The organism is Streptomyces sp. NPDC001728 (assembly GCF_040297565.1).
Lineage (GTDB): Bacteria > Actinomycetota > Actinomycetes > Streptomycetales > Streptomycetaceae > Streptomyces.
Map to the genome: position 1 here is coordinate 567321 of NZ_JBEOZK010000001.1, position 56095 is coordinate 623415.

Sequence of the window (56095 nt, forward strand, 5' to 3'; positions counted from 1 at the left end):
CGACCTGCACGCGGGCCGGGTCGACCCCAGCCGCTACCGGGGCCTGGTCTTCCCCGGGCACGACGAGTACTGGTCGGCGCCGATGCGGCGGACCGCCGAGCTCGCCCGCGACCAGGGCACCTCGCTGGTCTTCCTCTCCGCGAACACCATGTACTGGCAGGTCGAGCTGGGCCCCTCGCCGTCCGGGGTGCCGGACCGGCTGCTCACCTGCCGCAAGCGGCGCGGCCCCGGCCGCCCCGCGCTCTGGCGCGAGGTCGACCGCCCCGAGCAGCAGCTCCTCGGCATCCAGTACGCGGGCCGGGTGCCCGAACCCCACCCGCTGGTCGTACGGAACGCCGACCACTGGCTCTGGGAGGCCACCGGGGCCGGCGACGGCGACGAGCTGCCGGGCCTGGTGGCGGGCGAGGCCGACCGCTACTTCCCGCGTACGGCGCTCCCCGAGCACCAGGGTCGTATCCTGCTCGCGCACTCGCCCTACCAGGACGGCGAGGGGGCGCTGCGCCACCAGGAGACCTCGCTCTACCGGGCCCCGTCCGGAGCGTGGGTCTTCGCGTCCGGCACCTTCGCCTGGTCGCCGGCGCTGGACCGGCCCGGCCATGTCGACGCCCGGGTCCAGCGCGCCACCGCGAACCTCCTCGACCGGATCTGCAAGAGGGACTGAGCGGGGGGTCACAGGGCCTGGCGGCGGGGGTCGCCCGGATGTGCGAGAGAATCGGACACGCTCCTGGATCAACCTACGCGGAGGAACCGTGTCCGGATTCGTAGAAAAGCCCGAGCCCGTCCAGGTCCCGGGCCTGACCCATCTCCACACGGGCAAGGTGCGCGACCTGTACCGCGACGAGGCCGGTGACCTCGTGATGGTGGCGAGCGACCGCATGTCCGCGTTCGACTGGGTGCTGCCCACCGAGATCCCCGACAAGGGCCGGGTCCTCACCCAGCTCTCCCTGTGGTGGTTCGACCAGCTCTCGGACCTGGTCCCGCACCACGTCCTCTCGACCGAGCTGCCGGCCGGCGCCCCCGCCGACTGGGCGGGCCGCACCACGGTCTGCAGGTCGCTGGACATGGTCCCCGTCGAGTGCGTGGCCCGCGGCTACCTCACCGGCTCCGGGCTCCTGGAGTACGACGAGTCCCGTACGGTGTGCGGCCTCGCGCTCCCCGAGGGGCTCAGCGACGGCTCCGAGCTGCCCGCCCCGATCTTCACCCCGGCGACGAAGGCCGCCGTCGGCGACCACGACGAGAACGTCTCCTATGAGGAGGTCGCCCGCCAGGTCGGCGCCGAGACCGCCGCGCTGCTGCGGCAGACGACCCTCGCCGTGTACGGCAGGGCCCGGGACATCGCCCGTGACCGGGGGATCATCCTCGCGGACACCAAGTTCGAGTTCGGCTTCGACGGGGAGACGCTGATCCTCGCCGACGAGGTCCTCACCCCGGACTCCTCGCGCTTCTGGCCGGCCGACCAGTGGCAGCCGGGCCGCGCCCAGCCCTCGTACGACAAGCAGTTCGTCCGGAACTGGCTGACCTCCCCGGCCTCCGGCTGGGACCGCAAGAGCGAGCAGCCCCCGCCCCCGCTCCCGCAGGACATCGTGGACGCCACGCGCGCCAAGTACCTGGAGGCGTACGAGCTGCTGACCGGCAAAGCCTGGTCCGGCAGCTTCTGAGCCCTCGTCCTGGCCCCGGCCCCCGGCGTACGCGTCGGTGGCCGGTGTCGGGGCCACCCGTAGGGGTACGAGAAAGCCCCCGGTCGATTCGACCGGGGGCTTCTTCATGGAGCGGACGACGAGATTCGAACTCGCGACCCTCACCTTGGCAAGGTGATGCTCTACCAACTGAGCCACGTCCGCATGCGCCGTAGCGCGGAGCCAACTATACCCAACCTTTCGCCTGTGCGAGACGCACTGCCGTGTGCCGGTTCTCCGCACCGAGTTTCGCGGCGGCCGACGAGAGGTAGTTCCGGACGGTTCCGGGGGAGAGGGAGGCGCGCCGGGCGATCTCCGCGACGGGTGCCCCGTCGGCGCAGAGTTCGAGCGCCTCGGCCTCCCTGGCGGTCAGCGGGGAGTCCCCGGCGGCGATGGCGTCGGCCGCCAACTCCGTTTCCACATAACGGTTTCCGGCGTGTACCGCACGGATGATCTCGGCGAGCCGCTGGGCGCTGACGGTCTTCGGCGCGAAGCCGCGGGCGCCGGCCGCGAGGGCCCGCTTGAGGTGCCCGGGGCGGCCGTGACCGGTCACGATCATGGTCCGGCAGCCGGGCAGTTCGTCCCGCAGCGCTGTGGCGACCCTCACACCGTCCCCGCCCGGCATCTGCAGATCGAGCACGGCGACGTCGGGGCGGTGCGCGAGGGCCATGGCGAGCGCCTCGGGCCCGGTCGCGGCCTCGGCGACGACCACGGGATCGTCCTCAAGGCCGAGCAGGGCGGCGAGCGCGCCCCGGATCAGATGCTCGTCATCGGCGAGCAGCACGCGGAGGCGTGCGGGTGCGGGAGCGGTCATCGGGCCACCTCCGCAGGGGACGTACGAGCTCTACGGGACGGGGGGGACCCGGGCCGTCACCCGGAACGTCCCCCGCCGCCGGGCCCGGCCTCCAACGTCCCGCCGACGGCCGCGAGCCGCTCCCGAAGCCCGGCGAGCCCGGAACCGGGCGCACCACCAGGCCCGGACGGGCGACCAGCTCCGGGCGCACCACCAGGCCCGGACGGGCCACCAGCTCCGAGGCACCACCAGGCCCGGACGGGCGACCAGCTCCGGGCGCACCACCAGGCCCGGACGGGCCACCGGCTCCGGGCGCACCACCAGGCCCGGACGGGCCACCAGCTCCGAGGCACCACCGGTCCCCGGCGCACCGCCCGCCCCGGACACACCGCCCACCTCCGACGCACCCCCCCGCCCCGTCGTTCTCCACCGTCAGCAGCACCGTCTCCTCCTCCCCCTCCTCGCGCAGGGCGATCGCACAGCGCCGCGCGTCCCGTGCCGCAGTACGTTCGTCGTGGCCTCCCGGACCACCCACCCGAGCGCCGACCGGACCTCGGCGGGCAGGTCGGCCCCGGCCCCGCGACTCCACCGCGCAGTCGATCCCGGCCGCGCCCAGTGCCCCGCACGCGCCCTTCAGCTCCACCCGCAGATCCGCCTCGCGGTAGCCGCGTACGACGTACCGCACCTCCCGCTGGGACTCCCGGGCGATCCGCTGGACCTCGATCATCTGGGCGACGGCCTCCGGGCGTTCGCGCCGGGCGACCTGGACGGCGAGCTCGCTCTTGAGGGCGATCACGGACAGGTTCCGGCCGAGGATGTCGTGCGGGTCCCGGCCGAAGCGCAGCCGTTCCTCGGCGACCGCGAGCCTGGCCTGTACGTCGCGGGTCTCGCGCAGCTCGAAGACGACGCCGACGACGCTCTGGGCGAGGCCCAGGCCGGTGAGCGGCACCGGGGCCAGGAGGACTGCGGCGATCAGCGCCTGGTGGAGGGCGATGGTCCGGGCACGGAGGATCAGGCAGTGGCCGGTGAGGAAGGGGACGAGCGCCGCGCGGGATCGGCGCTGCCGGCCGTCACCAACGGACTCGCGGCGGGCGACGAGGGCGGCGACCAGGTTGCGGTACACGCCGACGAGGAGGGCGCCGACGAGCGCGGTGCGGTTGCGGCCGAGCAGGTCAGCTCGGCCCGCCCGAGCGCGAGGAGCCGTGTACGGAAGGGCAGGCGACGGGCGGGCAGGCGACGGGCGGGGCTGCTCAGCCGCCAGCGGGCGCACCTGGTCGAGCAGCACGCCACCGGCGAGCACTCCATCGCCGACCTTGCCGAACTGTTCTCCGTCAGCCGAGCCACGGTGTACCGCGTTCTGGAGCGCGCCACCGCGGCAGCCCTACCCCGCGTCCGCGCGTGACCGCCACCCGGCCCCACGACGCAGACGACAGTCACCTGATCCCGAAGATCCCCAGGCCAGGATGTTGGCGCTTCTTGAAGATCCCCACTTCTGCTCGTCGTTCCTCAGGGGTGGTGCGTCCAGTGCTCACCGCGGCGATGGCAGTGTCAGTCAGCGCCTGAGGTGCTTGAGAGTGAACTCAGGCAGCGCGTAGGGACCGGCCTGGGGTGCAGCCGGGTCGGTTGGGAGATCTGTCCCGGGGATGTCCCTTGCGTGGAGTTCGGCGTCGTCGATGGGGGTGTATGCCAGTACCGTCGGGTCGGGGAGTTCCCAGAAGCGGCGGGTGTTGGCGGAGACGGCGTACACCGTGGCAAAGCGAGTGGACGGCGGGGCGGTCAGCGCGGCCCGTATGTATCCGATGGCGTCGCGCGGGCTCAGCCAGGTCGCCAGGTGCCGGCGCCCAGTGGGCCTGTGCTCGAAGCTGCCGATGCGCAGGCAAATCACGGACAGGCCGAACTTGTCGGCGTACAGCTGCCCGAGGGCCTCGACGGCCACCTTGCTCACCCCGTAGAGGCCGTCGGGGCGTACCGGTTCGTGCGGACCGGTGTGATGCCCCGCAGCATAGAAGCCAGTCACGCGGTTGCTGCTCGCCAGCACCACCCGCTCGATCCCCGCGCGCCGCGCCGCCTCCAGGACGTGATGGGTGCCGAGCACGTTGACTTCGAGCAGGTCACGAAGAGGCGCCTCGTCCGGGACACCACCCAGGTGGAGAACGCGGTCGGCCCCAGCAAGCGCCGACTCCACGGCGGTCGCGTCCGACAGGTCGACGGTGCGGACATCCTCGTTCTCGGCTTCCGGCCGCAGCGGTGCGCGGTCGAGCAGGATCAACCGCGCCGCCTCACGCCGCAGTGCCTCCCGCACCACGGAACCGATGTTCCCTGCCGCGCCCGTGATCGCCACCGTACCCAGCTTCACTGTGCCTCCCGAGATTTCGACATCCTTCGCAGCTTCACTCCCGGTGGACCACTGATCAAGGGGGTGGGACCAGAGTGAGTGGGTCCGGGGAGCTCCTCGGCACTAGGGAGCGCATTCGGTTGTGATCAATCTCCGAACGGTGGTGTGCTGATCCGCTTCTCGAACCAGTGGTGGGCATATGGCTCGTCGTTGAAGGCAGCGACCTCCTGGAAGCCGCTGGAGTGGTAGAGACCAATCGCCGCGGTGAGCGCCTTGTTGGTGTCCAGGCGGAGTACCTCGCAGCCTTGCTGGGCGGCTTGAGTCTCCAGCTCGGTCAGGAACCGGCGGCCGAGACCGAGGCCCCGGGTGCGGGGCGCGACCCACATGCGTTTGATCTCGGCCGGGGCGCCGGGGGGCAGCTTCAGGCCGGCGCAGCCGACGGGCTCGCCGTGCAGCCGGGCAACCAGGAACAGGCCGCGCGGTGGCCGGAGTTCGCCCGCGTCGGGCAGCAGGCTCCGCGCGGGGTCGAAGCCGGTCTCAAAGCGTGCCTGAATCTCGGCGAAGTAGGACCGCAGGCAGTGCTGGGCGTCGGGGTGGTCTGGGTCAACGGCGTCCAGCGTGACCGTCGCAGCGGTCAGCAACCGTTCGACCTCGGCCATGGCGGCGGTCAGCCGGGCGCGCTGGGCCGTGTTGAGCGGCTCCAGGAGAGAGCTGGCCAGCTCGTCGCTGCGGCCGTCGAGCACCGCGCGCTCCGCGCGGCCCGCATCGGTGAGCCGGATGGTGCGCACCCTCCTGTCCCGGGGCTGCGGCTCCACCGTCACCAGGCCGTCGGCTTCCAGGGAGCGCAGCAGCCGGCTGACGTACCCGGAGTCGAGCGCGAGGTGCTCGCGCAGTTGCCGCACGTCCTGGCCCTCCTCACCGATCTCCCAGAGCAGCCGGGCTTCACCGATGGGCCGGTCGCGGCCTAGGTAGTGGTCGTGGAGCACGCCCACACGTTCGGTGACGGTGCGGTTGAACTGCCGCACCTGGTCGATCTGCACCGTGTCCATTCTCTGACTTTAGTCAGAGAACCATGTTCGGGGCCAGAGGCTTCAGCAGCCTTCACCGAGACGTTGACCGACGTTCGAGAAGATGGATGCCAGACCGCATGTCGATTACCCAGTCGACGATATGAGCCGAGCCGCATTGGATCTGAGCCGCCAACAGGCCCCGGGAGAACCGGGTTCATTGGACGCCCGCCATGCCTGTCTTCATTCGATCGTTGCCGACGGGGAGGCCCGTGATCACGAGCCTCCGACGGGACCGCTGCACTCCGCCCCAGCCATTAGCAACTGTAGTTGACTATCTTCGTTAGTCAACTACAGTTGCTTGCATGTCTGTCGGCGAGAATTCCCCTTCCCCTGAGCCCGCTGACGCCCTGGCGGCCGTCGTGGCGTTGCGGCGCCTTGCCGATCAGCTGGAGGACGCCGCTGTGGAGCAGGCCATGCGGGCGGGCTGGAGCTGGCCGCAGGTCTCCGAGGCGCTAGGTGTCACCCGCCAAGCCGTTCACAAGAAGCACGCCAAGCGGCTCATCGCCGCCGGAGTCAAGCTGAGGAGGCGCGGCGATGAGCGCGTTTGACAAGTACCTGCATGCGGTCATCGTGCGGGCGATGGCCGAAGCTCAGGATGATGGGTCGGGGACGATCGACGCGCACCATCTTCTGTTGTCGCTCGCCGCCGATCAGGGGTCCACCGCTCAGCAGCTCCTGGCGTCGGTCGGGCTCGATCGCGCTGCTGTCCGCGAGGCACTGGACCGAGAATTCGAGCACAGCCTGAGCATGGTTGGAGTGTCTCCGGCCGCCTTTGGCCTTCCCGGGCCGAGCCGCGCTTCCCAGCAGCCCCAGATGGGTGCGTCCGCCAGACTCGCGCTGGAGCGGAGCTTCTCCTCCGCTCGCAAGAAGGACCTGCGGTCAGCGCATCTGCTGCTCGGGATCCTGCAGGCTCAAATCGGCACCGTGCCACGTGCTCTCGCCTTGGCCGGTATCGATCAGGCCGGGCTGGCGGACCGAGTACGGCAGACGCTCGACAGCCAGGACCAGTGACCACCGGAATCAGCTGACGCGGCCAGTTCACCCCGCGGCCGTGCCCCTCGCCGTGATGTGCAGTGGGTCCGGTAGGCGTGCGCGGCGCGTCGCACGCTGCGCTGGGCGCCAGCCCCTTGCTCAGAGCCGGTGGGCCAGTGAATCACGCCGTGGAGAGGGGCCGGGCGGTCACCCATGGGTCACGCACGACAAGGAGGACTGCATGCACCAGCACACCGCTCATACGGACAACGGCCGACCGGGCGCCGAACCGGCCGAAGCAGGGGGCCCGCTATCTGAGTCCGCGCCGGCTTCAGGGGCCGAGGCCTGCGAGGCGGTCCAGCGCCTACTTCGGCGAGCTGTGACTCAAGGAGGCCTCCCCGGCATTCTCGCTGAGGTTTGCGACGGCGACCGGCAGTGGTTCGGGACCGCAGGAGTGGCCGACACCCGAACCGGCCGCACGCGTTCACAGCAGGACCGGTTCCGCATCGGCAGCATCAGCAAGACGTTCGTGGCCACCGTCGTGCTGCAACTGGCGGCGGAAGGCAGGCTGAGCCTGGACGACACCGCGGAACAGTGGCTGCCCGGGGCGGTCCATGGCCATCACCACGACGGTGCCAGGGCGAACATCAGGATGCTGCTCAACCACACCAGCGGGATCTTCAACTACACCGATGACCAGGAAGCACTGAACCGTTACGAGACACACCCGCCCGAGTCACTGGTGCAGATCGCCATGTCCCATCCACCCACCTTCACACCGGGCTCGGGCTGGGCCTATTCCAACACCAACTACGTCCTCGCAGGCATGATCATCGAACGGGCCACCGGCCGCGCGCTTGCCGAAGAGGTCACAGAGCGGATCTCCCGCCCACTCGGCCTGACTGGTACGTACCTGCCGCACGGCAGCGACCCGACGATCCACGGGCCACACTCCCGGCACTACACGAAGCTGTTCCAGACCGACCCCGGCGCGCCGGTCCACGACGCGACCGAGCTCGATTCATCCATGTTCTGGGCAGCCAGCGGCATGATCTCCACCGCCGGGGACCTCAACCGGTTCTTCCGCGCCCTGCTTGGGGGCCGGATACTGCCACCGGACCAACAACGCGACATGTTCACCACCGTGCCCACCCGCGACTGGATTCCCAGCGCCGCCTACGGCCTCGGCGTTTCCTCAGTGAGACTGCCCTGCGGGGAAACCGTCTGGGGCATGGGGGGTGCGCTCTTCGGATCGTGGTCCTACGCCTACGGCTCTCGCGATGGCGAACAGATGGTCACCACCAACGTCAACGGCGACTGGAGCAACGGTGGTTGGGGCGACCCCATGGGTATCTTCACCGATCTGCTTCAGGCGAAGTTCTACCGCCAGAGCGATACCTGAACACCGATCACTGGTCGGGCCTGCTCGGCTCCTCATACGGCCGGCGCTCGGGGCGGCGAGGCCTTCGAGGAGTTCGACGGTGGAGGTCTTGCCGGCGCCGTTGGTGCCGAGCAGGGCGAAGATCTCGCCGCGCGGGACGGTGAAGGTGAGGCCGCGGACGGCCTCGAAGCCTCCGGAGTAGGCGCGTCGGAGGCCTTCCGCCTCGATCGCGTGGGTCAGGTGTCCAGGCTTCCGGCGGCGGAGTCCGTCCGGCAGTGCGTGCCGTCATCACCCGCTTCTGACAAATGTCATGGGGCGGCGGCGGGGACGAAAGGTGTGGGGACGAAGGGTGTGGGGATACGACGAAGGCCCCGGTTCCTGAGAACCGGGGCCTTCGTACTCCTGAGCGGACGACGAGATTCGAACTCGCGACCCTCACCTTGGCAAGGTGATGCTCTACCAACTGAGCCACGTCCGCATTTTTGCTGCCGCTCGGCTTTCACCGGGCGGTGCGAGCACCACTCTACCTGATGCACCGGAGTGCTTCGGACTTGCGATGCAGAGCGGGTGACAGGAATTGCACACTGCGCCTTCCCCCTGGAAGGGGGATGTTCTACTACTGAACTACACCCGCACGCTGCGTGAGGTGGGACCTTGTCGGCCTCGCCCCTCGGCGTGTTCCAGACTTTAGCCGATCATGGGGGGTGGAATGCAAATCCGCCCCCGGAGCGGTGTCGCCCGGCTGCCCCGCCCGGCCGCCGGGCCGCCCGGGCCCGCCTCGCGCCCGGCCTCAACTCGCCGCGCGGAACGCCTCGTAGACCCGCTTCGGGATCCTGCCGCGGGCCGGCACGTCCATCTTGTTGGACTGGGCCCAGGCGCGGACCGCCGCCGGGTCGGGTGCCAGTGAGGTGTGGGTGTAGGTCTCCACGCCCCGGCCGGCCGTCGCTCTGGCGGGCAGCTTGCGCCCGGCGGCGAGGTACGGCGCGAGCGCCTTGCGGAGTTTCTTTGCATTGGCAGCATTCAGGTCGATCTCGTACGTCTTCCCGTCGAGGCCGAACGCGACCGTTTCAGCCGCTTCTCCGCCGTCCATGTCGTCGGAGAGAGTGACCACCACACGCTGAGCCACGGATATCGGTCCTTTCCTGCGGCCGATGCCGCAGAGGAGGCGCTTGTGGCGCCCCTGACGTGCGGCGATGTCGACGGTACGGCTGTGCCGGGACAATGCTGCTTTCTTCTGGATTCCTTTGTACAGCGGTGGGCGGCGCATTGTGAAGCCCTGGCAATTGTTTCAGCGTGTCCCGGGGCAATGAGGTTCGCAATATTTCACTCGAATTTTGCGTGGGTGTGCTCGGGCGGGGGCATGGGCGGTGTTCGTCGGTGGAGCGGCCCTCTGGCCTGGCTTTTGGAGGATCCTTCAGATCTCTACCCGCGTAGAATTTGGAGACAGGTACGCTGAGGGAACCGCCCACGCAACACACCACCGGGAGTGCCAGTGGCACGCGTCGTAGTCGACGTCATGCTCAAGCCGGAGATCCTCGACCCTCAGGGGCAGGCGGTGCAGCGTGCACTGCCCCGCCTGGGATTCGCCGGAATCGCCGACGTCCGTCAGGGGAAGCGTTTCGAACTGGAGGTGGAGGGGCCGGTCGACGATGCCGCCCTCGCCCGCATCCATGAGATGGCCGAAACCTTCCTCGCCAACACCGTGATCGAAGACTTCGTCGTGAAGGTGGAGTCGTGACCGCACGCATCGGCGTCGTCACGTTCCCCGGAACGCTCGACGACCGGGACGCGCTGCGTGCCGCCCGCCTGGCGGGCGCCGAGCCCGTCTCGCTCTGGCACCGCGACAAGGACCTCAAGCAGGTCGACGCCGTGGTCCTGGCCGGCGGCTTCTCCTACGGCGACTACCTGCGGGCCGGAGCCATCTCCCGCTTCTCGCCGGTGATGGAGACGATCATCGAGCAGGCCAAGGCGGGCATGCCCGTCCTCGGCATCTGCAACGGCTTCCAGATCCTCACCGAGGCCCATCTGCTGCCGGGTGCGATGCTGCGCAACAACCACCTCCACTTCATCTGCCGCGACCAGAAGCTGCGGGTGGAGAACGCGGAGACCGCCTGGACCTCGGACTACGTCCAGGGCCAGGAGATCGAGGTCCCGCTCAAGAACATGGACGGCCGGTACGTCGCCGACGCTCGTGTCCTCGACGAGCTGGAGGCCGAGGGCCGGGTCGCGTTCCGCTACCTGGACACCAACCCCAACGGCTCGCTGCGTGACATCGCCGGCATCACCAACGCCGCGGGCAACGTGGTCGGCCTCATGCCGCACCCCGAGCACGCCGTCGAGCCGCTGATCGGCACCGGCAAGACGGACGGTCTCGGTTTCTTCACCTCGATCCTCAAGAAGCTGGTCAACGCCTGATGAGCCTCGACACCGTCAAGCACGCGAGCGAGACGCCGGACAGCGAGCAGCCCTGGAAGGAGCTCGGCCTCAAGGAGGACGAGTACGCGCGCATCCGCGAGATCCTGGGCCGCCGTCCCACCGGCGCCGAGCTCGCCATGTACTCCGTCATGTGGTCCGAGCACTGCTCCTACAAGAGCAGCAAGGTCCACCTGAAGCAGTTCGGCGAGAAGGTCCCGGAGAACGACGCCATGCTCGTCGGCATCGGCGAGAACGCCGGCGTCGTCGACGTCGGCCAGGGATACGCGGTCACCTTCAAGGTCGAGTCGCACAACCACCCCTCGTACATCGAGCCCTACCAGGGCGCGGCCACCGGCGTCGGCGGCATCGTCCGCGACATCCTCGCCATGGGTGCCCGCCCGGTCGCGGTCGTCGACCCGCTGCGCTTCGGCGCGGCCGACCACCCCGACACCAAGCGCGTGCTGCCCGGTGTCGTCGCCGGCATCGGCGGCTACGGCAACTGCCTCGGCCTGCCGAACATCGGCGGCGAGGTCGTCTTCGACTCCTGCTACCAGGGCAACCCCCTGGTCAACGCCGGCTGCATCGGCGTGATGAAGCACGAGGACATCCACCTCGCCAAGGCCTCCGGCCCCGGCAACAAGGTCATCCTGTACGGCGCCCGCACGGGTGGTGACGGCATCGGCGGCGTCTCGGTCCTCGCGTCCGAGACCTTCGACGACACCAAACCCACCAAGCGCCCCGCCGTCCAGGTCGGTGACCCCTTCCAGGAGAAGCTCCTCATCGAGTGCACCCTGGAGATCTTCAAGGAGAAGCTGGTCGCGGGCATCCAGGACCTCGGCGGTGCCGGGCTCTCCTGCGCCACCTCCGAGCTGGCCTCCGCGGGCTCCGGCGGCATGCACGTCGACCTGGAGAAGGTCCACCTGCGCGACGCGACGCTCTCGCCCGAGGAAATCCTCATGAGCGAGTCGCAGGAGCGCATGTGCGCGATCGTCGAGCCGCAGCACGTCGACCGCTTCCTGGAGATCTGCGAGAAGTGGGACGTGATCGCCGTCGTCATCGGCGAGGTGACCGAGGGCGAGCGCCTGGAGATCTTCTGGCACGGCGAGCAGATCGTCGACGTCCCGCCGCGCTCCGTCGCCCACGAGGGCCCGACCTACCACCGGCCGTTCGCGCGCCCGGACTGGCAGGACGCGCTCCAGGCCGACGACGCCGGCAAGCTGCCCCGGCCGCAGAACGGCGCCGAGCTGAAGGACCAGGTCCTGAAGCTCGTCTCCTCCCCGAACCAGGCCTCCAAGTCCTGGATCACGGACCAGTACGACCGGTTCGTGCAGGGCAACACGGTCCTGGCGCAGCCCGAGGACGCGGGCATGGTCCGTATCGACGAGGAGACCAACCTCGGCGTGGCCATGGCGACCGACGGCAACGGCCGGTACGCCAAGCTCGACCCGTACACGGGTGCGCAGCTCGCGCTGGCGGAGGCGTACCGCAACGTCGCCGCCTCCGGCGCCAAGCCGCTCGCCATCTCGGACTGCCTGAACTTCGGTTCGCCCGAGGACCCGGCCGTGATGTGGCAGTTCGCCGAGGCCACCCGTGGTCTCGCGGACGGCTGCCTCCAGCTGGGCACCCCGGTCACCGGCGGCAACGTGTCGCTGTACAACCAGACCGGTGAGACGGCGATCCACCCGACGCCGGTCGTGGCCGTGCTCGGTGTGATCGACGACGTGAACCGCCGCACGCCGATCGCCTTCGCGGAAGAGGGCCAGCTCCTCTACCTGCTCGGCGACACGCGTGAGGAGTTCGGCGGCTCGGCCTGGTCCGAGGTGATCCACCAGCACCTCGGCGGCATGCCGCCGGCCGTGGACCTCGACCGGGAGAAGCTGCTCGGCGAGATCCTGATCTCGGCCTCCCGCGACGGCATGATCGACGCGGCGCACGACCTGTCCGACGGCGGTCTCGTCCAGGCGGTCGTCGAGTCCTGCCTGCACGGCGGGAACGGCGCGCGGCTGGTCGTGCCGGAGGGCCTGGACGCCTTCACGTTCCTCTTCTCGGAGTCGGCGGGCCGTGCGGTCGTCGCCGTCCCGCGCAGCGAGGAACTCCGCTTCACCGACATGTGCGGTGCGCGGGGCCTGCCGGCGACCCGGATCGGTGTCGTCGACGGTGACGCCGTCGACGTGCAGGGCGAGTTCGCGCTCTCCCTCACGGAGCTGCGCGAGGCGCACGAGGCGACGATCCCGGGCCTGCTGGCCTGATCCAACGGATCGAATCCGTACGGAACGGAGCCCCCGCCCTTCCCGGGCGGGGGCTCCGCGCTGTCAGCCGGTTCCCCAGAAGGAGTCCGCCTCCACGATGTCGGCGACGCATTCGTCGATGTCGGAGATCTTGCCGCCGACGAGCGTGAAGAACAGTCCGCCGTCCATCTCGATGCCGCGGTCGCCCCGGTCGGCGTGGAAGCGGTGTGTGGTGATGACATGGCCGCGGCCGTCCACGTACACGCCCTTGAGGGCGACGCGGATGGTGCCGCCGCTCAGCTCGCCGAGCTTGCGGTAGTAGCCGCCGATGACGTTGTCGCGGCCCTTGTAGTGTCCGGAGATCTGGCTCTCGCCGGGCACGTGCTGGGTGCAGTCGCCGGTCATCATGGATTCCAGCGTCGCCATGTCGCCGTGGGTGAACGCTTCGTAGCCCCGGCGCACCAGGGCGGCATCGGGGTGCTCGTGATGGGTCATGGTCCCGTCGCCTGCTTTCGCTGCGATTGGCTCCGTCCTTCCAGTCTCGGCGCTAGCCTCGGCCCATGCCACCGGCCAGGAAACGCGCCCGTAAGTACGACTCCGCCAGGACCAGGGCCGCCGTGCTCGCCCAGTTCGCGCACGTGCGGGAGGCCGTCGCCGCCCTCACTCCGGAGCAGCTGGCCGGGCCGACCCGGCTGGGGGAGTGGACGGTACGGGACCTGGCGGCGCACCTCGCGTGGATGGTCGAGACCGTGCCGCAGCTCCTGGCCTCGCCGGAAGGGGGGAAGGACCGGCTCGCCCTGCTCGACTGGCCGGCGATGACCGCCGGCGCGTCCGAGCGGATCGACACGCACACCCGTGGCATCGACGCCTCCGATCTGCCGGGGCTGTACGCGCGCGTGGCGGACGATTACGAGGAGGCACTCGCGGGTGCGGCCGACGAGCAGCTCCTGCCTCTGAGCTTCGGCGCCATGACCTTCGCCGACTTCCTCGTCACCCGGACCGTCGAGCTCGTCGTCCACACCGACGACCTGAACGCGGCGACCGGCGCGGACATCCCGTTTGACCGGCAGGCCCTCGCCGCCTGCACCCGGCTGCTCGCCGACGCGCTGGCGGCGAAGGCCCCGGGCGGGGCCGTCGAGGTGCGGATCCCGCCGTACGCGGTGGTGCAGTGCGTGGAGGGCCCCCGGCACACCCGGGGCACCCCGCCCAACGTGGTGGAGACGGACCCGCTGACCTGGATCAGACTGGCGACGGGCCGTACGGAGTGGGCGGCGGAGCTGGACGCGGCCCACGTGAGCGCGAGCGGCGAGCGCGCGGACCTGGAGGACCTGCTGCCCCTGATGGGGTGACCGGAGGAACCAGACGGCGGGCCGGTCCGTCCCACCTCCATGCCGAAGCCACGCGCCCTCGCCGCCCTGGTCCCGCTCCTGCTCCTCACCGCCTGCGGTACGGAGGGAGGCGCCGGCGCCGGCTCCGGCACGCTCTCCCCGGACCTGCCCGTCACCGGTACGCACTGGAGGATCGACGCCGTCACCGCCGACGGCAGCAGGTCCGCCGCCCCGCGCGGCGCCCGCCTCGACTTCGGGGAGAACGGCCGCGCCGAGGGGAACAGCGGCTGCAACCACTTCGGCGCCACGGTCGCCGCGCACGGCGACACCCTCACGGTCACTCCGCGGGAGATCACCCAGATCGGCTGCCCGGAAGACCAGGAGCGCTTCGAGAAGGCGCTGCTCAAGGTCTTCGGCGGCCCGCTCAAGGGCACGATCGCGGACGACCGGTTCACCCTCGCCTCGGCCGACGGCCGCGACAGCGTCGAAATGAGCAACGAGCTCGGGGCCCCGCTGCGCGGCACCACCTGGAAGGTCGACGGACTTCTCGCCGGGGACACCGCGGCCTCCCTGCCCGCCGGGAGCGAGGCCAAGGCGCGCTTCGTCATCGGCGAGGGCGGCCGGGTCACCGGCAACCTGGGCTGCAACAACTTCTCCGCTTCGGCCCGGGTCGAGGGGACGACCCTCAGGATCGAGGGCCCGGCGGCGACCACCCGGATGATGTGCACGAGCCCGCAGATGCGGCTGGAGACGAAGCTGTACGAACTCCTCGACGGCCCGCTCACCTACCGGCTCGACCACCGCACCCTGACCCTCACCGACAGCACTGGCGAGGGCCTGACGGCGACGGCGGAGAAGCCCGCGGGGCGGTAGGGACGCCCGACATCCCCCGTACGCACGCCCGTCACGGCGGCCCGGACGGACCCGGACGATAGGGAGGAACCTCCCAGGAGTGGCGGGCCCCGGGGCCGGGCGCGCGCGGCCCGGGACCGGCGGGGAAGGTGCACTCCGTCACATCGCGGGGCGGTTTCCGGCCTGGTACGAGCGTCCGCTCGGTGAGGCCCCACGGCCTGGATCCCTTCCGGCGCCTGCCTCGTAGGGCCCTCCAAGCCCGAGTTGATCATTTTGTGCGAACGTACGAGTGGGGCCGACCCCGTAATTCCTCAATTCGGACCAGTGGTCGAGCCCGTCTACACTCGGAAACGTGCCACGTGGTGACGGTCGACTCAATCACGACTTGCTCCCCGGTGAGAAAGGCCCCCAGGACGCTTGTGGCGTCTTCGGTGTCTGGGCTCCGGGTGAAGAGGTCGCAAAGCTCACGTACTTCGGGCTCTACGCCCTCCAGCATCGGGGCCAGGAATCCGCGGGTATCGCGGTCAGCAACGGCTCCCAGATCCTCGTCTTCAAGGACATGGGCCTCGTGTCCCAGGTCTTCGACGAGACCTCTCTCGGTTCCCTCCAAGGTCATATCGCGGTCGGTCACGCCCGCTACTCGACCACCGGGGCGTCCGTGTGGGAGAACGCGCAGCCGACGTTCAGGGCGACCGCCCACGGCTCGATCGCGCTCGGCCACAACGGCAACCTGGTGAACACGGCGCAGCTCGCCGAGATGGTCGCGGACCTGCCCAAGAAGGAAGGCCGCACCACCCGTGTGGCGGCCACCAACGACACGGACCTCCTGACGGCGCTCCTCGCCGCCCAGGTGGACGAGGACGGCACGCCGCTCACCATCGAGCAGGCCGCCGCGAAGGTCCTCCCCGACGTCCGGGGCGCCTTCTCCCTCGTCTTCATGGACGAGCACACGCTCTACGCGGCCCGTGACCCGCAGGGCATCCGCCCGCTGGTCCTCGGCCGTCTGGAGCGCGGCTGGGTGGTCGCATCCGAGTCCGCCGCCCTCGACATCTGCGGCGCCAGCTACGTCCGCGAGGTCGAGCCGGGCGAGATGATCGCGATCGACGAGAACGGCATCCGCACCTCGCGATTCGCGGAAGCGAAGCCCAAGGGCTGTGTCTTCGAGTACGTGTACCTGGCCCGCCCGGACACCGACATCGCCGGCCGGAACGTGTACCTCTCCCGTGTGGAGATGGGCCGCCGCCTCGCGAAGGAGGCGCCCGTCGAGGCCGACCTGGTGATAGCGACTCCGGAGTCCGGCACCCCGGCCGCCATCGGCTACGCCGAGGCCTCGGGCATCCCCTTCGGCGCGGGCCTGGTGAAGAACGCCTATGTCGGGCGCACCTTCATCCAGCCCTCCCAGACCATCCGCCAGCTCGGCATCCGGCTGAAGCTGAACCCCCTCAAGGACGTCATCAAGGGCAAGCGCCTGGTGGTCGTCGACGACTCGATCGTCCGCGGCAACACCCAGCGCGCCCTGGTGAAGATGCTCCGCGAGGCCGGCGCGGCCGAGATCCACATCCGGATCTCCTCGCCGCCGGTGAAGTGGCCCTGCTTCTTCGGCATCGACTTCGCCACCCGCGCGGAGCTGATCGCCAACGGCATGTCGATCGAGGAGATCGGCACGTCGCTGGGCGCGGACTCGCTCTCGTACATCTCGCTCGACGGGATGATCGAGGCGACCACGATCCAGAAGCCGAACCTCTGCCGTGCCTGCTTCGACGGCGAGTACCCGATGGAGCTGCCGGACCCCGAGCTGCTCGGCAAGCAGCTCCTGGAGACCGAGCTGGCCGCCGGCCCGGCCGCCACCGCGGCCTCCGACGCGCTCCGTCGCCCGTAAGACCCCCGCAGCAACGCAGTAACGACACGAAAGCTCTGAACCATGTCTCAGACCACTGGTGCCTCCTACGCGTCCGCGGGCGTCGACATCGAAGCGGGTGACCGCGCCGTCGAGCTCATGAAGGAGTGGGTGAAGAAGACGCAGCGTCCCGAGGTCCTCGGTGGCCTCGGCGGTTTCGCCGGCCTCTTCGACGCCTCCGCCCTCAAGCGCTACGAGCGTCCGCTGCTCGCCTCCGCCACCGACGGCGTCGGGACGAAGGTCGACATCGCCCGCCAGATGGGCGTGTACGACACGATCGGCCACGACCTGGTCGCGATGGTCATGGACGACATCGTCGTCTGCGGCGCCGAGCCGCTCTTCATGACCGACTACATCTGTGTCGGCAAGGTCCACCCCGAGCGGGTCGCCGCCATCGTCAAGGGCATCGCCGAGGGCTGTGTCCTGGCAGGCTGCGCCCTGGTCGGCGGCGAGACGGCGGAGCACCCGGGCCTCCTCGGCCCGGACGACTTCGACGTGGCCGGCGCGGGCACGGGTGTCGTGGAGTACGACCGGCTGCTCGGCGCCGATCGCATCCGTACGGGGGACGCGGTCATCGCCATGGCCTCCTCGGGTCTTCACTCCAACGGGTACTCGCTCGTCCGGCACGTGCTCTTCGACCGCGCCGGCATGGCCCTGGACCAGCGGGTCGAGGAGCTGGGCCGGACGCTCGGCGAGGAGCTCCTGGAGCCCACCAAGATCTACTCGCTGGACTGCCTGGCCCTCACCCGGACCGCGGACGTCCACGCCTTCAGCCACATCACGGGCGGCGGTCTCGCGGCCAACCTGGCCCGGGTGATCCCGGACGGCCTGCACGCCACGGTCGACCGTTCGACCTGGGCGCCGGGCGCGATCTTCGACCTGGTCGGCAAGGCCGGTCAGGTGGAGCAGCTGGAGCTGGAGAAGACGCTGAACATGGGCGTCGGCATGATGGCCGTCGTGCCGGCCGAGTCCGTGGACGTGGCCCTGACGGCGCTGGCGGACCGGGGCGTCGAGTCCTGGGTCGCGGGCGAGATCACCGAGCGCGGGGCGCACACGACCGGCGCGGAGCTGGTCGGGACGTACGCGGTCTAGAAGCGTCTCGAAGCGAGGCCTGTACGGCGGGGCGCTCCTGAGGAGCGCCCCGTTCGCGTTGTACGGGACCCTGGGCCGCCCCGGCCGCGGACAGCACAGGAACCCGGCCGGGTGTTCCCCGACCGGGTTCCTGCGATGCGATTCAGAAGGTCAAGCGCGACGCGGGGACGCACTGGGACCGGACTGGTCGTCCTCGTCCTCGTCGTCCTCGTTGTAGAGATCCGCGTACTGGGCGTACGGGTCGTCTTCCTCGTCGTCGTCCTCGAACGGCTCGCCATTCGGCGGCTGGTTCGAAGTCGAAGCGCCCAGCTCATTGGCCAGACGCGTCAGGTCTGTCCCGCCGCTGCTGTACTTCAGCTGGCGGGCGACCTTGGTCTGCTTGGCCTTTGCCCGGCCGCGCCCCATGGCTCGACCCCCTCGGTGACGGGGCTCGTTGGCCCCAGAGTCTTGACACGCGTTCATGATTCGAAACGGACTCTCGACAGAGAGACCGGTCCGTAGGGCTTCAACGGTACCTGTTTCCGCGGGTCTACGGTACGCCGCGCGCATCACATACCCCGGTACAGAACCATCGAGGAGCCCGTTCCTCGCTGGTCAATCGCGATTTTAACCTCTTCTTGAGGTCCGACCCGCCGAGGGGCGTGAGCGAAGTCTCCCCGCGTCGGCCCAGCGCGGGCCCCCGAGTGGGCCCCGCGGTCTCCCTGCGGGGCCCCTGCGGCGGGCCGGCCTCGTGCGCCGCTCAGGCGCGGCGGGCGTCCGCCATCCGCTGCTCGGCGATCCGGTCGGCCGCCGCGGCCGGCGGAATTCCGTCGTCCTTCGCACGTGCGAAGATCTCGAGGGTGGTGTCGAAGATCTTCGTCGCCTTCGCCTTGCAGCGGTCGAAGTCGAAGCCGTGCAGCTCGTCGGCGACCTGGATCACGCCACCGGCGTTGACCACGTAGTCGGGCGCGTAGAGGATCCCGCGGTCCGCGAGGTCCTTCTCGACGCCGGGGTGGGCGAGCTGGTTGTTGGCCGCGCCGCAGACGATGGCGGCGGTGAGGACCGGCACGGTCTCGTCGTTCAGGGCGCCGCCGAGCGCGCAGGGCGCGTAGATGTCGAGACCCTCGACGCGGATCAGCGCCTCGGTGTCCGCGACCACGGTCACCCGCGGGTGCTTGTCGGTGATCCGGCGCACCGACTCCTCGCGCACATCGGTGATCACGACCTCGGCGCCGTCCGACAGGAGGTGCTCGACGAGGTGGTGGCCGACCTTGCCGACGCCCGCGACGCCGACCTTGCGGCCTCGCAGGGTCGGGTCGCCCCACAGGGCCTGCGCGGAGGCGCGCATGCCCTGGAAGACGCCGAAGGCGGTCAGGACGGAGGAGTCGCCGGCGCCGCCGTTCTCGGGGGAGCGGCCGGTGGTCCACCGGTTCTCGCGGGCGACCACGTCCATGTCGGCGACGTAGGTGCCGACGTCGCAGGCCGTGACGTACCGGCCGCCGAGCGAGGCGACGAAGCGCCCGTAGGCGAGGAGGAGCTCCTCGGTCTTGATCTGCTCCGGGTCGCCGATGATGACGGCCTTGCCGCCGCCGTGGTCGAGACCGGCCATGGCGTTCTTGTACGACATCCCGCGGGCCAGGTTGAGCGCGTCGGCGACGGCCTCGGCCTCGGTGGCGTACGGGTAGAAGCGGGTGCCGCCGAGGGCGGGGCCCAGGGCGGTGGAGTGGAGGGCGATGACGGCCTTGAGGCCGGTGGCGCGGTCCTGGCAGAGCACGACTTGCTCGTGGCCACCCTGCTCCGAGTGGAACAAGGTGCGCAGTACGTCAGCAGGAACGCCGGTCACATCGGTCACGGTGGTGACTCCCAAGTACGAAGCGGCGGTTTGCGGCCTCCCTACGGGTGGGGGAGGACCAGTTCGGCAAGAGAGTAAGTCCTACCTGGGCGTAGATCAGCTCCAGTGCTCAGGATCACCCCCTCGGGGAGTACCTCCGTGGAAGGATTCGCGACATGTCGGTCGCCTCCTCGGTCCTCATCCCCTACGCGTCCTATCTGCGGGTGTACGAGCCGCTGGCCGCGTTCCCCGAGCCGGAACGGACCCACTGGGCCGGCTACGCCCGCAGGCCGCGTACGCCGGGGGCGCAGGAGGAGCTGCGGCGGTCGCTGGCCGACCTGCTGCCCACCCCGCCGGTCCCGGTGCCGGTCCACGAGAGCGCGGAGGCCTTCGTCGCCCAGCTGGACGGCGTGGTGGTGGTCTGTCCGTGGCGGACCCGGCTGCGGGGCTGGCTGGCGCTCCAGGAGCTGGACGGCCAGTTCCCCGGGCCGGTGCTCGACGCGATGCTGCCGCCCGTGGTGCGCGTCCAGGTGGCGAGCGACTACGAGCGGTGGCTCGAACGGAACCCGGACGCGCGCCCGTGGATCCGTACGGCGGTCTGGCAGGTGCCGCTGCGCTGGTTCGCGCTCTTCGGGGACGAGGACCGGCAGTACGAGCCGGGAGACCCCAAGGGGACGGCGGAGGGCCGGGCGCCGGTCCTGCGCTACCGGACGCCGATGGCGCAGGCGCGCCGGCGCCTCGCGCGGGCACTGCGGGCCCTGCGGGAGTCGATCGACGACGGTCCGATGACCGAGGGCCTGATCGAGGTGGGGCGCTGGCTGGAGGAGTTCCATCCGCGGGCGCTGGTGGAGCTGGACTACGGCGGTCTGGTGCACGTGGTCCCGGAGGAGTGGCTGGCCGAGGACCGGTCGGCGGCGCAGCTGGCGGAGGGGATCGCCGCGCTGCGGGCGGGCGACGGCGAGGCGGCGAGCGACGCGTACGGGCGGCTCGCGGAGCGCTGGCGGGTCGTCAGGGACCTGCGGTTCGCGAACTGACCTCAGCGGGTTCGCGAACTGACATCAGTCGGGCATCTTCGTCAGGTCGGTATCGACAAGACATGTCCGGCGGGTGTAAATGATCTTCAGGGATGTCCGAATACCGCATGACCGGTTTGCTGTGCACGGGGTCGTGCGGGTCTTTCGGCACCCCTGGGGCGGGGACGTTGGTCCTGATCCGGGCCTTTGGCTCAAGCGTGACGGACAGCACTTAACGCACCCTTGCGCCCATCACCCACCCTCGTGCCAAAATAGGACAAGGAGTCCGGGGAGGGTTCCTTCCGCCCATCTGTGGGCGGAACGCTCAGCATTGCACTCTATGGGGGGTCTGAGGACTCCTGATCATCCTGTGACTGATCGTCACAGTGGTGTGACTGTCCGTTATGGCATGGTCCATCGACTTCCGCCGCTGATGAACACCTGCGAGGGCAATTCCATCGGTTTGGCCGACGTGGCTGGACGGATGGTGTAGTTGTAGTGCCGAGGACAAGCCGTTCGTCCTATAACCGACTCGGCCCGCTTCTGCCATTTCGGGCAACGCGGGTCAAGGTGCAGAATTTAGAGGAAAGAACCGAGATGGTTCGGTTCTCCCGAGGAGGCCGCTCATGACCGCTCGCACCCCTGATGCCGAGCCGCTGCTGACCCCTGCCGAGGTTGCCACGATGTTCCGCGTGGACCCGAAGACGGTGACCCGTTGGGCGAAGGCCGGGAAGCTCACGTCCATCCGCACGCTGGGTGGGCACCGCCGCTACCGCGAGGCCGAGGTTCGCGCGCTGCTGGCGGGTATTCCGCAGCAGCGCAGCGAGGCCTGAGGTCGCGCACGCACCCCGCTGTACCCGTAACACCGGGCCGCTCCGGATCCCCCAATCCGGTGGCCCACCCCTAGCTCTGCCGACGGATTCCTGCCCCAACAGGCCTTCGTCATCGATCGCGCTGGACTCCGCCGGGTCTGGCGCGATCTTCTTTTGTGTCCGGCGCCACTCCTCGGAAGCCGGTGCAATTGCACATATTAAATCGGGCTGGTGTAGGGAGGGTGTAAGTGAAGCGGTTTCTGAAACTGCCTCAGTGACACCCGTCACACTGGCGAAGCCTTGCCAAAGAACAGCCTCCCACTGTGAGGAAGCCTCCCAACCCGCCGTTGGTCATGGGTCGGTGGGACTTTCGTCCTCAGTGGCCGGCGGCTCCTGCCGGGGCCGGCCTCCCGGCTTCCGGGGCCCCGCCTCCCGGCTTCCCGGGCCCCGCCTCCGGCTTCCCGGGCCCCGCCTCCGGCTCCCCGGGCTCTTCCCCCGGCTTCTCGGCCGGTTCCTCGCCCTCCGGGAGCTCCAGGGGCTCCGGAAGCTCGGGAAGCTCCATGGCGAGCCGCAGGAGGCGATGGCAGACCGGGCAGTGGCGCGTGAGATGTCCGTAGCGGGAAGCGGCTGCCAGATGGGCGCGCAGCAGTGCTCCCGTGTCGTGCCGTGCTGCGGACGGCGCGGCCATGCGCGACCACCTCCGGTGTGGGCCACCGATCCCTGATGTCCGGGGTACCGGCGGGCGCCTGGCCCCGTCAAGACACGGAACACGACGAAGGCCCGCATCTCGCGATGCGGGCCTTCGTGAAAAGCGAACCTGACGGGACTTGAACCCGCGACCTCCACCTTGACAGGGTGGCGAGCTAACCAACTGCTCCACAGGTCCTTGCTCGCAGCCCCTCGTAAGTGGCTGCGAGGAAGACTGTACAGCAGGTCAGGGGGTCTGGTCGAACTCACCGACGGTGAGGTCCCCCCTAGGGCGCCGCCGCGTCGATCGCCTTCACGATCCGCTTGTCCGAGACCGGATACGCCGTCCCCAGCGCGTGGGCGAAGTAGCTCACCCGCAGCTCCTCGATCATCCAGCGGATGTCGGTCACCTCGGTGGGCACCGGGCGGCCCTTGGGGAGCTGTTCGAGCAGCCAGGCGTACTCGTCCTGCATCTCCTGGACCTTCTCCATCCGGGTGGTGTCCCGCTGCACCCCGGTCGGCATCTGCTGGAGCCGCCGGTCCACCGCCACCAGATAGCGCATCAGGTCCGGCAGCCGCTTCAGCCCCGTACGGGTGACGAACCCGGCCGGCATCAGCCAGGCCAGCTGCGCCCGCACGTCGGTCAGGTTGTTGATCAGGGCCAGGCTGTTCGTCGACTTCAGCCGGCGCTCGCAGGCCTGCCAGGCCGCCAGGATCTGCTGGACCTGGCCCACCGTCCGTACCGTCATGTCCACGAGGTCCGCGCGGACCCTGTCGTACAGCTTCCGGAACGACTCCTCGTCCCAGGCCGGGCCGCCGTGGTCCGCGATCAGCCGGTCGGCGGCGGCGGTCGCGCAGTCGTCGAAGAGGGCCTGGATCGAGCCGTGCGGGTTCGAGGACAGGGCCAGCTTCTGCTGGTTCGTCAGCTTGTCCGAGGCGAACTTCGCCGGGTTCACCGGGATGTTCAGCATGATCAGCTTCCGGGTGCCCCGCCACATCGCCCGCGCCTGCTCGGCCTCCGAGTCGAAGAGCCGTACGGCGACGGTCGCGCCCTCGTCCACCAGCGCCGGGTACGCCTTGACCGGCTGCCCGCCCCGCTTGGTCTCGAAGACCTTCGTGAGCGTCCCGATCGTCCAGTCCGTCAGCCCCGTGCGCTCCAGGGACGGCCCGGAGCCGTCCGGGCCCCCGGTGGCCGCCGCGGCGGCCTGCGAGAGGGCCTTACGGGCCTTCGGCCGCAGCTGGAGCCGCAGCGTCTCCAGGTCCTTGTCCTCGGCGAGCTTCCGGCGCCGCTCGTCGACGATCCGGAAGGTCACCTTGAGGTGCTCGGGCACCTTCGCCCAGTCGAAGTCCTCGGCCGTGACCGGGACGCCGACCATCCGCTGGAGCTCGCGGGCGAGCGCCCCCGCCAGCGGCTCCTGCACCGGCACGACCGCGTCCAGGAAGCGCGTCGCGAAGTTCGGCGCGGGCACGTAGTGGCGGCGGATCGGCTTGGGCAGGGAGCGGATCAGCTCGGTGACGACCTCGCCGCGCAGACCCGGGATCTGCCACTCGAAGCCGTCGTCCGTCACCTGGTTCAGCACCTGGAGCGGGATGTGGACGGTCACGCCGTCCGCGTCCGCGCCCGGCTCGAACTGGTACGTCACCCGGAACTTCAGCGGGCCCTGCCGCCACGAGTCCGGGTAGTCGTCCTTGGTGACCGCCCCCGCCTTCTCGTTGATGAGCATCTCGCGCTCGAAGTCGAGGAACTCCGCCGCAGCGCCTCCTTCGTGGAGCTTGCGCTTCCACCAGGAGTCGAAGTGGGCGCCGGACACGACGTGCTCCGGGACGCGCTTGTCGTAGAAATCGAAGAGCGTCTCGTCGTCGACGAGGATGTCCCGGCGGCGGGCCCGGTGCTCCAGCTCCTCGACCTCGGTCAGGAGCTTGCGGTTGTCCGCGAAGAACTTGTGGTGGGTGCGCCAGTCGCCCTCGACCAGCGCGTTCCTGATGAACAGGTCGCGGGAGACCTCGGGGTCGATCCGGCCGTAGTTCACCTTGCGGTCGGCGATGATCGGGACGCCGTACAGCGTCACCTTCTCGAAGGCCATCACGGCCGCCTGGTCCTTCTCCCAGTGCGGCTCGCTGTACGTCTTCTTCACCAGGTGCTGGGCGAGCGGCTCGATCCACTCCGGCTCCACGCGCGCGTTGACCCGGGCCCAGAGCCGCGAGGTCTCCACCAGCTCGGCGGACATGACGAAACGCGGGGGCTTCTTGAAGAGCGCGGAACCGGGGAAGATCGCGAACTTGGCGCTGCGGGCACCCAGGTAGTCGTTCTTCGCGCCCTCCTTCACGTCCTTCATGCCGATGTGCGAGAGCAGACCGGCGAGCAGCGACACGTGGACGGACTGCTCGGGAGCGTCCTCCTCGTTGACATGGATGCCCAGCTGCTTCGCGACCGTCCGCAGCTGGGTGTAGATGTCCTGCCACTCCCGGATGCGCAGGAAGTTCAGGTACTCCTGCTTGCACATCCGGCGGAAGGAGCTGGAGCCCCGCTCCTTCTGCTGCTCACGGACGTACCGCCACATGTTCAGGAAGGCGAGGAAGTCGCTCGTCTCGTCCTTGAACCGGGCGTGCTGCTGGTCGGCCTGTGCCTGCTTCTCGGCCGGCCGCTCGCGCGGGTCCTGGATGGAGAGCGCCGCCGCGATCACCATGACCTCGCGGACACAGCCGTTCCTGTCGGCCTCCAGGACCATGCGCGCGAGGCGCGGGTCGACGGGCAGCTGGGCGAGCTTCCGGCCCTGCTGCGTCAGCCGCTGCCCCTTCTTCCCCTCCTGAGGGGACTTCTCGTTCGGTTCGATCGCGCCCAGCTCCTGGAGGAGCTGCACGCCGTCCCTGATGTTCCGGTGGTCCGGCGGGTCGATGAAGGGGAACTTCTCGATCTCGCCGAGGCCGGCCGCGGTCATCTGGAGGATGACGGAGGCCAGGTTCGTACGGAGGATCTCCGCGTCCGTGAACTCCGGACGGGTCAGGAAGTCGTCCTCGGAGTACAGCCGGATGCAGATGCCGTCGGACGTACGGCCGCAGCGGCCCTTGCGCTGGTTGGCGCTGGCCTGGCTGACCGGCTCGATCGGCAGCCGCTGCACCTTGGTCCGGTGCGAGTAGCGGGAGATGCGGGCGGTGCCCGGGTCGATCACGTACTTGATGCCGGGGACCGTCAGGGAGGTCTCGGCGACGTTCGTCGCGAGGACGATCCGGCGGCCGGAGTGCGCCTGGAAGACCCGGTGCTGCTCGGCGTGCGAGAGGCGGGCGTAGAGGGGGAGGACCTCGGTGTTGCGCAGGTTCCGCTTGAGCAGCGCGTCCGCGGTGTCCCGGATCTCGCGCTCGCCGGAGAGGAAGACCAGGACGTCGCCCGGGCCCTCGGACTGGAGCTCGTCGACGGCCTCGCAGATCGCGGTGATCTGGTCCCGGTCGGAGTCGTCCGAGTCCTCTTCGAGGAGGGGCCGGTACCGGACCTCCACGGGGTACGTACGGCCGCTGACCTCGACGATCGGGGCCTCGCCGAAGTGGCGGGAGAAACGCTCCGGGTCGATCGTCGCGGAGGTGATCACGACCTTGAGGTCGGGGCGCTTCGGCAGCAGCTGGGCCAGATAGCCGAGCAGGAAGTCGATGTTGAGGGACCGCTCGTGGGCCTCGTCGATGATGATCGTGTCGTAGGCGCGCAGCTCGCGGTCCGTCTGGATCTCGGCGAGCAGGATGCCGTCCGTCATCAGCTTCACGAAGGTCGCGTCGGGGTTCACCTGGTCGGTGAAGCGGACCTTCCAGCCGACGGCCTCCCCGAGGGGGGTCCTCAGCTCCTCCGCGACGCGTTCGGCGACCGTGCGGGCGGCGATACGGCGGGGCTGGGTGTGCCCGATCATGCCCCGGACGCCCCGGCCCAGCTCCAGACAGATCTTCGGGATCTGGGTGGTCTTCCCGGAGCCCGTCTCACCGGCGACGATCACGACCTGGTGGTCACGTATCGCCTCCAGGATCTCGTCCCTCTTCTGCGAGACGGGCAGCTGCTCGGGGTACGTGACCGGGGGCACGCGGGAGGCGCGCCCGTCGACGCGCTCCTTGGCCTTGGCCGCCTCGACGGCGATCTCGTCCAGGACGGCCGCGCGGGCCTCGGGCTTGCGGATGCGGCGGGCGCCTTCGAGACGGCGGCCGAGCCGGTGGGAGTCCCGCAGCGAGACCTCGGCCAGGACGGACTGGAGGGCGGCGAAGGAAGTAGACATACGGATCCCAGGATCGCACCTGCGGCCGAGAAGCGGCGAACCGATTTACGGGCGGCTTCCCGGGGGACGCGAGCCGGGGCGCGCGAGCCGGGGGTGCGTACTATTTCGGACACGTCGACGAGGACCGGAGAGGTTTCGCATGTTCCGCACCACCCGCGTGCCGGCGGCGCTCGCCGCGGTGCTGGCGGCGCTGGTGCTCGGACTCCTGGTCTGCGGGACGACGGGCGCGTCGCCCCTGGTGGGGGCGGCGCTGACGGCGCACCCGGGTGGGGCCTCGCTGACGGCGCCGTTGCCGGGTCCGGTGACGGCCCTGCCGACGGCTCCGTTCGCGGCGGGCGCCGAGCCCCGTGCCGAGCCCGTCGACGCCCCGCTCGTGGTCCGTGCCGGTCTGCCCGGTGTGCCCGGCTGCGATCCCGGTCACGCCGGCGGTGAAGGGGCCGCCGGTCCCGTCGTACCGCCGCGTGCGCACGGTTTCGCGGAGCTGCTGCCCGCGCTCGCCGCCGACCGGACGCCCTGCGGGGTCCGGCAGCCCGGTCCTGGCGACCCGGCGGCGTCACCGGGACGGGAGCCACCCGCGCGCGTACCCCTGTCTCCCGTGGAACTGTCGGTCCTGAGGGTGTAGACGGACGGCCTCCTCCGCCGTAGCCCGTCTTCCTCTTCCCCTGTCCTCCAGGAGCGCTTCCGCATGTCCATGTCCAAGTCCACGCCCACGTCGAAGTCCGCGCCCAAGCCCGCGTCGAAGTCCGCGCCCAAGCCCGCGTCGAAGTCCGCGCCCAAGCCCGCGTCGAAGTCCGCGCCCAAGTCCAAGCCGATCCTGATCGTCTCCGGGGTGGCCGTCGCCGCCGTGCTGCTCGGTGTCGTCTCGTACACCGCCACCAGGCCCGCGTCCCCGGGCTCCCCCGGTTCCTCCGCCGTCGCGGAGGTCTCCGCCGACCCGTCCGCCGGTGTCTACGCCGAACTGGAGGCCTACGCCCGCCGCGACGCCTCCGACAAGCTCGCCCTCGGCCGCGCCGACGCGCCCGTCGTCCTCATCGAGTACGCCGACTTCAAGTGCGGCTACTGCGGGAAGTTCGCCCGCGACACCGAGCCGGCCCTGGTGAAGCAGTACGTCGACAACGGCACCCTGCGCATCGAGTGGCGGAACTTCCCGATCTTCGGCGAGGAGTCGGAGGCGGTCGCCCGCGCCTCCTGGGCGGCCGGGCAGCAGGGCCGGTTCTGGGAGTTCCACAAGGCCGCCTACGCGGAGGGCGCCAAGGAGAAGGGCTTCGGCAAGGACCGGCTCGCCGCCCTCGGCAAGGAGGCGGGCGTCCCCGACGCGGCCCGGTTCGCCAAGGACACCGACGGCGAGGCGGCCCGCGAGGCGGTCCGCAAGGACCAGGAGCAGGGCTACTCCCTGGGCGCCACCTCCACCCCGTCCTTCCTGATCAACGGCCGTCCGATTGCCGGAGCGCAGCCCCTGGAGACCTTCACGGAGGCCATCGAGGCGGCGGCGCAGGCCGCTCCGAAGAAAACCGCCCCGAAGAAGGCCGGCCAGTGACCTCGGGCATCGGCTACTTCGCCGCCTTCCTCGGCGGACTGCTCGCCCTCCTCAGCCCGTGCAGCGCCCTCCTGCTGCCGGCCTTCTTCGCGTATTCCATCGACACGCGCGCGAAGCTGGTGGCCAGGACCGGCATCCTCTACCTGGGTCTGGCGACCACCCTCGTCCCGCTCGGCGCGGCCGGCTCCTTCGCGGGCCGCCTCTTCTACGGCCATCGGGACCTGCTGGTCACCGTCGGCGGCTGGCTGATCGTCGGGCTCGGGGTGCTCCAGATCCTCGGCATGGGCTTCGCCTCCCGCCGGGTCGCGGAGGCGAGCGGGCGCATCCGGCCCACCTCGGCGCTCTCCGTCTACGCCCTCGGCCTGGTCTACGGCCTCGCCGGCTTCTGCGCGGGCCCGATCCTGGGCAGCGTCCTGACGGTGGCGGCACTGAGCGGCAGCCCGGCCTACGGGGGACTGCTCCTCGCGGTGTACGCCCTCGGCATGGCGGTGCCGCTGTTCGTGCTCGCCCTGTTCTGGGAGCGGTACGACCTGGGCGGCCGGTCCTGGCTGCGCGGCCGGCCGCTGCGGGTGGGCCGCCTCACGCTCCACTCGACCTCGGTGCTCTCGGGCCTGTTCTTCGTGGCCCTCGGCACGCTGTTCCTGGTCTTCGACGGGACGACGGCGCTGCCGGGCCTGCTGTCGGTGGACGAGTCGTTCGCGGTGGAGGAGCGGGTGTCCGCCCTCGGCCGGGCGGTCCCGGACTGGGCGCTGCTCGTCGCGGTGGTGGCGGTGGTGGTCCTGGTGCTCGTGCTGCGGGGCAGGCGGGGGAGCCAGGAGAGCCGTACGGGGGAGCGCGAGGAGGTATGACGGGTACGGGGGAGGGGCGCGGGCCCCTTCCCCGTACGGCCCTGGCTTCCCGGGCTCCTGGCTTTCCAGCCTGGCGGTCCTGGGAACGACGAAGGCCCCGTTCTCTCGAACGGGGCCTTCTGTTTGTGGCTGGGGCCGGGGTCGAACCGGCGACCTATCGCTTTTCAGGCGATCGCTCGTACCAACTGAGCTACCCAGCCACGAGGTCATTGCTGACCTCAGCGACTCTGACGGGACTTGAACCCGCGACCTCCACCTTGACAGGGTGGCGAGCTAACCAACTGCTCCACAGAGCCAAGTTTGTGCGCGATCACTAGTCTCGCACACGGTAATGCGTACCCCCAACGGGATTCGAACCCGTGCTACCGCCTTGAAAGGGCGGCGTCCTGGGCCACTAGACGATGAGGGCTAACGGACCAACCTGCGCGCTTCTCAGCGCGTCGGGGACGTGAGAAGCATATGGGATGCCGGGCGCTATCGCCAAAACGGTTTCCCGCAGGGGGACAATGGGCCCGTGCTGGAGATGACGCGCGAGGAGTTCGAGGAGCTTGTCGCCGAGGCCCTGGACCGGATTCCGCCGGAGCTGACGCGGCTGATGGACAACGTCGCCGTGTTCGTGGAGGACGAGCCCGCCCCCGACGATCCCGAGCTGCTCGGGCTCTACGAGGGGACACCGCTGACCGAGCGGGGTGAGTGGTACGCCGGCGTCCTGCCGGACCGGATCACGATCTACCGCGGGCCGACGCTGCGGATGTGCGAGTCGCGCGAGGACGTGGTCGCGGAGACCGAGATCACCGTGGTGCACGAGATCGCCCACCACTTCGGCATCGACGACGAGCGGCTGCACGCGCTGGGCTACGGCTGAGCCGCCGGGGCGCTTTCGGGCGTGTCCCTTGTGGCGCCCGGGGAGTTGGGCAGTGCATCGCGTTCCGTTCCTGCCTGTTGTGTCCCTGGAGGTGCCCCTGTGCGCCATTTGCCCACCCCGGTGAGATGGGCCGCCACCGCGCTGGCCGTCGCGGCCTGTGCCGGTCTGAGCGGCTGTATGAGTGTGAGTGACGAGGGGGCGAAGCCGGCGCCCGGTGCTTCCGACGGGAAGCGGGGCGTGACGTCCGAGTCCGGGGGCGAGGGCGACCGGGGCGGCGACGGCGCGTCGGAGAACGGCCGGAGGGGTCAGGGCGGCCCCGACGTCACCGGCGCCGGTACGGGGTCCCCGGTGCCCAGCGGCTCGCCCTCGGGCACCGCGAAGCCCGTCGTGGGCGAGGTGGTGCCGGTGGAGGGCCCCGGCGGTGCGCCGAAGCCGCAGCCGTCGGGCGGCGGTCACGAGAATCCGGGCGGCGCCGGGGGTGGCTCCGCCGGGAACGGGGGCGGCAGCGGCGGGAACGGCGGCGGTTCCGGCGGCCCCGGGGGCGGCGGGGTCACGCCGTCGCCGGAGCCGCCGGAGCCGACCACGGCGCCGACGCCGGAGCCCACCGTGCCGACCCCCGAGCCGACGCCGGAACCGACCTCCAACCCGAGTGATCCGCCGCCGTCCGGGACCGACACCCAGATGGGTGCGCTGCGGGCCGCGGACGGGCCGGGCGCGCCCCCGGAGCCGGCGGCTTCCCCGCAGGTCGGACCGGTGTGACGCAGTCCGATTTGCCATGGGTGAGGGAGAGTGCGTATGGTGGTAGATCGTTTGATCCCATTGCCCGGCGCCGACACAGAAGAGCGCCGTGTGGCGCGTACTCTCCCTAGCCGTGGCTGACCGCATTGAGGCGGTCGTTTGCGAAATCACGGAGTTGACGGGCGCGTGCCGAGACTCCGGAAGGTTTCGCATTTCGCATGTCCATTTTCAGTTCTGACCACGCCGTCATGCCCGAGAACGACGAGATCGTCGAGGCCGTAGAGGCCACCGAGATCGTCGAGGCCGCGACGGCCGTCATCGAGGCCGAGGCCGACGACCTCACCGACACCGACACCGACATCGACGCCGACACCGACATCGACGCCGAGGCCGGCATCGACACGGAGGACTCCGACGAGGAGCCCGCCGAGCCCACCATCACCTTCGCGGACCTCGGTCTGCCGGAGGGCGTCGTGCGCAAGCTCGCGCAGAACGGTGTCACCACCCCCTTCCCGATCCAGGCGGCGACCATCCCGGACGCCCTGGTCGGCAAGGACATCCTCGGCCGCGGCCGTACCGGCTCCGGCAAGACCCTCTCCTTCGGTCTGCCGACCCTGGCCCAGCTGGCCGGCGGCCACACCGAGAAGAAGAAGCCCCGCGCGGTCATCCTCACCCCGACCCGTGAGCTCGCGATGCAGGTCGCGGACGCCCTCCAGCCGTACGGCGACGTGCTCGGCCTGAAGATCAAGGTCGTCTGCGGCGGTACGTCCATGGGCAACCAGATCTACGCGCTGGAGCGCGGTGTCGACATCCTCGTCGCCACCCCGGGCCGTCTGCGCGACATCATCAACCGTGGCGCCTGCTCCCTGGAGAACGTCCAGGTCGCGGTCCTCGACGAGGCCGACCAGATGTCCGACCTGGGCTTCCTGCCCGAGGTCACCGAGCTGCTCGACCAGGTCCCGGCCGGCGGTCAGCGCATGCTCTTCTCCGCCACCATGGAGAACGAGATCGGCACGCTGGTCAAGCGCTACCTGAACAACCCGATCAGCCACGAGGTCGACAGCGCCCAGGGCAACGTCTCGACCATGTCGCACCACGTCCTCGTCGTGAAGCCGAAGGACAAGGCGCCGGTCACGGCCGCCATCGCCGCCCGCAAGGGCCGCACGATCATCTTCGTCCGCACCCAGCTGGGCGCCGACCGCATCGCCGAGCAGCTCGTCGAGTCCGGTGTGAAGGCCGACGCGCTGCACGGCGGCATGACGCAGGGCGCCCGTACCCGCGTGCTCGCCGACTTCAAGGACGGCTACGTCAACGCGCTGGTCGCCACCGACGTCGCCGCCCGAGGCATCCACGTCGACGGCATCGACCTGGTCCTGAACGTGGACCCGGCCGGTGACCACAAGGACTACCTGCACCGCTCCGGCCGTACGGCCCGCGCCGGCAAGTCCGGTGTCGTCGTCTCGCTGTCGCTGCCGCACCAGCGCCGCCAGATCTTCCGGCTGATGGAGGACGCGGGCGTCGACGCCTCGCGCCACATCATCCAGAGCGCCGGCGCCTTCGACCCCGAGGTCGCCGAGATCACCGGCGCGCGTTCGCTGACCGAGGTCCAGTCGGACTCCGCGAACAACGCCGCCAAGCAGGCCGAGCGCGAGGTCGTCGACCTGACCAAGCAGCTGGAGCGCCTGCAGCGCCGTGCCGTCGAGCTCCGCGAGGAGGCCGACCGCCTGGTGGCCCGTGCCGCCCGTGAGCGCGGCGAGGACCCCGAGGTCGCCGTGGCCGAGGTGGCCGAGGCCGCCGAGGCGGAGATCGCGGCCGCCGCCGCCGAGGCCGAGCGTGCCGCGCGTGCCGAGGAGCAGCGCCGCGAGGAGCGCCCGGCCCGCGACGACCGCGGCAACTACGAGCGCCGTGACCGTGGCGGCTTCAACCGCGACGACCGCGGTGACCGCGGTGGCTTCCGTGGTGGCGACCGCGGTGGTGACCGCGGCGGCTTCCGTCGTGACAACGACCGTCCGTCCGGCGGTTTCCGTCGTGACGACCGCCCCTCGGGCGGTTTCAACCGCGATGACCGTGGTGGCCGTTCTTTCGAGCGTCGTGACAACGACCGTCCGTCCGGCGGTTTCCGTCGTGACGACCGCCCCTCGGGTGGCTTCAACCGCGATGACCGTGGTGGCCGTTCTTTCGAGCGTCGTGACAACGACCGTCCGTCCGGCGGTTTCCGTCGTGACGACCGCCCCTCGGGCGGTTTCAACCGCGATGACCGTGGTGGCCGTTCTTTCGAGCGTCGTGACAACGACCGTCCGTCCGGCGGTTTCCGTCGTGACGACCGCCCCTCGGGTGGCTTCAACCGCGACGACCGTGGTGGCGACCGTGGCGGCCGCTCCTTCGAGCGTCGTGACGACCGCCCCGCCGGCGGCCACCGTGGCAGCGACCGTCCGTTCAACCGCGACCGTCGCGACGACCGCCCCGCCGGCGGCTTCCGCACCGGTGGCGGCGACCGCCCGTACGGCCGCCGTGACGACCACCGCGGCACCGGCTCGACCGGTTCGACCGGTTCGACCGGAGGCTCCTTCGGCCGCCGTGACGACAAGCCGCGCTGGAAGCGCAACGGCTGAGCACAACTGACCTGACGAACCAGGGCCCGCACGCCACTCCGGTGACGCACGGGCCCTGCTTCGTACCCGGGCCCGAGCGGGAGCGCCCGTCGGAGTCGGCGACCCGTGTCGGATACCCGATCGGTTCCGGGGAGCTCTCGGGCTATGCTGCACGGGTGTGCTTGTCCACGGGCCGTTAGCTCAATTGGCAGAGCAGTGGACTTTTAATCCATTGGTTGTGGGTTCGAGTCCCACACGGCCTACGTGTGGCAGGCGGAGGGGAAACCCCCTGACCTGCTGCGGAGCGCCCCGACCGGTTTCTACTGGTCGGGGCGCTCCGTCGTTCGGGAGCGCGTGCGTGAGCGATGCGTGAGCGGAAGCGGGGAGGGAATGGGTGTTCCCCGCCGGAATGGGACCGGTCGGATGCCGGAGGCGGGGGAGCCGTACCCGTCACAGGGCCTTGAAGGCTTCCTCCACGGCCTCGCACGTGGCGTCCAGGTCGTCGTCGGTGACCGCAGAGGGGATGAACCAGCAGGCCAGGGCGAAGGCGTTGGCGTGGACGCCGCGGGTGAGGAGCTCGTGGCGAAAGGCGTGGTAGCGGGCCTGGTCGGTGCGGAGCAGCTCGCGGTACTGGTGCGTGGGAGTGCCGTCCGGGGTGAAGACGGTCTGGAACATGGCGCCGACGCCCTGGACCGCGCAGGGGACGCGGCGGTCGTGGGCGGCACGGCGGATCGTCTCCATGAGCCGTTGGCCGCTGTCCTCGATGTGCTTGGTGACCTCCGGCTGGTTGAGGCGACGCAGGGTGACCAGCGCGGCCGTCGCGCACAGGGGCGAGGCGTTGTAGGTGCCGCCATGCTTGACGTCACCTCGCGCGAGAGGTTCCATCACGTGGCGCTGACCGGCGAACGCGGCGATCGGCAGGCCGCCGCCCAGCGCCTTGGAGAAGACGGCGAGGTCGGGCTCGACGTCGAACATCGCCTGGGCTCCTCCGGGGCCGGTGCGGAATCCGGTGCAGACCTCGTCGAAGATGAGCACGATCCCGCGTGCCGTGCACTCCTCCCGCAGCAGATCGAGATAGCCCGGGGCGGGCATGGTGCAAGCGTTGTTGGCGACGATCGGCTCGCAGATGACCGCCGCGAATTCCCCCTGGTGCGCGTCCAGGCAGGTACGGAGTGCCGCCGGGTCGTTCCACGGGCAGACGACCACGTCGTCGGTGATCCCGGCAGGGATGCCCGGGGAGTGGGGCACGGGGTGCGGCGTGGCGTAGGGGCCGGCCTCTGAGATACGGGGGCGGTTGGAGATGGCCAGGGTGTCGGACCATCCGTGGTAGTGCCCCTCGAATTTGAGGATCTTCGAGAGTCCGGTGTATCCGCGGGCGGCTCGCACGGCACCTTGCACCGCCTCGCTTCCCGAATTGGCGAACCGGACGAGTTCCGCGCAGGGCACCATCTCGCATATCAGCTCGGCGAGTTCCACTTCAGTGGTGTTGCAGGTGCCGAACATCGTGCCGGTGCCCACGACGGCGGTGAGTGCCTCGGTGAGCTCCGGAGCGGCATGGCCCAGGATCGCGCTGCCGTAGGAGATGAGGTAGTCGAGGTATTCGTTGCCGTCGATGTCCCGGATGCGCGTGCCGGAGCCACTGGCGATGTAGAGCGGATAGGGATGTGGACCGGTGGAGGTCAGTCTGGACGAGGAGCTGATGCCGCCGGCCAGGGATGCCTGGGCCCGGTCGAACCAGGCGCGACTTCCTTCGGTATTGCCCAACGGCCTGATAGGACCGGTCATATGTGCCTCCTGTTTGGGTGCGGATCGCTTGGGCACGTTCGGAGAGCCCTTCATTCGCGGGGACTGATCGAGGAGAGGACGGGTGGGACATGACGGGGAAGACGGCGGTCGTCACCGGTGCGGGCAGCGGCATCGGGAGGGCATGTGCGCTCGGCCTGCTGGCGGACGGCTGGACGGTGGTCCTGGTGGGCCGGCGCAAGGATTCACTGGAGGAGACGGCGTCGCTCGCGCCCGCGGTCGGTTGCGGGCGTGCCGTCCCCTTCCCCGCCGACATCACCGATGCCACCGCGGTGGATGACCTGTTCGGGGCCGTAGTGGAACGGTTCGGCCGGGTGGACGTGCTGTTCAACAACGCCGCCGACGTCATGCCCTACACCCCGACGGAGGATGTGAGCGTCGAGGACTGGCGCCGCGTGATGGACTCCATCGCCACCGGGACGTTCCTGTGCTCTCGCGCTGCCTTTCGCGTCATGAAGGACCAGACCCCGCGCGGTGGACGGATCATCAACAACGGAGCGCCCTCCGCCCAGGCACCTCGGCCGGACTCCCTCGCGTTCACCGCGGCCAAGCACGCGGTTGCGGGGATGACACGATCCCTCTCCTTGGACGGGCGCCGCTATGACATCTCCTGCGGCCAGATCGACATCGGCAACGTGACCCCGGCGGACCGCCCCCAGCCGGCCGTCCTGCAGGCCGACGGGTCACGGCAGGTCGAACCCACCATGGACGTGCGGCACGTCGTCGACATGGTGCGGACCATGGCCGCTCTGCCGCTCGGGGTGAACATCCAGTCCGTCCTGGTCATGCCCAGCGCCATGCCGTACGTGGGCCGGGGATAGCCCGGCCACGTAGGCGGGGAACCAGTTGCCGGACACCAGTCGTCCGGCCTGGTCCCAGGCGAGCATGCGGTGCAGTCCGTCCAGATGGATCAACCCCTCGCGGACGGCCAGGTCTTCGTAGTCGGGTCCCGGAACGGGCCGGGTGCTCAGGAACAGCGGGCGGCGGGGCGCCGTGCTCTGCCGGGCGAGTTTGAGCGCGCACAACGGATTGGAGCGCGCGTACGAGGTGCCCAACCTGGCCAGCCGCTCGGTCGCCGAGGCCACCGTCAGCCCCGCCTTGGGGACGAGCTCCACCTCTCCGTCCTCGCCCAGGTGCCAGGGGAGCACCACACCACGCACTTCCGGCCCCTCCAGCAACACGTGATGCCAGCGGCCGTCCAGCTCCCGCTGCCCGTTGCGGATGTGCCCTTCGGCCTCGTCGTTGGTGTTGGCCTGGTCGGACGCGTCGTAGGGGTGCTCCTGGGCGAATGTGCCGATGACCGTCTCGAATCGGACCGCTCCCAGAATCCTCACCCGATGCGCCTTCCCGCCGCTTCGTACTCACCGAAGTGCCGTTCGGCGAAAAGGTCCGGACGTCCTGAGCTCAGACCGCGCGAGCGTGCCACTGCCAGCACCTGGCGCCAGTAGGGCTTGACCGGCGGCCACGGGGTGCCCGTACGGCAGTACGAGCCGTCGATCATGTAGCGCGGCCCCGTTCTCGACTGCGGCGCCGACGGGGCCCGGCGGGTGTGAAAGAGCGCCGAGTGGAGTACGACGGTGGACCCGGGCGGTAAGTCGTCGATGAGTGCCTCGCCTGGCAGGACCGCCGTGCCCAGGTGGCTCCGGGCGTTCTTCTCCGTGACTTCCCGGTGCGAGCCCGGCAGGACGGCCAAGCCGCCCAGCTCCGGTGTGAGTCCGCCGATGTAGTGCAGGGCGTGGATCATCGGTAAGCGGCGGTCTCGCCGAGGCCCTTGCTCGTAATCGTGATGCCAGCTCTTGCCGGCTCCCCCGGCCGGCTGCCGGTCGCTGTGCAGGTGGTGGAAGACGAAGGACTCCCCCAGCAGGTCGGGGTGGCCGAGCAGGTCCATGAGCGGCGGGTGCACCGCGAGCTCACCGTGCGCCTCCAGGTCCAGCTCGACCACCTGCGGAGGCTCGGCCCCGGAACGCAGGCAGGCTTCGATGGACGCTTGACGCCAGCCTTTCTCCACCCAGGTGTCGACCTCCGGCACGAGACGGTCGACGAGGTCGTCCGGCAGGAATCCGGGAAGGACCAGATAGCCGTCCTCGACGAAGCTCTCCGTCCGAACTTCATTGGTGTGTGTGACATTCACGTGTCAGAACCCATGCTTCACTCGGATGGTGCTTCACGGTTGCCCCAGCGTCCGGCGTTTCCTGTCCACGGCCGATGCCCGTCATGCGCATGACGGGATGAATGGCCAGAAAGAGGCAATCAATGTGCCGGGGTGACAGTCGCACGCCGGATACTCCGGGCCGGTGCGGATGACGCCTGCGAGGCAGGCCGCCGACCCGGGATCGCTGGAGCGGACGCACGCGAGTATGTGAAGTTGTCCTTGGAGGCGGCACCCTGGCTGTGGTCACGTCCATGAGTGGTTGGTAGCTCGCCGGCAGGGCACGTGCAAGTCATGGCTCGTTGCTGACCAGGTCGGCTCGGACGGCGCGACATCGGTCGGCATCACCCATCCGGTCCTGACCAGACTTCAGGAGACGCCCCGACCGTTCAACCGGCCGGGTCGTTTCCGCGTTGTGGTGGGTGGGGGGTGTGCGGTCTCGTTCGGGGTGACGGTTTTGGCAACCGGGGCTTCTCGGGCGCGGTGTGGGGCACCTTGGGAGAATCTGGGATGTGGACGCCGGACGTGGAGGTGGAGTCGGTGGCGGTGAGCGGATCCGTCGATCCGGTGGGGGAGGCCAGGCGGTTCGCCCGGTGTGCGCTGGCCGCTGCCGGCGCCGCCGTGGTCTTCCTGCTCGCCGGAGTCGGCGCGGGCGGGATCGTCATTCTGTTCAGCGGGCTCGTGGGGCTCGCCTGTTCGGCCGTCGGGATCTGGTGGTTCCTCGCCCACCGCGGGGCCCGGCGGGTGCTCGGCGCACTTGTCGCCGTCGGCGCGCCCCTCGCCGTCCTCTGTCTGTACATCGTCGGCGGCCTCTGGCTCACCGCCCTCGTGGCCCTCGGGCTGTGGGGCGGCGCCCTGCTCTGCGCCCGTGCCGCGCTGCGGATCCCCCGGACCCCAGGCGCGGAGAACACCCGGACCGACCTCGCCCGGGGTGTGCGGCGGCCCCGGCCCCGGCGACCCGTGCTCATCATGAACCCCAAGTCCGGCGGCGGGAAGGTCGCCCGCTTCGGGCTCGTCGAGCGCGCCGAGCGGTTCGGCGCCCGGGTCATCCTGCTCGACCCCTCCGCCGACACCGACGTCACCGCGCTCGCCCGGCAGGCCGTCGCCGACGGTGCCGACCTGCTCGGGGTCGCCGGCGGCGACGGCACCCAGGCGCTCGTCGCCGCCGTGGCCGCCGACCACGACCTGCCCTTCCTCGTCGTGTCCGCCGGGACCCGTAACCACTTCGCCCTCGACCTGGGCCTCGACCGCGACGATCCCGCGACCTGTCTGGACGCCCTCGTCGACGGCGAGGAACTCCGGGTGGACCTCGGCTCCGTCTCCGGTCGGCCCTTCGTCAACACCGTCTCCTTCGGCGTGTACGCGGAGGTCGTCCAGCTTCCCGAGTACCGCGACGCGAAGGCGGGCACCGCGCTCACCGTCCTGCCCGACCTGCTCCAGGGCGGCGAGGGCGACCGCCTCGACGCCACCGCCGACGGCACCCGGCTGTCCGCCCAGCAGGCCCTGCTCGTCAGCAACAACCCCTACGCCACCCCCGACCCCTTCGGCGCTGCCACGGCGCGGCGGCCCCGCCTGGACGGAGGCACCCTGGGGGTGATCGGCATCCGGGTCGACGGCGCCGCGGACGCCGCCGAGATGGCCGTACGAGGCACCCAGGCGGCCGGCCTGAGCGTCCTTGCCGCCGCGCGGGTCGAGGTGCTGGGGAGGGCTCCGGGGCCGGGGTCGGACTCAGGGCCCGGGTCGGCGCCAGGGCCTGACTCCGACGGTGGCGGCGATTCCATCGCCGTCGCCGTCGACGGTGAGGCCCTCGTCCTGCCCACCCCCGTCGTCTGCACCCTCCGTCCCCTCGCCCTCCGGGTGCTCGTGCCCCGGCACCGGCCCGGCGCCCTGGACCCCCCGCCGCGCATGGACTGGCTGCGTGTCGTCCAGCTCGCCTTCCCCTCCCTCCACCATCGTCACCCCGCACCTAGGAGCGGCACATGACCGGGACCACCGGGACGACCACGACCAGCCCGCTCCGGGCCGTTCTGAAGGATCTCCGCGCGATCGACGGCGCCGTCTACGCCGCCGTCGCCGCCACGCCCACGCCCACGCTCGACACCGGGCTCCGCAGGCTGTCCACCGCCGCGAACAACTCCAAGATCTCGTTCGCCGTGGCCGCCTCGCTCGCCCTCTTCCCCGGCCGGCCGCGCCGGGCCGCGCTCACCGGGCTCGGGGCCATCGCCGTGGCCTCGGCCTCGGCCAACCTGCTGGGCAAGCGGCTGGTGCGCAGGCCGAGGCCGGACCGGGAGGCGGCCCGGGTGGTGGTGGGCCGGCACGTGCCGATGCCGGACTCGGCCTCGTTCCCCTCGGGGCACACCGCCTCGGCGGTCGCCTTCGCCACCGCCGTGGGGGTCGTGCTGCCCCCGGCGGCCGTGCCCCTCCAGGTGCTCGCGATGGGCGTGGGCTACTCCCGGGTCCACACCGGGGTGCACTACCCGGGCGATGTCGCCGCCGGCGCCGTCCTCGGCATCGCGAGCGCCGTCGTCTCGCTGGTCGTCGGGGCCTCCCTGACGGCCGCCAAGGGGAAGTGAGCGGGCGTCAGGGGGGTGCTGCCCGTTCGCGTCAGGCCGTGCCACGTGGTGTCAGTACGTCGCGCGGGCCAGTTCCTCCTCCGTGAGGTCCAGCGCTGCCAGCCGCTCCGGGTCCGCCAGGATGTGCAGCTCGACGATCCGGTCCCCGGCGATCGTGAACGTCATGAGCGCGCCCGGCCGCCCGTCCGTGACCGACAGGACCGCGGGTGCGCCGTTGACGACCATCGGCAGTGCTCCCGTACGGAACTTGGCGTACGTGAGGGCCTGCGCGATGACGGCCTCGGCGCCCCGGACCACCTTGGACACCGCCGCGAGGGTCCGGCCGCCGTCGGCGCGCAGCACCACGTCCGGGTCCAGGACCGCGAGCAGTCCCTCGAAGTCGCCGCCGTGCGCGGCGGCGAGGAACGCGTCGGCGATCTCCCGCTGCCGCCGGGCGTCGGGCCCCGGGGCCGGGGTGGCGTCCTGGACGCGGCGGCGCGCGCGGCTGGCGAGCTGGCGGGTGGCCGCCGGGGTGCGGTCCACGATCGGTGCGATCTCGTCGAAGGACACGGCGAACATGTCGTGCAGGACGAACGCGAGCCGCTCGGCCGGGGACAGGGTCTCCAGGACGACGAGGAGCGCAAGGCCGACGGACTCGGTGACCTCGGCGGCGTGTTCCGGGTCGGTGGTGTCGGCGACCCGGACGACCGGGTCGGGGACGTAGTACTCCAGCGGGTCCTCGCGGCGCGAGCCGCGTGAGCGCAGCATGTCGAGGCAGACGCGGCCGACGACGGTGGTCAGCCAGCCGCTGAGGTTCTCCACCGCGCTGACGTCACTGCGGCTGAGCTTGAACCAGGTCTCCTGGACGGCGTCCTCGGCCTCGCTGAGCGAGCCCAGCATCCGGTAGGCGACCGCCCTCAGGTGGCGGCGGTCGGCCTCGAAGCGGCGGGCCAGGAAGTCCGCGTCGCCGTGGCTGTGGCCGCCGCTGCCTCCGCCGTGGCCCCGGTCGTGGCCGGTCTCGTCGTTCCCGCCCCGGCGGTCGCGTGCCCCGCTGCCGTCGGCCTGGTCGTTCCGGTCCTGCTCCACTCGTCGGTCTCCCCGTTCGCGTACGTCGCGTGCCGTCATGCCGTCATGACGGATCGAACCCCCACGATGTGACACGCGCGCTTCGGATGGCCGAAAGGGAAGGCAGCGGCCCGTCCCGTCCCGGTGTGTGAGATCCACGGCGTCTCGGGTCGAACGCCAGGGATTCCCCGGCCGGGGGTCCCGGCAGCCGTGGATATCTCCTTCAGTGCGGTGGTCATCGTCCGTAGATTGATCACCATGACGACGACAGCGACGCAGGTCAACCCCGTACTCCGCACCCCGCCGGCCTCGCCCGCCGCCGCTGCCGCGTACTTCTCCGCGAGTCTCGCCTTCCACGCGGACGTCTCCGACGTGGCCTCCGTGCTCGCCGCCTCCGCCGCCGACGGCACCGACCCGGGCTTCGTGGTGATCGACTCGCGTTCGACCGCCTCCTGGGACCAGGGACATGTCCCCGGCGCGGTCCACCTGCCGACCGCGCTCATCCCCGAGCAGGCCGAGCGGCTGCTCGACCGGTCCGTGCCGGTCGTCACGTACTGCTGGGGCCCCGGCTGCAACGGCGCCACCCGCTCCGCGCTGGCCCTCGCGGAGCTGGGCTTCCAGGTGAAGGAGATGCTCGGCGGTTTCGAGTACTGGGTGCGCGAGGGCTTCGCGTACGAGACCTGGGAAGGGCCCGCGGAGAAGGCCGCGGACCCCCTCACCGCGCCGGTCGGATCCGACGACTGCGGCTGCTGACGAGAACCGATTTCGTGATCGCCCCGGTCATGCCGTAGAGTCAGGTTTACCGACGCGGGGTGGAGCAGCTCGGTAGCTCGCTGGGCTCATAACCCAGAGGTCGCAGGTTCAAATCCTGTCCCCGCTACTCAGTAGCAACGAAGGCCCGGATCCAGTCACTGGATCCGGGCCTTCGTCGTGTGTGGACGGAGGCGCGGGCGGCGCGAAGAAGGCCGCCGGTTCCGGGCTTGACCTTTACGCAACGTCAAGATTTAGCGTTCTCGGTATGGAGTGGTCGATCCAAGAGATCGCCAAGAAGGCCGGCACCACCAGTCGCACCCTCCGCCACTACGGGGAGCGCGGACTGCTGGAGCCGAGCCGGATCGGCGCGAACGGTTACCGGTACTACGACCAGGCGGCGCTCGTGCGGCTGCAGCGCATCCTGCTGCTGCGCGAGCTGGGGCTCTCGCTGCCCGCCATCGCCGAGGTCCTCGCAGGGCAGCGCGACACGTCCGCGGCCCTGCGGACCCATCTCGCCCTCCTCGAACAGGAGCGGGAGCGCCTCGGGCGCCGGATCGCGTCCGTGCGGACCACTCTCCACAAGACCGAGAACGGAGAAGAACTCATGGCCGATGAAGTGTTCGACGGCTTCGACCACACGGCGTACGAGGAGGAGGTCACCGAACGCTGGGGCCGCGACGCGTACGCCAAGGGCGACCGCTGGTGGCGCTCGCTCGACGCCGCCCAGAAGAGGGCCTTCATGGACGAACAGGCCGGCATCGCCCGCGACTTCGGGCGGGCCCTCGGGGACGGGCTGCCCGCCGGCGGCGACGAGGTGCAGGCCATCGCGCGACGCCAGGTCGCGTGGCTCTCGGCCACGACGGACCCGAGCAAGGAGTACGTGATCGGTCTCGGCTGCATGTACGTCGACGACCCGCGCTTCACCGCCACCTACGACAAGCACGGCGAGGGCACCGCCGTCCTCGTCCGGGACGCGCTGGAGATCTACGCGGAGCGGAACCTGTAGAAGTAAACGGTGGCCAAAACCGTGCCCGCCTCTTTGCGGGCGCGCGGTACCCCACCGTAGTGTCACGCGCACCATGAGTGACGAACGCGTGACGGACGTACGACGGCGGGCGCCCGCCGTCCTCGTCCTGCTCGCTCTCCTCGCCCTTCTCGTGAGCGTCTGCCACGGTTCGCACGGGCACGCGCTGCCGCCCTCGGGCGCGACGGCCCTCGCCTCCGCCCCCGCCCTGCCGCACGGCTGCGAGCAGTCCGGGGACGCCTGGTCCTTCGACGCCCACCTCCCCGCACAGGCCGCCGCCGCGCCCCTCGCCGCGCCGGACGCCGGCGGGGCCGTACTCCTCCCGTACGCCGCCGACCTCCGCGACGACCCCCGCGCGCGCTGCGTCCGGGGCAGGGCGGGACCCGGACCGCAGCCGGGCCGGCTGCTGATCGCCCTCGGAGTGGACCGGAACTGAGCCGGGTCATGCACCGCGTGACCAGGTTCCCTTCCGCATGCCACCCCAAGGACGTACCCCGCGATGAACACCCTGCTGCCCGGCACGACGCTGCCCGGCACGACCCCGCCCGGCAGGACCCTCCCCGGGGGCCTGCTGCCGCTCGCCGAGCAGACCGTCGGCAACACGCCCGTCCTGCGGACCGACGACGGCTACTGGGCCAAGCTCGAAGGCTTCAACTTCGGCGGCATCAAGGACCGCGCCGCCCTTTACATGGTCGAGCAGGCCCGCCGGCGCGGCGAGCTGCGGCCCGGCGCCCCGATCGTCGAGTCCACCTCAGGGACCCTCGGTCTCGGTCTCGCCCTCGCCGGGGTGCTGCACGGCCACCCGGTGCACGTCGTCACCGACCCCGGTCTCGAACCGATCGTCGAGCGGATGCTCGTCGCCCACGGCGCCCAGGTCCATGTCGTACGGGAGCCCAGCCCGCACGGCGGCTGGCAGCAGGCCCGGATGGACCGGGTCGCCGAACTCCTGGTGGGCCTCGACGGGGCCTGGTGGCCCAACCAGTACGGGAACCCCGACAACCCCGACGCCTACGCCGGGCTCGCCGCCGAGCTGTCCGGGCAGCTCGACCGGATCGACGTCCTCGTCTGCGCGGTCGGCACCGGCGGCCACTCGGCCGGGATCTCCCGGGCGCTGCGCGCCACCAGCAGCCCCGCGCTCGAACTGGTCGGTGTGGACTCCGTCGGCTCCACCGTCTTCGGACTGCCCGCCGGGGAGCGGCTGATGCGCGGCCTCGGCTCCTCGATCCACCCGGGGAACGTGGACCACGGGGCCTTCGACGAGGTCCACTGGGTGGGGCCGGCCGAGGCGGTACGGGCGGCCCGCCGCCTGGCCTCGCGTCAGTTCGCGACCGGCGGCTGGAGCGTGGGCGCGGTCGCGCTGGTCGCCGGCTGGCTGGCCCGCACCCGGCCGCGCGGGACGCGGATCGCGGCCGTCTTCCCTGACGGGCCGCAGCGGTACTTCGACACCGTCTTCAACGACGAGTTCTGCGCGGCGCACGGTCTTCTCGACGGGCCCGTACGGGAGGACCCGGCGGGGTACGAGGCCGGCGTGCCGGTCGACGGCTGGACCCGCAAGGCCATGGAGCGTGTCCGGTGACGACGGCGACCGCACCCGCGAAGTCCAGGGGCGGCGTCTGGAAGCAGAGCCGTACCTTCGAGCCGGCCGTCCGGCTCCTCTTCCTCAACCAGCTCACCATCAACCTCGGCTTCTACATGCTGATGCCGTATCTGGCCGCGCACCTCGCGGACGGGCTCGGCATGGCGGCCTGGGCGGTCGGGCTCGTGCTCGGCGCCCGCAACCTCTCCCAGCAGGGCATGTTCCTCGTCGGCGGGGCGCTCGCCGACCGGCTCGGCTTCAAGCCGCTCATCGTGGCGGGCTGCGCGCTGCGGACGGTCGGCTTCGGGGCGCTCGCCTTCGCGCAGTCGCTGCCGATGCTGATCGCCGCCTCGCTGGCGACCGGTCTCGCCGGGGCGCTGTTCAACCCCGCCGTACGGGCCTGCCTCGCGGCGGAGGCGGGGGAGGAGCGCCGGGTGGAGGCCTTCGCGCTGTTCAACGTCTACTACCAGGCGGGCATCCTCCTCGGGCCGCTCGTCGGGGTGGCCCTGACAGGGGTGTCGTTCCGGCTGACGTGCGTGGTGGCGGCGGTCCTCTTCGCCGGGCTGACCCTCGTACAACTCCGGTACATGCCCGTGAGGGCGGGGAAGGCGGCGCGGGCCGGGGAGGTGCGGGGGCAGTTCCGCACGGTCCTCGCCCACCGCACCTTCTGGCTGTTCTCGCTCGCGATGACCGGCTCGTACGTGCTGTCCTTCCAGGTCTATCTGGCGCTGCCGCTCGCGGCCGGCGGGACGGGCCCCACGACCGCGCTCTTCGTCGTCTCGGCGCTGGTCGCGCTCGCCGGGCAGCTGCGGATCACCGCCTGGTGCAAGCGGCGGCTGAGCCGGGAGCGGTGTCTGGTCCTCGGGCTCGCCCTGATGGGCGGCGCGTTCCTGCTCCCGGCCGCGCTCGGCCGGGGGCTGGTGGGGCTGCTGCTGTGCGCGGCGGTCCTGGCGGTGGCGAACGCGGTGCTCTACCCCTACGAGATGGACACCGTCGTCGCCCTGTCCCGGGGGCGCTGGGTGGCCACCCACTACGGGCTCTACAACACGGTGTGCGGGATCGGGATCACCCTCGGGAACCTGGGCACGGGCGCGCTGCTCGACGTGACCGGGTGGTCGGCGCTGCCGTGGCTCGCGCTGTGCGCGGTGGGACTGGGGTGCGCGGCGGCGATGGCGCTGCTCGCCCGGGGCGGGCGCCTGGCGGAGGAAGCCGCTCCGGCGGACTGAGCGCGCCTGGCGGAGGAACCCGCCCCGGCGGACTGGACGGCGGGATCGAGGGGCTGAGCGTCCGCCCCGCCCGTCCACCCGCCGGTCGCCCCCGCCGTACGCCAGTCGGCCCCGTGGAAGTCGCCGCCCTCCGGGGCGGCGGCCACCCTGGGAGGGCGCGGTGCGGACCGCGGCCGGGTACGGACCGGGCAGGAGACCACAGGTGCGGCACCCCCTAGGAGCGGCGGGCGGCAGGCGGCGGGGCGGCGAGGGCCGTCCCGAGTACGGCGGTGCCCGGCGGTTCATCCGCGCGCTGCCCCCGCTGCTCATCGTGGGCGGTGTCGTGTTCGACGTGGCGACGCCGGATCCGTACACCGCCTCGCCGATGCTCGCCGCCGCCCCGCTGATCGCCGCGCCCTTCTTCTCGATGCTCACGACGCTGCTCACCGGGATCGCCGCCGTCCTCGCCTCCGTCGGGCTGCACCTCTCCAACGGCACCGCGGACGATGTGCCGGCCCTCACCGAGACCCTGACCGTCGTCACCGTCTCCGCGCTCGCCCTCCTCATCAACCGGGTCGTGCGCCGCAGCGGCGAACGGCTCGCCTCGGCGCGGGTCATCGCCGAGACCGCGCAGAAGGCGGTGCTGCCGACGCCCGCCGAGCGGATCGGCGGACTGCAGTGCGCGGCGCGTTACGAGGCGGCGCACGCGGACGCGTTCATCGGCGGCGACCTGTTCGCCGTCCAGGACACCCCCTACGGGGTGCGGCTCGTCCTCGGGGACGTCCGGGGCAAGGGCATGGACGCGGTCGAGGCCGTCGCCGTCGTCATCGGGGCCTTCCGGGAGGCGGCCGAGCAGGAACGGAACCTGGAGGGTGTGGCGCAGCGCCTCGAGAGGGCGCTGACCCGGGAGGGCACCCGCAGGGAAGGGCTCGACGCCTTCGAGGGGTTCACCACCGCCGTCCTCGCCGAGATCCCGCCCGGTGACGGCAGCGGCACCTTCGACGGTTTCGTACGGGTGGTCAACCGCGGCCATCCGCCCCCGCTGCTGCTGTACGGGGACGGGCGGCTCGACGTGCTGGAGCCGGGCGAGCCCGCGCTGCCGCTGGGCATGGGCGATCTCGCGGGGTGGCCGGACCGGGCCGAGGCGCGGCCGTTCCCGCCGGGCGCGACGCTGCTCTTCTACACCGACGGCCTCTCCGAGGCGCGGGACGCGGCGGGCGTCTTCTACGACCCGGTGTCACGGCTCGCCGGCCGGATCTTCCCGGGTCCCGAGGAACTGCTCGACGCGCTCGCGGACGACGTACGACTGCACACGGGCGGCGGGTCGACGGACGACATGGCGCTGCTCGCGGTGAGCCGTCCGTCGGAGGGGCAGCAGGGGCGGCGGCGGACGATGCCGGTGGTGCCGCCGGGCAGGCCCGGTCACCGCTCGTAGTCACGGGGTGTCGCTGCGATAACAATTGACATAACGTCAGATCGCGCGGCTTCCGCGGCCCCTTTCTGAACCGGGGTCAACTCGGGCCATTCTCTACCATTTCAATGAATGATCAAGAGGAACGGCTTGGAATCGGGAGCCCCTGTCTATTAACGTTCGATAACGCAGCGCGGTCGTTTCAGCCGTCGCAAGAGGCGGCACCGTGCGCACGCGCCGAATCCTGAAGAGGAACCGGGGAACCACTACTTGGGGTGAATCGGGCCATTCGCACCTGTGCGAGCGTGCCCGTAGGAGACCTTCCTGCTCCGAACCCGTCAGCTAACCCGGTAGGCGAGAAGGAAGGAAAGGAGCGCGCCTTCGTGGCGTCCAACACTCCCGCACCCGAAGCCCCCTTCGATGCCTTCGGTGGTGGTGCGGGTCCCGCCGCCCCGGACACCGAGTGGAACCCCACCGAGGGATCCCTCCGCGCCGGCGGCCGGCACCGGGTCGTCAAGCAGCGCTCCAACTTCGCCCGTTCCTCCACCGTCCTCGGCGTCGGCGTCATCGCCGCCGTCGGCGCCGGCGGTCTCGCCACCGCGCAGGAGAAGCCCCCGGTCGCGATCTCGCTCCCGGACCTTCCCGACCTCCCGGACCTCGGCCTCCCGGACGCCCACGACCTCCCGGGTGTCGGGGACCTCCTCCCCGACGAGACCCCCGAGACGGTCAGCGCGGCCCGGGCCAACCCGAACCCGCTGACCGCCGCCGCGTACACCACCCTCGACGAGCGGCAGGGCGCCGACACCCAGCAGGGTGCGGGGGCCGAGCAGCTCGACAGGACCGCGGCCGGCACCGGCAACGCGGGTGAGGCCCTGCGCGCCCGCATCCTCCAGCAGGCCGAGCAGCAGCAGGCCTCCGCCGACGCCGCCGACATGGCCGCCGCGGAGAAGGCGGCGGCCGAGAAGGCCGCGGCCGAGGCGGCGGTCAAGGCCGACGCGGCGGAGAAGGCGGCGGCCGAGGCCAAGGCGAAGGCCGAGGCGGAAGCGAAGGCCAAGGCGGAGGCGGCGGCCAGGGCGAAGGCGGAGGCCGAGCGGCTCGCCGCGCTGGCCGCGAGCTACTCGCTGCCCGTCTCCTCCTACACCCTCACCGCCACGTACATGCAGTCCGGCTCGATGTGGTCCTCCGGCCACCACACCGGCCTCGACTTCGCCGCTCCCACTGGCACCCCGCTCAAGGCGGTGCACGGCGCGACCGTGAAGTCCGCCGGCTGGTCCGGCTCGTACGGCTACCGGATCGTCCTGGAGCTGTCGGACGGCACCGAGGTCTGGTACTGCCACCTCTCGTCCATGACGGTCGGCGCGGGCCAGACCGTGGGCACCGGCGAGACCATCGGCCGCGTCGGCGCCACCGGCAACGTCACCGGCGCCCACCTCCACATGGAGGTGCACACGCCCGGCGGCGACGGCATCGACCCGGCGGACTGGCTCCGCTCCAAGGGCCTCACCCTCTGAGGCCGGGGACCTCGTAGGGGCCCGGGCGCATCCCCTACGGAAGGCGCCCCGGAGCCCCTACGGAATACGCCCGGCGGCGCGGAAGGTTGACCGATCATGACCGCTCTCCGCCCGCTGGGCAGCTCCGACCTGCACGTCTTCCCCCTCGCCCTGGGCGGCAACGTCTTCGGCTGGACCGCCGACGAGGCGCAGTCCTTCGCCGTCCTCGACGCCTACGCCGCCGCGGGCGGCAACTTCGTCGACTCGGCCGACGTCTACTCCGCCTGGGCCGAGGGCAACGAGGGCGGCGAGTCCGAGACCGTCATCGGCCGCTGGCTCGCCTCCCGCGGCAACCGCGAGGACATCGTCGTCGCCACCAAGGTCGGCGCCCACCCCCACTTCAAGGGGCTCTCCGCCACCACCATCAAGGCCGGCGCGGAGGAGTCGCTGCGCCGCCTCGGCACCGACCACATCGACCTCTACTACACGCACTTCGACGACGAGTCGGTGCCCGTGGAGGAGATCGTCACCGCGCTCGACCAGCTGGTGAAGGACGGCAAGGTGCGCGCCGTCGCCGCGTCCAACATCTCCCCGGAGCGGCTGCGCGCCTCCCTCGACTTCGCCGAGTCCGAGGGCCTGGCCCGTTACGTGGCCCTCCAGCCGCACTACAACCTGGTCTCCCGCGACACCTACGAGGGCCCGCTCCTGGAGACCGTCGAGCGGGCCGGGCTCTCCGCCGTCCCGTACTACGGTCTCGCGGCCGGATTCCTCACCGGCAAGTACCGTCCCGGCACCACCGTCGACAGCGTCCGCGCCGCCGGGGCCGGCGGGCACCTGGACACCGAGCGGGGCCGGGCCGTGCTCTCCGCGCTCGACACGGTCGCCGAGGCGCACGGCGCGGAACTCGCCACCGTCGCCCTCGCCTGGCTCGCCGCCCGCCCGACGGTCGCCGCGCCGATCGCCTCGGCGCGTACGGTCGAGCAGGTCCCGGCGCTCGTCGCCGCCGCCGGCCTCACCCTCACGGAGGCCGAGCTGACCCTCCTGACCGAGGCGTCGGCCTGACGGAGGTCTCAGCCCGGGGGCGCTCGTCCGGCTAGCTGCGGTACGGGTTGTAGCCGCCGTAGTCCAGGTACTGCGGCGGCGCCCACGCCCGGCCCGTCGCCCGCGCCGCGTACGTGAGCGCGGGGGACGCGACCTCCCTGCGCTGCCACAGATGGTGCAGCAGCTCCTGCTCACGGGCCGGGAAGTCGGGGCCCGCCGTGCCGCGCCGGGCCCGGTTCCGCAGGAACGCCAGGGTCGTCGCGAAGGACTCGTACTCGCCGACCGCCCGCGAGGCCGGCGGCCCGTACGTGCGCGCGGCGAAGGCCCGGGCCAGCCGGCGGGCGCGCATCGAGGAGAGCGCGAGCGGCTCGGCGGGGGAGATCCAGCCGGCCGCCGCGTACGCCGGGAGCTCCCCGGATATCGTGCGCAGCTCCCACTGCCGGCTCCACACCGCGAGCCAGGTCAGCAGGCCGAAGGCCGGGACCATGAGCGCCCCGTACACCGCGTAGAAGGCCAGCGGGCCGCCGAACGTGGCCGAGCCGTTCCACGCGGCGTGCAGCCCCATCGCGAGCAGCAGCCCGGCGATGGGCAGCAGCACCTTGCGGAGCCGCTTGCCGCGCGGTGCGAGAGCGGCGAGACCGAAGCCGATGCCGGTGAGCACGGTGAAGAGCGGGTGCGCGAACGGCGACATCACGACCCGTACGAAGAAGGTCGCGGCGGTCACCGAGCCGAGGCCGGAGGCGCCGAACTCCTGGTCCTCGCCGAAGGCGTTGCCGAGGTACAGGATGTTCTCGGTGAACGCGAAGCCGGTCGCGGTGAATCCGGCGATCACGACCCCGTCGACGAGGCCGCCGAAGTGCCGCCGCCGGAAGAGGAAGAGCAGCAGGACCGCCGCCGCCTTGGCACTCTCCTCCACCACGGGCGCGACCACCGTGGCGCCCAGGGTGTCCGCCGAAGCGGGGTCGGCGGTGGCCGTCGCGATCCAGCGGACGGCGAAGGAGTTCGCCAGGATCGCGACGAGCGCGGCGGCGAAGGCTCCCCACGCGAACGCGAAGAGCAGGTTCTTCCAGGGCCCCGGCTCGACCCGGTCGAGCCAGCGGAACGCGGCCATCAGCAGCGGTACGGGGAACACGGCGAGGCCCAGGCCGACGAGGAAGCCCTCGGTGCCGGTCTGCTCGCGGACCAGCGCCAGGATGACCAGGGCGCAGATCGCGAGCACGGCGACGAGGGTGACGGCCCGGAGGACCCGGCTGCGCCAGAAGTCCCTGCGGGGCCGGTAGCGCCACTGGGACCGGTCGGCGACGGCAGGGAAGGACGGCTCCTCGGTGTCCCGGTGGGGGACGGGAGCGGCCTCGGGGCCGGCTGCGGTTTCGCCGGGGGCGGGGTTCGACACGTGAGCGACCCTAACGACCCGCACCGACAGCGGGCGAGGCAGTTACGGGACCCGGTCATGTTCGTGACCGGGCCCCCGCCCCGTCGCCCCGGTCACTTCCTCCGGAAGAGCAGGTCGTGCACGACATGGCCCTTGTCCAGGCCCTGTCCCTCGAAGCGGGTGACCGGACGGAAGTCGGGCCGGGGCGCGTAACCGCCGTCTTCCTGGGTGTTCTCGAAGTCCGGGTGCGCGGAGAGCACCTCCAGCATCCGCTCCGCGTACTCCTCCCAGTCCGTGGCGCAGTGCAGCACGCCGCCGGGCTTCAGCCGGGTCGCGAGGAGGCCGAGGAACTCGGGCTGGATCAGCCGCCGCTTGTGGTGGCGGGCCTTGGGCCACGGGTCCGGGAAGTAGACCCGGCAGCCGTCGAGGGAGTCCTTGTCGAGCATCTCGCGGAGCAGGATGATCGCGTCGCCGTTGGCGACCCGGACGTTCGTCAGGCCGTTGCGGTCGGCGAGGCCGAGCAGATTGCCCTGGCCGGGGGTGTGGACGTCGACGGCGAGGATGCCGGTGCCGGGGTCGGCGGCGGCCATCTGCGCGGTCGCCTCGCCCATGCCGAAGCCGATCTCCAGGACGACCGGGAGACCGTCGAACATCTCGCCGAGGTCGAGGATCCGCTTGCCGTCGATGTCGAGGCCCCAGTCGGGCCACCGCTTGAGCATCGCCTCGGCCTGCCCGTAGGTGACACGGCTGCGGCGCGGCTGGAAGCTCCGGATGCGGCGCTCGTGGTGCGCCCCGGCGGGATCGGGCAGGGGGCCCTCGCCGGGGGCGAACATCCGACTGCCCCGCCGCGCGACGGGCTGTACGGCTTCGGCGGGCGCGGCGGAGGGCTGCGGGGTGTTCTCTGGCTGCTCAGACACAATGCCCTGATTCTACGACCGCCCACGGCCATGTGCGCGTCCGAGGAGACGGCTGCCCGAGGGGCGGCGGAGGCGGCTACAGCAGCGCCAGCGCCCGGCCCGCCACCTCTCTGCCGATCGGCAGGGACGCCGTCGCCGCGGGCGAAGGCGCGTTCAGCACGTGGACCGTGCGGGCCGCCTCGCGGATCAGGAAGTCGTCGACGAGCGTCCCGTCCCGCAGCACCGCCTGCGCCCGTACGCCCGGTGCCGCGCGGCGCAGGTCCGACTCCTCCACCACCGGCAGGAGCCGCCGTACGGCCTCGGTGAAGGCGCGCTTCGACACCGACCGGCGCAGTTCCCCCGCCCCGTACCGCCAGTGCGCGCGGGCGATGGCCCAGGAGCCGGGCCAGGCCAGGGTGCCGGCCAGCTCGCGCGGGCGGACGACCGACCAGCCGTACCCCTCGCGGGCGAGCGCCGGGACGGCGTTCGGCCCGATGTGGACGCCGCCGTCGATGCCCCGGGTCAGGTGCACCCCGAGGAAGGGGAACGCCGGGTCCGGGACCGGATAGACCAGACCCCGTACGAGGGAGGGGTCGGCCAGCTCGTAGTACTCCCCCCGGAAGGGGACGATCCGCATGCCCGGGTCGTCGCCCGCGAGCCGGGCGATCCGGTCGCAGTGCAGCCCCGCGCAGTTCACCAGGACCCGGGCGCGCACCACTCGGCCGTCGGCCGTGCGCACGGCGACGCCCCACGGCCGCCGGTCGACCTGGACCACCTCCGCGCCGTACAGGATGCGGGCGCCGGAGGACTCGGCGAGCCGGGCGGACACCGCCCCGTAGTCGCAGATGCCGGTCGTGCCGACGTGGATCGCGGCCAGTCCGCGCACCCGGGGCTCGTACTCGCTGATCTGCGCCGGGCCCAGCTCGCGCACCGGGATGCCGTTCTCCCTGCCGCGCTGCACGAGCGCGTGCAGCCGGGGCAGCTCCTCGCGCGCGGTGGCGACGACGAGCTTTCCCGTCACCTCGTACGGGATACCCCACTCCGCGCAGAACTTGACCATTTCGGCCGCGCCCTCGACGGCGAACCGGGCCTTCAGCGAGCCCGGCCGGTAGTAGATCCCGCTGTGGATCACCCCGCTGTTGCGCCCGGTCTGGTGGCGCGCGAGGGCGTGTTCCTTCTCCAGGACCGTGACCCGGGTGCCGGGAGCGGCGCGCGTCAGCGCGTACGCCGTCGACAGACCGACGATCCCGCCGCCGATCACCAGCACGTCACAGTCAAACACCAGAGCCACCTCCCACCCCTGATAGTGCACTGGCCCACTGACAACGCCGTTAAACGCCCCCGCCGTGGGACGCGTGTCACGCCGGGGCGACGAGCAGCGGTCTGGCCCGCTCCCGCAGCTCCACCACGCGTGGCTCGTCCCCGTACGGTTCGAGCCGGTGCAGCAGGTCCCGTACGTACTCCGTCGTCCGCGCCGACGAGATCCGCCCGGCCACCTCCACCGCACGCGTGCCGGCCGCGCAGGCCGCGTCCAGGTTGCCCGACTCCAGCTCCGCGACGGCGGAGACCACGAGCCGCAGCCCGTGCGAGCGGACGAACTCCTCGGTCGGCTGCGAGAGCGCCTGCTCGGTGAAGCGGCGCACCTCGCGGGGCGCCTTGAGATCGCGGTAGCACTCGGCGGCGTCGGCGCAGAACCGGTCGTACGAGTAGAAGCCCAGCCAGGTCGGGTCGCCGTCGCCGACCCGGGAACGCTCCAGCCAGCCCTCGGCGGACTTGAGCGCCGCCGCCGCGGCCGGCCCGTCGCCGGCCTTCGCGTGCGCGCGTGCCTCGACGAGCCGGAAGAAGGACATGGTGCGGGCGGTGGCGAGCCCCCGGTTCCGCTCCAGCGCCGCCTGGGCGAGGTCGACGCCCTCGTCGGCGAAGCCCCGGTAGGTGGCCTGGAGGGACATGGACGCCAGGACGTAGCCGCCGAGGGGCACGTCGGCGGCGGCGCGGGCGAGCCGCAGCGCCTGGATGTAGTAGCGCTGGGCGGCCTCCTGCTGCCCGGTGTCGAAGGCCATCCACCCGGCGAGCCGGGTCAGCTCGGCGGTCGCGCCGAACAGGGCCCTGCCGACCTCGTCCGAGTACGAGCCGAGGAGCAGCGGGGCCGCGTCCACACGTAAGCACTCGGGGACCATCGACGAACGCCAGTCCCCGCCGCCGTACTTGGAGTCCCAGCGGCGCGCGTCCTCGGCCGCCTCGCGGAGCTTGGCGACATCGCTGTGCCCCACGCGCGCGTGCTCCGCGGCGGCAGCCGCCGCCCCCGCGCCCGTGGGGCCCGCGGCCCTGCCGGGGGCGCCCGCGGGCTGCGGGGCCTCGCGCTCGACCGAGGGGTCGGCGGGGGTTATCAGCCAGCGGGACGCGGGCGTCGCGTAGGCGCTCACCGCGAACGACCCGGCGAGCGACTGCCAGATGCCACCGCCTCCGGCCCGTCGGCCGGCGAGATCCAGCCGGTACAGATCGGTCGCCGAGCGGACCGCCTCGCCCACGTCACGCGGGAAGGCGAGACCCACCTCGGGCGCCGGGTCGGCGTCCGCGAGACCGATCTCGTGCAGCGGCACGGGCCGGCCGAGCTTCTGGCCGATCGCGGCGGCGATCAGATGCGGTGCGGCGCCCTGCGGCACCATGCCCTTGGCCACCCACCGGGCGACCGAGGTCTTGTCGTAACGAAGCGTCAGACCCCGCTGCGCACCGAGGTCGTTGACGCGCCGGGCCAGCCCGGCGTTGCTGATTCCCGCGAGGGCGAGAACCGTGCCGAGCTTTTCGTTCGGCCCGCGTTGCTCCCTGGACATGACGCCACCCCTCGACAACCCCAGACGGCCGCCACGACGCCGGGCATAGGCGTGCGGCATTCGTAAGCACAGCGTAGTTCGCCGCATCCCTACCGTTAAGGGGCGGTGTTCCGTATGGCGAGATTGTTGTGTGAACGACCGACGATCGGTCCCGGCCGCCCGGCCCGTGCTCCGGCCGTGTGGCCGTGCGCCCGGCCGTGCGCTCTCGCCGGGGCGGCCGGGGGAGCGCTTCCATGAGTATCGCGTGGGTCGGCCCGATCGGCCGGGAAGGTGTCCCGGACCAGTGGGCCGGGGGACACCGCCGCCCCATTCCCCGCGGGCGGCGGACGGCTCCGGGGGGCGCGAGCGCCTCCCGGCCAGCCGAGGACGGGTGAGCGGCGCTACGCGCGCGGGCGGCTGCCCGGACGCCGTCCACGCCCCCGGGGCAGGGGCGATATTTGGCCGAATGACGCCTGTGGCCAACTGGCCCATGCCAGGGGCGCATTCGCCTTTCACGCGCGTGCACCCGGACTCCGCCCCGTGCGCCGTTGTCGTGGCAGCATGTCTCCCACCGAAACGGACGTGGAGGCGCCGATGCGATGGCTGGTGGGCTGGAGCAGTGTCGCCGCGAACACCGCCACGACGGCCGGGGCACGCGCGGGCGCGGTGAGCGGCGCCTACGGGAACGGATACGGCTCCGGGAACGGCTACGGGACCGAGAACGGTTACGGGAACGGTTACGGCCCAGGCGACCGCTACGGCTCCGCCCAGGCCACCGGCTCCGGCCGGGCCGCCGCCACCGAGGGGCGCACGGTGCAGCCGGTGGGCGCACAACTCCTGTGGGGCGACCCCGATCCGCTGTGGGCGGTCGGCGACTGGCGGCCCGACGAGGTGCGCGTGGTGGCCGTCGACGACCACACCCGCCTCGCCGTCCTCGGCTGCTGCGCCGCCAGCGACGAGGAACTGCGGATCGGCCTGCTCACCGCGCGCGGGGGCGCGTTGCGGCACCTCACCGCCTGGCCCGGCAGCTACACCGCGGTCGTCAAGGCCGGCCGCCGGGTCACCGTCACCGGTGATCTCGCGGGCGCCCGGCCGGTGTTCCACACCCCGTGGGCCGGCGGCACCGCGTACGCCACCGCCGCCCTGCCGCTCGCCGACCTCGTCGAGGCCCAACTCGACATCGGCCACCTCGCCGCGCTCCTCGCCTGCCCGGAGACCCCCGAGGCGCTGCGCGACTCCACCCCGTACGAAGGGGTCAGGCGGGTCCCGCCCGGACACGCCCTGATCCTGCGGGAGGGCTCGCGCGAGATCACCGGGTACGAACAGGTCGCCTCGCTCGCCGTCGCGGCGGCCCAGACGGACCCCCGTCAGGCCGTCGAAGGCGTCAGGGACGCCCTGGTGGAAGCCGTACGGGCCCGGCTCACCGCACCCCGGCACGCCCCCGAGACCCCACCGGCCGACCCCGGCCCGGTCCCGGGCATGGGGCCCGCCGACCGGCGCGCGGCCCGGGGTGCGGGCCCGACGCCCGGCATCGGCGCCGACCTGTCCGGCGGCAGCGCCTCCGGCACGCTCGCCCTGCTCGCGGCCGGGCTCCCCGGAGTGCCGGGCACGATCACCGGGCACGGTACCGGCGCGGGGGAGCGGCTGCTCGCCGTCACCTTCAACGACCTGGCCACGCGCGCGGGTTCGGGCCGCACGGAGGAACTGAAGCGGGCCGGGGAACTCGCGGCCGACCCGCGGCTGCACCACGTGGTCGTC

The 56095-nt window shown here is 71.4% G+C and carries 49 protein-coding genes, 9 tRNA genes, 3 pseudogenes and 1 riboswitch (2 of these 62 only partly in view); of the genes and pseudogenes, 35 read left to right on the forward strand and 26 right to left on the reverse strand.

Features of this window, described 5'->3' with window-relative positions; genetic code table 11:
* Positions 1-661, forward strand: the end of a protein-coding gene (locus ABT154_RS02590) for a N,N-dimethylformamidase beta subunit family domain-containing protein (protein WP_351851851.1). 800 nt of this gene lie to the left of the window's left edge; 661 of the gene's 1461 nt are visible here — the last part of the coding sequence; the start codon falls outside the window, past its left edge; the stop codon is at positions 659-661.
* Between the two features lie 88 nt (positions 662-749).
* Complete coding sequence (locus ABT154_RS02595; RefSeq protein ID WP_351851854.1) at positions 750-1658, forward strand: phosphoribosylaminoimidazolesuccinocarboxamide synthase; 909 nt, start codon at positions 750-752, stop codon at positions 1656-1658.
* A gap of 107 nt (positions 1659-1765) precedes the next feature.
* Here the strand turns inward: ABT154_RS02595 and ABT154_RS02600 are convergent.
* The 3 genes and pseudogenes from ABT154_RS02600 to ABT154_RS33880 all read right to left on the reverse strand — a co-directional run.
* A tRNA-Gly gene (locus ABT154_RS02600) sits at positions 1766-1841 on the reverse strand.
* A 22-nt stretch (positions 1842-1863) separates the two neighbouring features.
* Positions 1864-2490 carry a response regulator gene (locus ABT154_RS02605; RefSeq protein ID WP_351851857.1) on the reverse strand — a complete coding sequence of 209 codons (627 nt, stop codon included), beginning with the start codon at positions 2488-2490 and terminating at the stop codon, positions 1864-1866.
* Positions 2491-2520: 30 nt separating this feature from the next.
* Positions 2521-3352: pseudogene (locus tag ABT154_RS33880) on the reverse strand (histidine kinase); the annotation flags it as partial.
* Positions 3353-3487: 135 nt separating this feature from the next.
* Between ABT154_RS33880 and ABT154_RS02615 the strand changes: the two are divergent.
* Positions 3488-3871: a helix-turn-helix domain-containing protein gene (locus tag ABT154_RS02615; RefSeq protein WP_351851860.1), complete on the forward strand. Its 384-nt coding sequence runs from the start codon at positions 3488-3490 to the stop codon at positions 3869-3871.
* 150 nt (positions 3872-4021) lie between these two features.
* On the opposite strand, the gene ABT154_RS02620 is transcribed toward ABT154_RS02615, so the two are convergent.
* Positions 4022-4825 carry an NAD-dependent epimerase/dehydratase family protein gene (locus ABT154_RS02620; protein WP_351851863.1) on the reverse strand — a complete coding sequence of 268 codons (804 nt, stop codon included), beginning with the start codon at positions 4823-4825 and terminating at the stop codon, positions 4022-4024.
* 125 nt (positions 4826-4950) lie between these two features.
* Entirely contained in the window at positions 4951-5853 is a 903-nt protein-coding gene (locus tag ABT154_RS02625; protein ID WP_351851866.1) for a bifunctional helix-turn-helix transcriptional regulator/GNAT family N-acetyltransferase, read from the reverse strand.
* A 323-nt stretch (positions 5854-6176) separates the two neighbouring features.
* Here ABT154_RS02625 and ABT154_RS02630 point away from each other — a divergent pair, with 323 nt between their 5' ends.
* The 3 genes from ABT154_RS02630 (at position 6177) to ABT154_RS02640 (ending at position 8248) form a co-directional block, all read left to right on the forward strand.
* The gene (locus ABT154_RS02630) at positions 6177-6422 is read left to right on the forward strand and encodes a hypothetical protein (RefSeq protein ID WP_351851869.1); all 246 of its coding nucleotides are present in this window, start codon (positions 6177-6179) and stop codon (positions 6420-6422) included.
* Complete coding sequence (locus tag ABT154_RS02635) at positions 6409-6885, forward strand: Clp protease N-terminal domain-containing protein (protein ID WP_351851872.1); 477 nt, start codon at positions 6409-6411, stop codon at positions 6883-6885. The genes ABT154_RS02630 and ABT154_RS02635 overlap by 14 nt, the downstream gene beginning before the upstream one ends.
* A gap of 202 nt (positions 6886-7087) precedes the next feature.
* A complete protein-coding gene (locus ABT154_RS02640; RefSeq protein ID WP_502969420.1) occupies positions 7088-8248 on the forward strand; it encodes a serine hydrolase domain-containing protein in 1161 nt (386 codons plus the stop codon).
* A gap of 30 nt (positions 8249-8278) precedes the next feature.
* Here ABT154_RS02640 and ABT154_RS33885 read toward each other — a convergent pair.
* From ABT154_RS33885 to ABT154_RS02660, 4 genes and pseudogenes are all read right to left on the reverse strand, one after another.
* Positions 8279-8467, reverse strand: a pseudogene (locus ABT154_RS33885) (ATP-binding cassette domain-containing protein); the annotation flags it as partial.
* A 165-nt stretch (positions 8468-8632) separates the two neighbouring features.
* A tRNA-Gly gene (locus tag ABT154_RS02650) sits at positions 8633-8705 on the reverse strand.
* 84 nt (positions 8706-8789) lie between these two features.
* A tRNA-Gly gene (locus ABT154_RS02655) sits at positions 8790-8861 on the reverse strand.
* A 156-nt stretch (positions 8862-9017) separates the two neighbouring features.
* On the reverse strand, positions 9018-9353 hold the full coding sequence (locus tag ABT154_RS02660) for a histone-like nucleoid-structuring protein Lsr2 (protein WP_351851874.1): 336 nt from the start codon (positions 9351-9353) through the stop codon (positions 9018-9020).
* Between the two features lie 366 nt (positions 9354-9719).
* Here ABT154_RS02660 and purS point away from each other — a divergent pair, with 366 nt between their 5' ends.
* The 3 genes from purS to purL are packed head-to-tail and all read left to right on the forward strand — an operon-like array spanning position 9720 to position 12891.
* Positions 9720-9965 (forward strand): phosphoribosylformylglycinamidine synthase subunit PurS, encoded by a 246-nt coding sequence (gene purS / locus ABT154_RS02665; protein ID WP_015035032.1) that lies wholly within the window; start codon positions 9720-9722, stop codon positions 9963-9965.
* A complete protein-coding gene (purQ, locus tag ABT154_RS02670; protein ID WP_351851878.1) occupies positions 9962-10642 on the forward strand; it encodes a phosphoribosylformylglycinamidine synthase subunit PurQ in 681 nt (226 codons plus the stop codon). The genes purS and purQ overlap by 4 nt, the downstream gene beginning before the upstream one ends.
* Entirely contained in the window at positions 10642-12891 is a 2250-nt protein-coding gene (gene purL / locus ABT154_RS02675; protein ID WP_351851880.1) for a phosphoribosylformylglycinamidine synthase subunit PurL, read from the forward strand. The genes purQ and purL overlap by 1 nt, the downstream gene beginning before the upstream one ends.
* Before the next feature lie 63 nt (positions 12892-12954).
* On the opposite strand, the gene ABT154_RS02680 is transcribed toward purL, so the two are convergent.
* Positions 12955-13365 (reverse strand): nuclear transport factor 2 family protein, encoded by a 411-nt coding sequence (locus tag ABT154_RS02680; RefSeq protein ID WP_351851883.1) that lies wholly within the window; start codon positions 13363-13365, stop codon positions 12955-12957.
* A 65-nt stretch (positions 13366-13430) separates the two neighbouring features.
* On the opposite strand from ABT154_RS02680, the gene ABT154_RS02685 reads away from it, so the two are divergent.
* From ABT154_RS02685 to purM, 4 genes are all read left to right on the forward strand, one after another.
* Positions 13431-14219, forward strand: coding sequence for a maleylpyruvate isomerase family mycothiol-dependent enzyme (locus ABT154_RS02685; RefSeq protein ID WP_351851886.1), 789 nt, complete (start codon positions 13431-13433; stop codon positions 14217-14219).
* Between the two features lie 39 nt (positions 14220-14258).
* On the forward strand, positions 14259-15071 hold the full coding sequence (locus tag ABT154_RS02690) for an META domain-containing protein (protein WP_351851889.1): 813 nt from the start codon (positions 14259-14261) through the stop codon (positions 15069-15071).
* A 331-nt stretch (positions 15072-15402) separates the two neighbouring features.
* On the forward strand, positions 15403-16929 hold the full coding sequence (gene purF / locus ABT154_RS02695; RefSeq protein ID WP_056564753.1) for an amidophosphoribosyltransferase: 1527 nt from the start codon (positions 15403-15405) through the stop codon (positions 16927-16929).
* 42 nt (positions 16930-16971) lie between these two features.
* Entirely contained in the window at positions 16972-18039 is a 1068-nt protein-coding gene (purM, locus tag ABT154_RS02700; protein WP_351851893.1) for a phosphoribosylformylglycinamidine cyclo-ligase, read from the forward strand.
* 150 nt (positions 18040-18189) lie between these two features.
* Here purM and ABT154_RS02705 read toward each other — a convergent pair whose 3' ends face one another.
* Both ABT154_RS02705 and ABT154_RS02710 read right to left on the reverse strand, forming a co-directional pair.
* On the reverse strand, positions 18190-18444 hold the full coding sequence (locus ABT154_RS02705; RefSeq protein WP_056564747.1) for a DUF3073 domain-containing protein: 255 nt from the start codon (positions 18442-18444) through the stop codon (positions 18190-18192).
* A 334-nt stretch (positions 18445-18778) separates the two neighbouring features.
* Positions 18779-19870 carry a Leu/Phe/Val dehydrogenase gene (locus ABT154_RS02710; protein ID WP_351851896.1) on the reverse strand — a complete coding sequence of 364 codons (1092 nt, stop codon included), beginning with the start codon at positions 19868-19870 and terminating at the stop codon, positions 18779-18781.
* Between the two features lie 155 nt (positions 19871-20025).
* On the opposite strand from ABT154_RS02710, the gene ABT154_RS02715 reads away from it, so the two are divergent.
* Together ABT154_RS02715 and bldC are read left to right on the forward strand one after the other, a co-directional pair.
* Entirely contained in the window at positions 20026-20883 is an 858-nt protein-coding gene (locus tag ABT154_RS02715; protein WP_351851899.1) for a DUF8083 family protein, read from the forward strand.
* A gap of 605 nt (positions 20884-21488) precedes the next feature.
* Positions 21489-21695 carry a developmental transcriptional regulator BldC gene (gene bldC, locus ABT154_RS02720; protein ID WP_003949541.1) on the forward strand — a complete coding sequence of 69 codons (207 nt, stop codon included), beginning with the start codon at positions 21489-21491 and terminating at the stop codon, positions 21693-21695.
* Between the two features lie 355 nt (positions 21696-22050).
* Here the strand turns inward: bldC and ABT154_RS02725 are convergent, their stop codons facing one another.
* From ABT154_RS02725 to hrpA, 3 genes are all read right to left on the reverse strand, one after another.
* Positions 22051-22362: a DUF6274 family protein gene (locus ABT154_RS02725; protein ID WP_351851901.1), complete on the reverse strand. Its 312-nt coding sequence runs from the start codon at positions 22360-22362 to the stop codon at positions 22051-22053.
* A 124-nt stretch (positions 22363-22486) separates the two neighbouring features.
* A tRNA-Asp gene (locus ABT154_RS02730) sits at positions 22487-22560 on the reverse strand.
* A gap of 88 nt (positions 22561-22648) precedes the next feature.
* Positions 22649-26611 carry an ATP-dependent RNA helicase HrpA gene (gene hrpA, locus ABT154_RS02735; RefSeq protein ID WP_351851903.1) on the reverse strand — a complete coding sequence of 1321 codons (3963 nt, stop codon included), beginning with the start codon at positions 26609-26611 and terminating at the stop codon, positions 22649-22651.
* 139 nt (positions 26612-26750) lie between these two features.
* Here hrpA and ABT154_RS02740 point away from each other — a divergent pair, with 139 nt between their 5' ends.
* The 3 genes from ABT154_RS02740 to ABT154_RS02750 all read left to right on the forward strand — a co-directional run bounded on the left by ABT154_RS02740 (position 26751) and on the right by ABT154_RS02750 (position 28996).
* Positions 26751-27233, forward strand: coding sequence for a hypothetical protein (locus ABT154_RS02740; RefSeq protein ID WP_351851906.1), 483 nt, complete (start codon positions 26751-26753; stop codon positions 27231-27233).
* A 69-nt stretch (positions 27234-27302) separates the two neighbouring features.
* A complete protein-coding gene (locus tag ABT154_RS02745; protein WP_351852050.1) occupies positions 27303-28148 on the forward strand; it encodes a DsbA family protein in 846 nt (281 codons plus the stop codon).
* Positions 28145-28996, forward strand: coding sequence for a cytochrome c biogenesis CcdA family protein (locus ABT154_RS02750; RefSeq protein WP_351851908.1), 852 nt, complete (start codon positions 28145-28147; stop codon positions 28994-28996). The genes ABT154_RS02745 and ABT154_RS02750 overlap by 4 nt, the downstream gene beginning before the upstream one ends.
* 126 nt (positions 28997-29122) lie before the next feature.
* Here the strand turns inward: ABT154_RS02750 and ABT154_RS02755 are convergent.
* The 3 genes from ABT154_RS02755 to ABT154_RS02765 form a co-directional block, all read right to left on the reverse strand.
* Positions 29123-29196: transfer RNA gene (locus ABT154_RS02755), tRNA-Phe, on the reverse strand.
* A 22-nt stretch (positions 29197-29218) separates the two neighbouring features.
* A tRNA-Asp gene (locus ABT154_RS02760) sits at positions 29219-29292 on the reverse strand.
* A 40-nt stretch (positions 29293-29332) separates the two neighbouring features.
* Positions 29333-29405: transfer RNA gene (locus tag ABT154_RS02765), tRNA-Glu, on the reverse strand.
* 105 nt (positions 29406-29510) lie between these two features.
* On the opposite strand from ABT154_RS02765, the gene ABT154_RS02770 reads away from it, so the two are divergent.
* From ABT154_RS02770 to ABT154_RS02785, 4 genes are all read left to right on the forward strand, one after another.
* Positions 29511-29861: a metallopeptidase family protein gene (locus tag ABT154_RS02770; protein WP_033208941.1), complete on the forward strand. Its 351-nt coding sequence runs from the start codon at positions 29511-29513 to the stop codon at positions 29859-29861.
* Between the two features lie 237 nt (positions 29862-30098).
* Positions 30099-30620: a hypothetical protein gene (locus tag ABT154_RS02775; protein ID WP_351851911.1), complete on the forward strand. Its 522-nt coding sequence runs from the start codon at positions 30099-30101 to the stop codon at positions 30618-30620.
* A gap of 197 nt (positions 30621-30817) precedes the next feature.
* The gene (locus tag ABT154_RS02780; RefSeq protein ID WP_351851914.1) at positions 30818-33211 is read left to right on the forward strand and encodes a DEAD/DEAH box helicase; all 2394 of its coding nucleotides are present in this window, start codon (positions 30818-30820) and stop codon (positions 33209-33211) included.
* Between the two features lie 169 nt (positions 33212-33380).
* A tRNA-Lys gene (locus tag ABT154_RS02785) sits at positions 33381-33453 on the forward strand.
* A 187-nt stretch (positions 33454-33640) separates the two neighbouring features.
* Here ABT154_RS02785 and ABT154_RS02790 read toward each other — a convergent pair.
* The gene (locus ABT154_RS02790; RefSeq protein WP_351851917.1) at positions 33641-34975 is read right to left on the reverse strand and encodes an aspartate aminotransferase family protein; all 1335 of its coding nucleotides are present in this window, start codon (positions 34973-34975) and stop codon (positions 33641-33643) included.
* 89 nt (positions 34976-35064) lie between these two features.
* Here ABT154_RS02790 and ABT154_RS02795 point away from each other — a divergent pair, with 89 nt between their 5' ends.
* Positions 35065-35814: an SDR family oxidoreductase gene (locus tag ABT154_RS02795; RefSeq protein WP_351851920.1), complete on the forward strand. Its 750-nt coding sequence runs from the start codon at positions 35065-35067 to the stop codon at positions 35812-35814.
* 36 nt (positions 35815-35850) lie between these two features.
* Here the strand turns inward: ABT154_RS02795 and ABT154_RS02800 are convergent.
* Positions 35851-36327, reverse strand: a pseudogene (locus tag ABT154_RS02800) (DUF6309 family protein); the annotation flags it as partial.
* Positions 36324-37124: a phytanoyl-CoA dioxygenase family protein gene (locus tag ABT154_RS02805; RefSeq protein ID WP_351851923.1), complete on the reverse strand. Its 801-nt coding sequence runs from the start codon at positions 37122-37124 to the stop codon at positions 36324-36326. The gene ABT154_RS02805 and the pseudogene ABT154_RS02800, both read right to left, overlap by 4 nt.
* A gap of 528 nt (positions 37125-37652) precedes the next feature.
* On the opposite strand from ABT154_RS02805, the gene ABT154_RS02810 reads away from it, so the two are divergent.
* Positions 37653-39125: a diacylglycerol/lipid kinase family protein gene (locus ABT154_RS02810; RefSeq protein ID WP_351851926.1), complete on the forward strand. Its 1473-nt coding sequence runs from the start codon at positions 37653-37655 to the stop codon at positions 39123-39125.
* The gene (locus ABT154_RS02815; protein WP_351851929.1) at positions 39122-39715 is read left to right on the forward strand and encodes a phosphatase PAP2 family protein; all 594 of its coding nucleotides are present in this window, start codon (positions 39122-39124) and stop codon (positions 39713-39715) included. The genes ABT154_RS02810 and ABT154_RS02815 overlap by 4 nt, the downstream gene beginning before the upstream one ends.
* Positions 39716-39766: 51 nt before the next feature.
* Here the strand turns inward: ABT154_RS02815 and sigJ are convergent, their stop codons facing one another.
* Entirely contained in the window at positions 39767-40780 is a 1014-nt protein-coding gene (gene sigJ / locus ABT154_RS02820; protein WP_502969421.1) for an RNA polymerase sigma factor SigJ, read from the reverse strand.
* 237 nt (positions 40781-41017) lie between these two features.
* On the opposite strand from sigJ, the gene ABT154_RS02825 reads away from it, so the two are divergent.
* The 9 genes from ABT154_RS02825 (at position 41018) to ABT154_RS02865 (ending at position 49280) form a co-directional block, all read left to right on the forward strand.
* Entirely contained in the window at positions 41018-41512 is a 495-nt protein-coding gene (locus ABT154_RS02825) for a rhodanese-like domain-containing protein (protein WP_351851932.1), read from the forward strand.
* A 53-nt stretch (positions 41513-41565) separates the two neighbouring features.
* Positions 41566-41639, forward strand: a tRNA-Met gene (locus ABT154_RS02830).
* A 138-nt stretch (positions 41640-41777) separates the two neighbouring features.
* Positions 41778-42518, forward strand: coding sequence for a MerR family transcriptional regulator (locus tag ABT154_RS02835; RefSeq protein WP_351851934.1), 741 nt, complete (start codon positions 41778-41780; stop codon positions 42516-42518).
* 73 nt (positions 42519-42591) lie between these two features.
* On the forward strand, positions 42592-42972 hold the full coding sequence (locus ABT154_RS02840; RefSeq protein ID WP_317874604.1) for a hypothetical protein: 381 nt from the start codon (positions 42592-42594) through the stop codon (positions 42970-42972).
* A 63-nt stretch (positions 42973-43035) separates the two neighbouring features.
* The gene (locus ABT154_RS02845; RefSeq protein WP_351851936.1) at positions 43036-44112 is read left to right on the forward strand and encodes a PLP-dependent cysteine synthase family protein; all 1077 of its coding nucleotides are present in this window, start codon (positions 43036-43038) and stop codon (positions 44110-44112) included.
* A complete protein-coding gene (locus ABT154_RS02850) occupies positions 44109-45338 on the forward strand; it encodes an MFS transporter (protein ID WP_351851938.1) in 1230 nt (409 codons plus the stop codon). The genes ABT154_RS02845 and ABT154_RS02850 overlap by 4 nt, the downstream gene beginning before the upstream one ends.
* Positions 45339-45540: 202 nt before the next feature.
* A complete protein-coding gene (locus tag ABT154_RS02855) occupies positions 45541-46752 on the forward strand; it encodes a PP2C family protein-serine/threonine phosphatase (protein ID WP_351851941.1) in 1212 nt (403 codons plus the stop codon).
* Positions 46753-46953: 201 nt separating this feature from the next.
* Positions 46954-47100, forward strand: a riboswitch (cyclic di-AMP (ydaO/yuaA leader).
* An 11-nt stretch (positions 47101-47111) separates the two neighbouring features.
* Positions 47112-48239, forward strand: coding sequence for a M23 family metallopeptidase (locus tag ABT154_RS02860; RefSeq protein ID WP_351851944.1), 1128 nt, complete (start codon positions 47112-47114; stop codon positions 48237-48239).
* Positions 48240-48335: 96 nt separating this feature from the next.
* Positions 48336-49280, forward strand: coding sequence for an aldo/keto reductase (locus ABT154_RS02865; RefSeq protein ID WP_351851946.1), 945 nt, complete (start codon positions 48336-48338; stop codon positions 49278-49280).
* A 31-nt stretch (positions 49281-49311) separates the two neighbouring features.
* Here ABT154_RS02865 and ABT154_RS02870 read toward each other — a convergent pair whose 3' ends face one another.
* The 4 genes from ABT154_RS02870 to ABT154_RS02885 all read right to left on the reverse strand — a co-directional run bounded on the left by ABT154_RS02870 (position 49312) and on the right by ABT154_RS02885 (position 54358).
* On the reverse strand, positions 49312-50652 hold the full coding sequence (locus ABT154_RS02870; RefSeq protein ID WP_351851949.1) for a PrsW family intramembrane metalloprotease: 1341 nt from the start codon (positions 50650-50652) through the stop codon (positions 49312-49314).
* 92 nt (positions 50653-50744) lie between these two features.
* Positions 50745-51548 carry a tRNA (guanosine(46)-N7)-methyltransferase TrmB gene (gene trmB / locus ABT154_RS02875; RefSeq protein ID WP_502969422.1) on the reverse strand — a complete coding sequence of 268 codons (804 nt, stop codon included), beginning with the start codon at positions 51546-51548 and terminating at the stop codon, positions 50745-50747.
* Between the two features lie 76 nt (positions 51549-51624).
* Positions 51625-52809: an L-2-hydroxyglutarate dehydrogenase gene (gene lhgD / locus ABT154_RS02880; RefSeq protein WP_056564686.1), complete on the reverse strand. Its 1185-nt coding sequence runs from the start codon at positions 52807-52809 to the stop codon at positions 51625-51627.
* Positions 52810-52885: 76 nt separating this feature from the next.
* Positions 52886-54358, reverse strand: a complete 1473-nt coding sequence (locus tag ABT154_RS02885; RefSeq protein ID WP_351851952.1) for an NsdA family TPR-like regulatory protein — start codon at positions 54356-54358, stop codon at positions 52886-52888.
* Positions 54359-54931: 573 nt separating this feature from the next.
* Between ABT154_RS02885 and ABT154_RS02890 the strand changes: the two genes are divergently transcribed.
* Positions 54932-56095, forward strand: the 5' portion of a protein-coding gene (locus tag ABT154_RS02890) for an asparagine synthase-related protein (protein ID WP_351852057.1). Its footprint extends 1080 nt past the window's final position; the window shows 1164 of its 2244 coding nt (coding positions 1-1164); its start codon is at positions 54932-54934; its stop codon lies off the right edge, out of view.

What these genes read in the sequence shown, in the direction of transcription:
- purL (WP_351851880.1), top strand. Translation starts at nt 10,642, where the DNA reads ATGAGCCTCGACACCGTCAAGCACGCGAGCGAGACGCCGGACAGCGAG.
- ABT154_RS02810 (WP_351851926.1), top strand. Translation starts at nt 37,653, where the DNA reads ATGTGGACGCCGGACGTGGAGGTGGAGTCGGTGGCGGTGAGCGGATCC.
- ABT154_RS02745 (WP_351852050.1), top strand. Translation starts at nt 27,303, where the DNA reads ATGTCCAAGTCCACGCCCACGTCGAAGTCCGCGCCCAAGCCCGCGTCG.
- ABT154_RS02825 (WP_351851932.1), top strand. Translation starts at nt 41,018, where the DNA reads ATGACGACGACAGCGACGCAGGTCAACCCCGTACTCCGCACCCCGCCG.
- ABT154_RS02715 (WP_351851899.1), top strand. Translation starts at nt 20,026, where the DNA reads ATGTCGGTCGCCTCCTCGGTCCTCATCCCCTACGCGTCCTATCTGCGG.
- ABT154_RS02840 (WP_317874604.1), top strand. Translation starts at nt 42,592, where the DNA reads ATGAGTGACGAACGCGTGACGGACGTACGACGGCGGGCGCCCGCCGTC.
- ABT154_RS02740 (WP_351851906.1), top strand. Translation starts at nt 26,751, where the DNA reads ATGTTCCGCACCACCCGCGTGCCGGCGGCGCTCGCCGCGGTGCTGGCG.
- ABT154_RS02835 (WP_351851934.1), top strand. Translation starts at nt 41,778, where the DNA reads ATGGAGTGGTCGATCCAAGAGATCGCCAAGAAGGCCGGCACCACCAGT.
- ABT154_RS02635 (WP_351851872.1), top strand. Translation starts at nt 6,409, where the DNA reads ATGAGCGCGTTTGACAAGTACCTGCATGCGGTCATCGTGCGGGCGATG.
- ABT154_RS02625 (WP_351851866.1), bottom strand. Translation starts at nt 5,853, where the DNA reads ATGGACACGGTGCAGATCGACCAGGTGCGGCAGTTCAACCGCACCGTC.
- ABT154_RS02630 (WP_351851869.1), top strand. Translation starts at nt 6,177, where the DNA reads ATGTCTGTCGGCGAGAATTCCCCTTCCCCTGAGCCCGCTGACGCCCTG.
- ABT154_RS02705 (WP_056564747.1), bottom strand. Translation starts at nt 18,444, where the DNA reads ATGGGGCGCGGCCGGGCAAAGGCCAAGCAGACCAAGGTCGCCCGCCAG.
- ABT154_RS02780 (WP_351851914.1), top strand. Translation starts at nt 30,818, where the DNA reads ATGTCCATTTTCAGTTCTGACCACGCCGTCATGCCCGAGAACGACGAG.
- bldC (WP_003949541.1), top strand. Translation starts at nt 21,489, where the DNA reads ATGACCGCTCGCACCCCTGATGCCGAGCCGCTGCTGACCCCTGCCGAG.
- ABT154_RS02865 (WP_351851946.1), top strand. Translation starts at nt 48,336, where the DNA reads ATGACCGCTCTCCGCCCGCTGGGCAGCTCCGACCTGCACGTCTTCCCC.
- ABT154_RS02795 (WP_351851920.1), top strand. Translation starts at nt 35,065, where the DNA reads ATGACGGGGAAGACGGCGGTCGTCACCGGTGCGGGCAGCGGCATCGGG.
- ABT154_RS02680 (WP_351851883.1), bottom strand. Translation starts at nt 13,365, where the DNA reads ATGACCCATCACGAGCACCCCGATGCCGCCCTGGTGCGCCGGGGCTAC.
- ABT154_RS02790 (WP_351851917.1), bottom strand. Translation starts at nt 34,975, where the DNA reads ATGACCGGTCCTATCAGGCCGTTGGGCAATACCGAAGGAAGTCGCGCC.
- ABT154_RS02725 (WP_351851901.1), bottom strand. Translation starts at nt 22,362, where the DNA reads ATGGCCGCGCCGTCCGCAGCACGGCACGACACGGGAGCACTGCTGCGC.
- ABT154_RS02685 (WP_351851886.1), top strand. Translation starts at nt 13,431, where the DNA reads ATGCCACCGGCCAGGAAACGCGCCCGTAAGTACGACTCCGCCAGGACC.
- hrpA (WP_351851903.1), bottom strand. Translation starts at nt 26,611, where the DNA reads ATGTCTACTTCCTTCGCCGCCCTCCAGTCCGTCCTGGCCGAGGTCTCG.
- ABT154_RS02815 (WP_351851929.1), top strand. Translation starts at nt 39,122, where the DNA reads ATGACCGGGACCACCGGGACGACCACGACCAGCCCGCTCCGGGCCGTT.
- purM (WP_351851893.1), top strand. Translation starts at nt 16,972, where the DNA reads ATGTCTCAGACCACTGGTGCCTCCTACGCGTCCGCGGGCGTCGACATC.
- ABT154_RS02605 (WP_351851857.1), bottom strand. Translation starts at nt 2,490, where the DNA reads ATGACCGCTCCCGCACCCGCACGCCTCCGCGTGCTGCTCGCCGATGAC.
- ABT154_RS02885 (WP_351851952.1), bottom strand. Translation starts at nt 54,358, where the DNA reads ATGTCCAGGGAGCAACGCGGGCCGAACGAAAAGCTCGGCACGGTTCTC.
- ABT154_RS02640 (WP_502969420.1), top strand. Translation starts at nt 7,088, where the DNA reads ATGCACCAGCACACCGCTCATACGGACAACGGCCGACCGGGCGCCGAA.
- ABT154_RS02690 (WP_351851889.1), top strand. Translation starts at nt 14,259, where the DNA reads ATGCCGAAGCCACGCGCCCTCGCCGCCCTGGTCCCGCTCCTGCTCCTC.
- ABT154_RS02845 (WP_351851936.1), top strand. Translation starts at nt 43,036, where the DNA reads ATGAACACCCTGCTGCCCGGCACGACGCTGCCCGGCACGACCCCGCCC.